Raw genomic sequence first — 56688 nt, 5'->3', positions numbered from 1 at the left:
CAACCGAACTATCTGTACAATCGGGAACCGAAATGTTCCTCCATATTGCAAAACACTTACGACGTAAGATCAATCCGCCTGTCGACACCTGGATGGCAATCTGTCCTAACAAACGAGGCTACAAGCAAGTACCTCACTTCCAGGTCGGACTTTTCGATGACCGCGTTTTCATCTGGCTTGCACTCATTTATGAGCTGCCGAACAAAGGCAATATCGCTACGACTTATATGAACAATGTAAAGCAGATTCAAGCCGAAATTCCAACAGATTTCCTACTTTCCTTTGATCATATGAAAAAAGATACAATTCCCGTGTCTCAACTCGACACTACAGGCTGGAACGAAGCCTTAATTCGCTTCCGTGATGTCAAAAAAGCAGAGCTGCTCATCGGTCGAAACCTACGTTTCGATGACCCTGTATTAACAAACCCTGCTGAATTGGAGCAGTTAATCGAACAAACCTTTGAGAAGCTTATTCCTTTGTACAAACTTGCTGTCAACACACCATCGCTCTAATTTCATGAAAAATTTATGTTAAATTAAGGTTACTTTCAACTAAAACGAGGCTTACCTGCGCAGACTAAATCCTGTAATTCCCAATAATCAGGAAAGGAGGCCTCGAATCCATTGGAAACAACAAACATAAGGAAGCTGCTCATCAGCTCCATCGTACTCACCTGTATCTTGGGTGGTAGCCTCACTGCTGTTGCACAAAACCCTGATTCTGAAGATCAGCCAACCCTTACATGGCAACAGGCAGATGAGACTGAACATAGCGGACACCATAAGCGGAAATGGCCGATCATTGAAGAATCCGCCACCGTTATCGGTGTCGACAAAGAAGTTCTCTTCAAATCGCTGAAGAGCGGAAAAAGCATTGTGGAAGTCGCCGCCGAAAAAGGAATCTCGGAAGCCGATCTCACTGCGAAGCTGCTACAACTTCGGACGACGAAGATTGAAACCGCTGTGAAAGATGGCAAGCTGACTGCCGATCAAGGCGATCACATGAAGCAAAAGCTCGGCGAGCATTTAAAGTTCATTCTCAATGAGAAAAACCTGCTAGCTCACCATCCTGGGCATGGCAAGCATAAGTTCGGTTTAAAGCCCGACACTGAAAAGCTTGCAAAATCGCTTGGCATGAGTAAAGACGAACTCCGTGCACAACTGCACGCAGGTAAGTCTTTGGCTGAAATTGCGCAAGCGAAAGGCATTTCCAAAGACAAGCTAGTGGTATCGATTAAGGATCAATTAACGCCTTCCATTGAGAAGTGGGTTGATCACAAAATGGAACCAAAAGCGAAAAAGTAGCGATTGGCGTCAACAGGAGGGGCATTCTATGGAATGCCTCTTTTTCATATTAGCCATATCCTATTTATGAAATGAGTGATTACTCACTTCTCAAGTGCATAAATTTATCGTATGATGAGTTTAGCGACAAAAATGAGTGATTACTCACTTTATTATGAATGGAAAGAGGTGCAGATCATGACGTCCACCACAGCGATTCAAGTGCAAGGAGTCAGCAAGCAATTTGGTGAGAAAAAGGTTCTGAAGGACATTACACTTGCGGTTCCCTGTTCACAGATTTTCGGACTCCTAGGCCCTTCCGGTTCGGGAAAAACAACACTTGTCCGCATGATTGCAGGCATTGATGCCCCCACAAACGGTCAGGTGACGGTACTTGGCCAGAAGATGCCACAGCTAGCTATGCTCTCCCATATCGGCTATATGGCGCAATCAGATGCCTTATATACCGAGCTGACGGCGCAGGAGAACCTGGCTTTTTTCGCAGCCTTGTATGGCCTCAAAGGTACCAAATGCAAGCAACGCATTCAAGCTGTCATGGAGCTCGTGGATTTGAGCGATCATTTGAAGAAGCAAGTCAGCAACTACTCAGGGGGGATGAAGCGACGGTTATCGCTTGCCATTTCCTTGCTCCATGAGCCAAGCATTCTTATTCTTGATGAACCGACCGTAGGAATTGACCCTGTCTTACGCAAATCGATCTGGCAGGAGCTGACGAATCTGAGTCTAAACGGTACTACCATTCTTTTGACCACACATGTTATGGATGAAGCAGACAAATGCCATCAACTCGGCATGATTCGAGACGGAAGTCTCACCGCCATAGGCACGCCAGAGGAATTAAAACACGCTACCTCTTCCTCCACGATTGAAGAAGCATTCTTAGTTTATGGAGGTGTAAAAGCATGAGAATTCGGGCCATTGTGATTCGCATCCTTCGCCAATTTTTCCACGATAAACGAACACTCATGATGATGCTGGTAGCTCCTATGCTCATTTTGTTCATGATGTCCTTAGTTTTCAATGGCAACACCTACGTGCCAAAGCTTGGCGCCGTGAATGTCCCTGCCCCGCTCATTCAGAAGCTGCAGGATTTGAACGCGGAGGTCACCGTTTACTCGGACGAAGAAGCGCAAACGGAACTTGACAATGTTCACTTAGACGCAGTACTCGTCATGAATGGAACTACACCGCAGCTAACCCTGGAAGGCAGTGATCCAAGCAAGAACAAAGCTGTTCTCTTCCTGCTACAAAAGGCGTTGCAGAGCTCTGCCCCGGCTGGCACCGCAGCAGTACTTGCGCCAACGATAACGTATTTACATGGCGCAGCTGATATGGCCGCTTTTGACAATTTCGGACCGGTACTTATTGGATTTTTCGTTTTCTTTTTCGTCTTTCTATTGTCAGGTGTGTCCTTCTTGAGAGAACGTACAGGTGGAACCTTGGAACGATTGCTCGCCACACCATTACGTCGATGGGAGATCGTAGTGGGCTACATCCTCGGTTTTGGAATCTTCACTACCTTGCAAGCGACACTTATCGCTTGGTTTGCTACGAGTGTCCTCGGCCTGATGATGGTAGGATCCTTCTGGTATGTGCTGCTGATTACCCTGTTGTTGGCTCTGGCTGCGCTCTCTTTGGGAACGCTGATTTCTGCCTTCGCAAACAATGAGTTCCAAATGATTCAGTTCATTCCGCTCATCATTGTGCCTCAGGTCTTCTTCTCCGGCTTGTTCAGCTTGGATACGATGTCTGTATACCTACGCTGGATCGGTCATTTGATGCCGCTCTATTATGGCGCGGATGCTCTGCGGAATATTATGATTCGCGGCGCCGGCTGGGATCGCATCTGGCTTGATGTGCTTGTGCTTGCATCCTTTACTCTGGTCTTTATGATCTTGAATATTGTGGCATTAAAGAAGCATCGTAAGATATAATGGATGGATGTTTAGAACTGAGAAAGAGGTGAATGCAATGTCCGAGATCGAGCCATGGTTAACTGAACTGCTGCGTCTGAATGACGAAGAAGAGAAAATGACCGATAAACAGATTAAGATTGTTCAAGCGGCTGTGGAGATTTTCTCAGAGAAAGGTTTTGCAGGCTCCTCGACAAGCGAGATTGCCCAGAAAGCTGGTGTCGCTGAAGGCACAATCTTTCGTCATTACAAAACGAAAAAAGAGCTGCTCCTCTCGATCGTAGCACCGATGATGTCTAAGCTCATTGCGCCATTTGCGGTTAAAGATTTTACGAAAGTATTGGAAGCTGATTATCCTGATGTCGAGCAATTCCTACGCGCGATTACCGTGAATCGCTTAGAATTTGCTCGCAAGCACTTTCCTATTATCAAAATTTTCATGCATGAAATCCCGTTCCATAATGAGCTTCGTGAACAATTCAAAGAGACAGTGGCCGTTCTGGTGCTGGAGAAAGCTTATAAAGCGATTCGGCATTTCCAAAAGCAGGGACAGCTCATAGAGCTCCCTGAACCCACAGCGATGCGGCTGATCGTTTCCACAATAATGGGTTTTCTCATTACACGATTCCTTCTAGTTCCAGATTCTGAGTGGGATGAAGAGAAAGAAATCGACTATACGATTAAGTTTATTTTGTACGGACTATCTCCACGATAAAATGGGAAATAAACAAAAAGCTGCACATCCCTCTCCTTCTGGAGAAGTGGATGTGCAGCTTTTCTACGTTCGGCTAAACCGCGCGTTGCGCGGTAGCTTGGCGATCAACCATAATGAAGCGCTGCAGCAGCAAGATCGCAGCTAGGCAAAGCACGCCGCCGATGATGAACGGCAGCGAATGTGCGATCGCGAACACCGCTCCGCCAAGGAGCGGGCCTGCAATGCGGCCCAGGCTGTCCATGGAGGAGCTGAGGCCTGTCGCGACGCCTTGTCCAACCTTCGTACGCTGCGTAATCAGCGACGTCACACACGGTCTGATCAGCGCGTTCCCTGCGCCGAAGACCGATAAGTAAATCGCAGCGGTTACGACGCTGCTGGAGTACAGCAGCAGGAAGAAACCAGCTGCTGAGAGCAATAACCCGATGCCGATGACGAACTGTTCGGCACCTTGCTTCACGAGGCGGCGTACAACGCCGCCCTGGATCAAGGCACCGACGATGCCGCTCGCGAGGAACATCATGCCGATGTCAAACGGCGTGGCGCCGATTTTGTCCATCTGATAATACTGAAGCGTTGCTTCAAGCCCTGCTAACGTGAACGACACGAAGAACGACAATACGTACAAATACTTAGAAGCACCATCGAAAGCTGTCCAGCGCGAAGGCGCTTTTTCTTTCGAAGATCTGCGCTTATCCGATGTCAAGGATTCTTTAAGTATCGCAGCCGCAAAGAGGAACGAAGCAAATGAAAGCGCAGCAGCTACAAAGAACGGTGTGTAAGTTCCCCATTTGCTAACAATCCCGCCAAGTGCTGGTCCGAAGATAAAGCCTAGCCCAATCGACATCCCAACCATGCCCATGCCTTTGGTGCGATTCTCTGCCGTCGTAATATCAGCTACATATGCTACAGCACAAGCTGTCGCTGCGCCTGAGAATAGGCCGCCTAGAATACGGGATACATACATGATCCATAACTGATCATTGGCGAATCCGAAAATCAAGAAACTTACACTAAAGCCTAGAAGTCCGATTAGAATAATCGGTCTACGACCAATCCGATCCGATAAGCCTCCCCAAATGGGAGACATCAAGAAGGAAGCTGCTGAGTACACCGACAAGAGTACAGCGTTATGAAACTTCGCTCCCGCTCCAGTCACGACTTCTGGCAACACTGGAATGATAATTCCGAAACCAATAAAGATCGTCATCAGCAACAACATGATGATTCCAATCTGTTTATTCATGATGCATTAAGCCTCCAAACCAATTCTTTTTCCTTATCGTACCATACCTTTTTTGGGTATGGAAATGAACATTTGAAGAACAAGTAACAAGATAAGTACAAATCCACTCGTTAAGAATGGTGCGTGATACCCATATACGTCCCAAAGCTTTCCTGACACGATAGGGCCTATAATCATCCCACATCCTTCAATCGTTAGGAAAAAACCCCAGACTGCCCCTCTTTTCTCAGGCGGAATGGCAGAAGCAATCAGCGCATTCCAAGATGGAATAATGAACGCATAACCCACTCCAAGCAGCGCTACTAAAATGTACAGCATACTCATTGCTTTCACATATGTGAAGAGCAGTAAGGCTGCTGCACTTAGTGTAAACCCGATAAGTAAAAACGGGCGAATCCCTAAGCGGTCTACCATTTTGCCCATTGGAACTAGAAAAATAACCGTAACCGCTCCCCCAGCTACCAGAAATAGGCTGTATTGAAAGGAAGATAGCATCAATACTTCTTTGGCATAAAGCGTTAGAATCGGTGTTAATATCCCTAGCGCAAAGGTCTGTGCAAACATAGCGGGAAACATCAATGGACTAATTGACATCGATCTCCGAACCTCGATTAAATAGGTAGATACACGTTGTAACCAAGATGGCTTTTGAATTTGCTGAGACTTGATGGCAAGCTGTTTCTCCTCTACTTCACGGCTAGTCGTATCCACCTTCTTTTTGCGAGGAAGCATGAGCGCGACTAGCACGACTACCGTCATACAGCCGATAAGCAACTTGAATGCAAAGGCATAGTTATTTTCACCGACGAAGAAGTTAATCACCACAGGACCTAGCCCTACGCCAGACAACCAAGCCATATATACCACACTCATGATCGTCGCTTTGCCTTCATCCCCCGCCACTTCAGTCGTTCCCGTGATGACACAAGGCCATAAAGGGGCTGTTCCAAATCCGAGCAGTGCACAACCAACGATCATCCACACATATTGAGTTGAGATGGCCATGATAATAACAGACAGGAATGTCAACAACACGCCTGTTAACATAGTCACACGATAGCCAAGCCGATCAATAATCCAACCCACAGGTGTACGTAATACATTATCGCCAATATATTGCGCCGCCAACGTCCATCCGATAACAAATGCAGAAGCACCGAGCGATGTTGTCATGTAAACGGGCAAAACGGTTAAAAGCAAGGCTCCCTTTACAAATTCTACGACAAACATAATAATTAACAATTCCATCACAAATGGTGAGAAAAGTCGATTATCCCGCCATTTTCGCATCCAAATCATCCGATTTCTCCTTTTAATTGCCTATTTATACATTCTCGTGTTAGTTTGACCCCATTTTGTGCAAACTATTTTGAAAAAATTAACTTGCATCAAATCTCTAGTTTGATATACTCATTTTGTTTGTTGCAACTTTTGGACAAGCAATCCACGATAGAAGGGAAGCGATAATCAGGTGGATCATACCCGTACACCCCTGTTCTCTGCATTGCTTGCGCATGCGGAAAGAAATCCAATTCAGTTTCACATTCCTGGCCATAAAAAAGGAGTCGGCATGGACCCGGAGTTTCGTGCTTTCATAGGCGATAATGCCCTTTCCATCGACCTCATCAATATAGCACCGCTAGATGATCTTCATCAGCCAATGGGCGTTATTGAAGAAGCTCAGAAGCTGGCTGCGCATGCGTTTGGCGCGGATCACACGTTCTTCTCTGTGCAAGGTACGAGCGGAGCGATTATGACAATGATTATGACTGTTTGTTCCGAAGGCGATAAAATTATCGTGCCGCGGAATGTCCATAAATCTGTCCTAGCTGCAATTATTTTCGTTGGAGCTAAGCCTGTTTTCATTCAACCTGCTCGCGATAAAAACCTTGGAATTGATCATGGTATTCCGACTCGTTCTGTTCGCCGTGCACTTGAAAAGCATCCGGATGCGAAAGCCGTGCTTGTCATTAATCCTACCTATTATGGTGTATGTACGAACCTTAAAGAGATCGTTGATCTCGTTCACAGCTACAATATGCCCGTTCTTGTAGATGAAGCGCATGGTGTGCTTATTCATTTTCACGAGAACCTGCCGATGTCCGCTATGGAAGCTGGTGCTGATATGGCGGCTACGAGTGTACATAAGCTTGGTGGTTCCATGACGCAAAGCTCTGTCCTCAATGTCAAAGGAAATCGCGTGAACCCGAAACGTATTCAAACGATCATTTCGATGCTGACTACGACGTCGACTTCGTATATTTTACTAGGTTCGTTAGACACATCTCGCCGTCACCTCGCTCTGAACGGACGTGAAATGGCAGAACGCACCATTCAGCTTGCTCACTATGCGCGTAAGCAAATCAACGAGATTCCGAACCTCTATTGCTTCGGGGAAGAAATTCTCGGTGATGAAGCCACATTCGCTTATGATCCTACCAAAATCTGCGTACATGTTCGTAAGCTAGGTGTCACGGGCTTTGAAGTAGAGAATTGGCTGCGCGATCACTACAATATCGAAGTCGAGATGAGTGACATGTACAACATCCTCTGTCTCTTCACACCAGGAGATACACCCGAGAATGTTGACATTCTATTAACAGCTTTGCGTGAATTATCCCACATTAATGATGATGTTGTCGAAGTCAAAGAAGTTGTCATCAAGGTTCCTGCGATTCCACAACTGACTTTGACGCCACGTGATGCTTTCTACGGTGAAACGGAAGTTCTGCCATTTAAAGACTCTGCGGATCGAATCATTGCTGAATTCATCTATGTTTACCCGCCAGGCATTCCGATTCTACTCCCGGGTGAAGTTATTACACAAGAGCTGATTGATTATATTGTTGAGCACGTAGAGGTCGGATTACCTGTCAAAGGACCTGAAGATCGTAGTGTCCAACAGGTGAAAGTGATTGTAGAAACACAAGCTATCTTCTAAGCTCTCTACCCTGAGGGATATATTGTAAAACCGTTTACATGATGCTATGATATGGGTGATGTTTTGCGAATGAGGTGATCAAGGAATGGCTCAAAGCGCTTATATTAAATTCGTAACAGGATCCGCTGTCGCGGCACTTACCTTGGATGAAATCAAGGACAAGCTGCTGCATTATCGAGATCAACTTAGCCTGACAGCCAAACAACTTGGTTGGGAGTATGACGAAGCCGGATTCCCTTATACGATTGAGACGAAGCCGGAAGGCGAGGGCAAATGGTTTTATTTGAAAGGCACCAACGCTTTATATCATACGATCGTGGTTGGGGTCGGTTCTGAACAAAACCAGGAGCAAGAGCGCCAGTTCGTGCAATTCGTATTACCTGACAATGCCACACATGGTGACAAGAGCAAAGGCAATGAATTCTGCAAATATTTGGGCAAACTTCTGAAAGCTGAACTTCATCTATTTAACGGTAGAATCATGTATTTCAATCCTAGAAAATGAATGAACACAAACAGAAACCCCCTAACAGATCACTCTGTTAGGGGGTTCTTATGTATAGCTCTTATTCTTCGCCTTCTTGAGCCACGATTTCATTGTAAATCGTTACTACACGTTCCCACTCTTCTTCATCTTCAATGTTAACGAGGAATGCATCTTCGTCCTCTTCTTCAACACGGAAAATCACGCCATCTGCTTCAGGATCATTACGATCGAGTAAAACAGCATACGCTTGCTCCTGAGATTGGAAGGTATATACCATGACCATTTCATGTTCTACACCGTTCTCGTCCGTTACGATAAAAACATCTTCCCCTTGCTCGTCGTGATCGTGGTCACAGTCCGGGCCGTGCACATGATCATGCTTCTCATCGCTCACAGGCAGAACCTCATTTCATTAAGTAATAAGTTACTTAAATATCCTAACATTTTCATATTAAGAGGTCAAACCAGATAATCCCTGCTTGCGTTACTCGGATTGAATTTGCTTTTCCGAAACGACGGAATACTCACTGCTTCCACTTTGCTGCATAGCAAATTTAACAACATACGTACCCGCTTCATCGAATGAAACACCATATACAGGAACCTTCAACCAGAACGATTCTTTGGAGTCGGAAATTGATTTTTCGACAGGTGTAATCACACTTTTTCCACTTGGAGAAACAATGGAAACCCGAACGGAATTAATGCCCGTTTTCAAGTTGTCTACCTGTGCGAACACGATAAAATCCGCTTGTTTGCCTCGTTCAACTACGCCGAAAGGGACGATCGCCGAATCTTTACGAACTTCCGTTGTAAAGAACATATGTACATTTGGCTTGAACAAATAAGCTGTTTTACTGGCATCATCCCATTTGAGCAGGGACTGTAAAGCATCGCTCATTGCACGTAATGGAAGCACCGTCTTGCCATCCACAATAAGCGGCGGAACATCGGAATCTGCGAATTCCTTCGTTTGATTGTTAACGACTAATCTAGCGATACTATACCCTTTATAATCCCCCCATATCGATGAGGCTACCACCGCAGCCGTACTTAAAACAAAGAACACAACCATCAACGTAAAAATGCGCTGAACTTTCATCTCTCTTTAACCTCCAACCTCGTTAGTCATCTGTCTGTCTGCATCTTTATACGCCGATGTTTAGGAAGAGTTGCGATGAATTTAACATTTTGCAATAAAATTCAGTACACGCTTAATATACGCTTCTGATTCAAGATGAAAGGAACCGACATGCCCTGCTTTTTCTGTAATCCATAGCTCAAAAGCCGCTGGATGACGCTTGTACATCTGGGCACTATTGGTATAAGGAATTGCTTGATCATCTTTACTATGAATGAACAAAATCGGCCTTGGCACAATCTGGTCAACGGCAGCTAATGCATCAACAGCATGCGGGTTCACGCCTATCAATTTTGGCAAAATAAATAGAATCAGCGGGGTAAATGGGTAGCGTGGAAGCTTAGACCACACCGGCAAGTTTTCCTTGAGATAGGGAAGTAATTGGCTAAATGCGCTGTCCGTAATGACCCCTGCCACATCTTTCGCCTCCGCAGCTGCTAAGATGGACGACGTGCCTCCCATTGAAAATCCAAGTAATATAATTTCCGTTGGTTTGCTAGTATAGGTCTGTACCCACTCGATAGCACCTAGGATGTCTTCTTTCTCCAGGAAGCCAATTGTCGTTGTATTCCCTTCGGATCTTCCTGAATTCCGAAAATCAAACATGAGAACATGATAACCTGCGTTCACAAGTGCTTGAGCTAATGACAGGGCTGGAAGACCTTTTTCTAGTCGTGTACCAGCATAACCGTGTGACATGATGACTGTCCTAGTCTTAGGTAAAGAAGCCGCATTAGGCGACTCCAAGTACCAGCCATCTAACAACACCCCATCTGTTCGACTTGGAAATGTGACATCCTTGCGGTGCAAGTTATAATTCTCCGGGGTATCATCCACGATCCCCCGTTTAGGATGTGTTAACTGCCACCCCACATAGGTTGAAACTCCAACTACACCAAGCAAAATCAACAAAAGAATGCAACTAACAAGTAACCCAATCATTATGAAATCAACACCTTCTATTTGTTTACTTTTACTTTACTGCATCATTATTTCTGTTTATAGTGGTTGAAAGTCGGCAACCTCCCATGTTACATTAGAAAAAGATGGATTTTGTCGAAAATTGGAGGACACTGAATGAGTTTGCAAATTCAAATGTTGGGAACCGGCAGTGCCTTTTCCAAATTGTATTACAATACAAGTGCATTAATTCGATCTACCGATGCCACTATTCTTATTGATTGTGGACCCACAGTTCCTAAATCACTTAGCGAGATTGCGATAGACCTCGATCAAATTGATGGAATTCTTATTTCACATATTCATGCTGACCATATAGGTGGCCTTGAAGAAGTAGCCTTTCGTTTATACTATCAATATAACCGCAAACGCGTGCAGCTTTATGTTACAGAGGCATTAGCTGAAGTTCTATGGGAGAATAGTTTGAAAGGCGGACTCTATAATCCAGAGGATGGTTTCCATCAGCTTCAAGACTATTTCGAACTGGTTTTTCTACAGGAAAGAGTACCTTATCCAATATCACCAGAGCTAACCATTGAAATCGTTCCTACCTTGCACATTGCTCAGAAACTTAACTATTCGATTTTTATTAATCACCGGACATTCTATAGTGCTGATTTGCAATTTAATAAAGACTTTCTCCTCAACGAAGTTATCCATACAAGAAATTGTCACACCATTTTTCACGATTGTCAATTAAACGGACCGGGTTATGTACACACAACATTGGATGAACTACTTACCCTTCCAGAGGATATTCAGAAACTCATATACTTAATGCATTATGACGATCACATGTCAGAATTCATTGGTCAAACAGGTCCCATGACCTTTATCCACAAACATGAAATCATCGTGATCTCCGATTGATCTTGCTGCAAGCTGAAGCCTTGAGAATTAAATTTCTCAGGGCTTCTTTCGATAATTTCCCCCATTGTTTTCATTTTTTTTCGTGAACAGCAGGAATTTTATGACAAACATAGAACATGTCACAAGAGTATATGAACGGCGGAAATTTCCAATCGGGAGCTGATACAGTGATTATCAATGGGGTTTATTATGTGTATGTGATCTTATATGGCCTCTATACGATTTATCTGCACGCGGTCTTGAATATCCCTTTGTTTCTTCTAGCTGTTTGTCTATTTGTCTTATCCGTTCGATTCCACTCCTCACATTCGGCTATGCCTTGGCTTCAACTACTCCTCATTGGTTCTCTTCATGTACTTGGACAATCTACCTTATGTTATCCTTTATTTTTATTAACGCTTTCACATTATTCTTACAAGGAAGAAAATAAGTGGAGAGCTTGGGGATTATCCGTAAGTGCGATGATCATTTATTTGTCTACGGTTAATTTCATAACGCATTCCGCATCTAGAGAATCCATGTTTGGATTCATGAGTATCCTCGACTTTGCTGCCACCACCTGGCTAACACGAACCATACATCTCCGCAGTGGCAAATTGGAACGTATTCGCAATGAGCGTCATTTATTAACGCAAAAAGACTCCCTTACTGGTCTCTATAATTATGAAGAATGTCATCGAAGACTTGAGCAGCAAATTAAACTTCATCAACCCCTTGTACTATTTCTTATCGACTGTACAGATCTGAAAGCAATGAATACCTCTGGTGGATTTCAAGCTGGTAATTTCGTGCTAAAGCAAATGGCTGATCTCCTTCAGATCCTATTCAAAGAAGCTCTATTTATCTCGCGTTATGGCGGCGATGAATTCGCAGTCGTCATGCCGCTCAATAAGGATTTTCTGACAACAGCCTCCTATCAGCAGAAGCTTGATTCTGAACTCCCTAAGCTTACTGGAATTCAAAATACATATGGGATTGCCATCTTTCCTCAAGACGCATTGACCAAAGATGATCTTATTTTGCACGCAGAGCATAATCTATTTATGAAGAAACGTGAATCTTGGTTAAAACGCGAAGAACAAATGCAACGCTCGGAGAAACTGCGTGTCGTCGGTGAACTAGCTTCTGGTATGGCTCATGAGATTCGAAATCCCTTAACAACGGTTAAAGGTTTTCTGCAATTATCAAAAGCAAGCGATTACAATATTGAAAATTGGTATGGACTCATCATGGATGAGATTGATCGGATGAGTGATTTGACTGGTGAGTTCCTTCAATTCTCCAAGCCACACCAAACTGTCTTTCAAACCCACTCGTTGAATGAATGCGTACTCAAAGTTATTTCGCTTATAGAATCCGAAGCGACCAGCTCAGGACATGAGATACATTTTCATGAGTCAACCTATGCTGTTCATATGCTTATGGATCAAGATAAAATGATACAACTCTTATTAAACATGATGAAAAATGCTTGTGAAGCCATGGAAGCAAACGGTTCCATCCACATGAAATTAAGCCGCGATCAGAAGAACGCGACTTTAGTCATTGCGGATAATGGTCCCGGCATACCAAGTGATCAACTCGAGAAGATTTTCCATCCCTTCTTTACGACCAAAGAAACGGGTACAGGTTTAGGATTATCGATTTGCTATAAAATCGTACAGGATCATCATGGTACATTAGAAGTAGAGAGTGAGCTCGGTATAGGGACACGATTTATTCTGACGTTCCCACTTGCCGTGAACATGACTTCTGGGAATGACAATTCAGCTGTAAGTTAAAGAGTTTTCTTCATTCTGACATGCAGAATTCCGGCATCATAGAAAGGCTCGTCCGAGATCACTGTGTAGCCTAACTGACTGTAAAAACCTTCTGCTTGACATTGTGCATCTAGAATCGCATATTTGCAACCAAGCTCAAGTGCTTGTTGCTCCATTGCATGTATGAGTTGTTTCCCAAGCGATCTTCCTCTATAATCTTTCAAGACAGCGACACGTTGCAATTTGGCTGTTGCTTCTTGGTATTCATACCATCTGGAAGTCGCAATCGGAGTCTCACCATCCATAATGAGCAAATGATGGCAGGCTTCAGGGGACTCGTCCTTTTCATCCATCTCCAGATGTGCAGGGACTTGCTGTTCATCAACAAAAACGTTAAATCGCACAGCAAAACAAGCTTTCAGTTCATCCATTGTTTTAACTCGAATAGTTTCCATGTGGGCTTCTTCCTCTCTAAGATCGTTTCTTGATCTTATCCCATTCCCGAAATGTTGTCCACATGTACCATGTTCTGAGCTTTTACTTTTTTTCCAACAAGTAGCTGCAAGCACCAATCGCAAACCCTAATAGGGCACCAACTGCAACTTCCCGTGGCAAATGACCTAATCTCTCCTTTAGAGCTTTCCGTCTTCTAGCGTGATAGATCCCCGGGTGCTGCTTAGCAATCCGCTCCACCTGCTCGTCTAAATCATTCACTTCTACCGCGATCTCGCCAGCGGATCTACGAATGCCCATCGCATCATACATGACAACAGCGCCGAATACGGAGCTCACCGCGAAATCAACAGCTGAGAAGCCTCTTTTCATCCCTATGTAGGTGGCGAGTGCCGTAACGCCTGAAGAATGCGAACTCGGCATACCACCTGTTTGAACCAATTGTGACCAATCCCATTTTTTGCTGAACATATACGTTAAAGGTAATTTGATGGCTTGTGCGGCACCAATACCGATCACAGCTGTAGTCAATGCTCGATTCATTTCCATTCACCTCACTACTAGCATCCATCACAGGTTTAGATTCTATTCGCAAAGTTTGCTATACTAGACACATTGATTCTTTTGTAAGGAGTGTGACTGATGAATATCGCTTTTTTCCTGTTACCTAAATCCGAAGTCATTACCGCGACTCCACAAGCAACCCTTCGTCAAACGTTGGAGCGAATGGAGTATCATCGATATACCGCAGTTCCGATCCTTTCCGATGATGGTCATTATGTAGGAACCGTTACGGAAGGAGATTTACTTTGGTTTCTCAAAAATTCAGCGCATATCGGCTTTGAGAATGCTCATCGCCATGTACTTGAAGAGGTTCCTCTACGTGTTAAAAATAAACCCGTTCATATTCATGCTGAGATGGTTGACCTAATTGATTTGGCAAAAGCACAAAACTTCGTACCTGTCGTCGATGATTCCGACAAATTCATCGGGATTGTCAGACGTAGCGAAATTATAGAGTATTGCGCCAAACAAATGAATTTACAAGCCAACGCTGTACAGTCCTAATCATTTTAATTATTAATTTATAGGCAAAAGTAAAAAGGCTGAGAGAACTCAGCCTTTTTACTTTGCTTTTTTACATAGGATACTGTTACTGTACTTGACCATTGGAGGAAGCTTTAGATGAGACAAACTCGCTCGCCCAGTCAACCATCCCGTTCATTAATGTCAAAATGAGATTCACCGCATCCTTTTCCGTTAGCGAGCCATTCGATTGGCTGCTAACGTACTGGGACGTCTTTTGTTCCAGTTTCACGACTAAATCTTTAATTTTTAAAAGTTCATTCGCCAAATCAATTACTTGCTGATTATTCGAATTACCTTGGTCTGATTTCATATTTTGACCTTGATTTTGTCCTTGGTTCTGATTCTGATTCTGACCCTGCGATTGGCCCTGTGCTTGTGATTGACCTTGATCTTGGCCTTGACTTTGGGACGTATCTTGAGTCGAGTCGTTTGACGCGGCGGTACCATTGCTAGAGGAAGCTCGCTGCTGCCCCTGACTGTCTTGTGAGCTTTGCGCACTTGAGATCAACATTTTTTTGACCTGCTCTAATTCAATGAGTACCATATCATTTTGTTTGGTTAATTCATCCATTTGCAGCTTGAGATCCTGTGTTTTGATCATGTTGTCGAAACCCTTCCTTCCCTTATTTCACAGCACCGCAAGCAATCCGCTTACCTGAATTGCCAGATGGATCTGTTTTCAAATCATCTGCTTTCTCATGGATAACTAAACTAGTTCCTTCCGGTTTGAACAACGAGTTTGGCTTATCCTTTTCTAAGACGACTGCTTTCGTAACACTGCTAAATCGCCCATTACCTTGTGCGTCTACAATGAGATTTGGCAAATCACCAGCATGTGCTCCCTTCGGATTAAGGAAGCCATGCTCCTTCATATGTGGATTGAAATGCCCACCTGCCGAATCAAATGTTGGTGCTTCACATATAGCCTTCTCATGAATGTGCAGACCATGAACGCCAGGAGAAAGACCGCTTACTTCTACATCCATCTGTACACCGTCTCTAACAGCGGTTAATTGTGCAGAACCTACGGATTGGTTATTAGAACCTATGAGCGCTACACGAATCGTTTCTGGCGATGTGGTGGCCTCTGATACTGAGGTACTTCTAACTGATTGGCACCCTGTCAATATCAGGAGACCCAAGCTGGCCGTCATCATCATTTGAACTGTTTTCATATTGTACAATCCTCCTGTAAAACCACACATTGGTATATTCTACCCTTAGGATGCACAACTGCCCTTCACGATAACCACATAACAACTAACAAATTTTCTAAATCAACCTTTGAAAAAGCAAAAAACCTGCAATCTTTGGATTACAGGCTTTCTCTTCCATGTTCATTGTAGCTGGATTATAAAATAGTCATGAGCTTAGCGATGATTTGTAGGTTTTCTAATTTTCGTTTGTAAAAGTGAAATTCCACCTTCGTATGCTCAACCGCGTCTTCCATCTGTAGAACCTGTTTTTGCAACTCTTTCGTGTATGGCCATAATTCCGCCTGCCGCTGCAGCTCATTCTTTCCTGTTACGAGCCCTTCGCCAATCACTTCATACTCTTTCGTAAGAAGCATATGCTTTGCCCAATTCAATTCAGATACGGCATCGACATAAATGGCTTCCGCTTGTTTCAATAATTCTGGTACAAGTTGTAGCTCTAAAATAACATCCGACCGATTCATTCGGATTCCTCCTATGAGTTTTCATAGAAACTCAGCATAGTAAAACATCAAATATTGTTGCTTAGCCTCATTTATATTCATAGTAAAACAAAACATGCACACAAGCTGAAATCCGCGAAATTAGCGGCTTTTCTCCACGTATTCGACTTATTTTGCAAGGCAATTCCGCTATAGAATGACAATACTATTAAGTCTACATTAAATCTGATAGATTCGCTCCCAACCTACTTGTATAACCTATTAGAAGTGCTACAATGTTACTATACGTATCAGAGGAGGTGACAAAAATGAGCCAAGAAGAAGAAGTAGTTCAACAAAATGAGCAAGAAGAAATCTCTGCTGAATCCACTGAAGAAGTGGTGAGTCAAGAGGCTGAAGAAGAAATCGCTGAAGCGATTGAAGAAGCAGCTGCTGCAGAGGAAGAAGCAGAACAATCCGAAGAATAATGTAACCGTTATCATACATGATCAAATATCCCCCTCAACTTCACAGTTGGGGGTTTATTGATTTTATATACTAATAAAAATTTTTTTTGAATTCAGCGAATAAATATTCTGAACATTCAAATAATACTGGTGTACCAATAAAAAGGAGATGATTTTGAATGGCTAACAGATCAAACACTTTAGTCGTACAAGAAGCAAAGGCAGCACTTGATCAAATGAAGTATGAAGTCGCTCAGGAAATTGGTGTCCCTCTCTCCCCATCTGGTTACAACGGTAATTTGGCAACACGTGATGCTGGCTCAATCGGTGGCAACATCACAAAAAGATTAGTGCAAATGGCTGAACAATCTTTAGGCGGCTACAAACGCTAATCCTTTGATGTAGGAGCAAGCTCAAAAAAGACTGAATCACTCGATCCTCCTTAGAGTGACCTTCAGTCTTTTTTCTATTTCCTTGAAATTCCTCCGATTTCCCTTGAATTTCCTCACCAGTTTCCACAAACACCTATAATTAATCCTCTAGCTTTAGTATGATTATCTTGCTCGGATACCCGAAAAAGGAGTGTTGAAACCATGACCACGCAATACGAAATTTTCCGCGATCCTTTCCGCATGTTAATTCTACTGGCCACATTAGTGAGCGAAAAACAAAACGAACCAGCCCTGCAGTTTGACAAAGTACCTTTTTTCGAAAATGATACCTTTCTTATTCAGCATGACAAGTTTGTGTACAAGAAAAATCTTACAGAAATCACTTGGTTTCAATTTTTGGGAAGAGACATCGCTTGCAGTAAAGACCTCACACGTGAAGAGTATAATAAAATGTTTGTCGATTGCCTTGCGTCCTTATACCACATCACATAAGAAAAAGAAGGAGCTGATCACTTGGATCTGCTCCTTCTCCTATTCATTATTATTTCTTTTTAACTTCTTCAACAAAAACATCACTTGCGTCACGTGTGCTGCCGAGCTCAAGAATTGTATATTTCTTCTCACCGATCATGATCACATCTTCCACTTCAGGTAGCGGATCGCCTAGGTACACCGTACCTAGATACATATTACTAGTCTTCAAACGTAAATTCCAGCGATGTTGTTGTTTCGTCATAACTAATCCTCCCAAACTCTAATGTTCTCAAGTTACCATAAATTCACGCAAGATGAAAGCTATATGAGGAAACATCGTTCAAATAGGGAACATTACTTCACTATATAGACCATCTTCATTATTACGCGGTCCAAAAAGAGACGAAAACCTTATTCTATCCTACATAAGTTGATCTTTTGGGGACAGAAGTAACATAACCCAACAATTGACAATCACTCGGTTTTTTGGTATATTACTACATGTATAAATAAACGACTTGTTAGCTCAGCTGGGAGAGCACTATCTTGACAGGGTAGGGGTCAGTGGTTCGAGCCCACTACAGGTCATATGTAACAGAAACCCGTGAAGCCTAGTGCTTCGCGGGTTTTCTTTTTCCATCACGATGGTCCAACTTACTACCACAACCTCCTCCATTCACATCTCCCGCTATTCAAAAAGAATCCCTCCCAGGGTTCTTCAGCATAAGACTTCTACACCTTAAATCTATCAACCACCTAAAAGACCTATCATTCGACGGAAGCTTACGACTTTGTAGGTCGATAGCACTAAAAAAAGCTCTCCAGAAGTAGAATGTTCTACGTCCAGAAAGCCCTCTAACACTTTTTAAATATTCAGCATGCTACGTATTGCACCTTTTGTCTCCTCGATCGCCATTCTCAGAGGCTGCGTCTCTCCTTGATACGGATGTACACTTCCAAAGGTATGGTTGCCCCCTGGAATCTTCACCCATTGAATCGCTGCGTTGTTCGCGACTAGCTTTTCAGAACCTTTGAGCAAACGTTCTCCATCTTCCGTGCCTTGAATAAGTACAATGGGGAAGGTCACTTCACGAATTCTTCCAACAATATCAAATCTCTCTTCGTTGCGTTCCATATCTTCTAGGATTTCAAGATCGAGCGGCATCATCTGCTTCGTTCGTCCATTCAAGGTATAGGAGCGGCCCGTGTCCCTCATCTCCGCTTTATTCTCAGGTGTGAGCAAATCGACATGAGCAATCCCATTCCAGCTGATGACGCCTGCAATTTCCTCAGGATGATCCAACGCATAGATCAAACTCACGCCAGCGCCTCTGCTATGACCCAGTAAGAGGATTGGCTTATCAGTGCCTACGTGTTTATGAATATCCGCAATAATAACTTGTACGTCCTCTAGATCTTTAGAATAGGTATCACCTGCAAATTTCTCTAGTTCTGTAAAATCCATCAAATCTTCACCCACCCCATTATGGGAAAAATTCAAGGCAACGACATCAACAGCTTCTGCTAATTCGCTTGCGACATGGGGGAACATTCCCCAGTTTTTGAAGCCTTTATAACCATGTAATAGTAATAAGGTGCCCTTACTCGGTTCTTGCTTTGCTTTATAAATATCGCCTCGTACGATACGCTGCTCTGACATATGTAGTTCAAAAGGTATTCCTTTATAGTCCTCCATCTGTTTCTCCTGCCTTTCGTTACCAAATCAATAATCAATCGTATACTTTTGTCATTTTATCACAATCTAACTCAGACAAGACAACTTTAGCCAACCGAGCCTGTAAATTTCTTGTAAAACAACCAACTCGCATCTTTGACAAAAATGCCCTACGATAAGGAGGAAGCTTCCCTGTTATCAAGCCGAAAACGCAGTAAACTGCGACTACTATTTCTCACCTTCCTTCTAACTCAACTTTTGAGTCAAGGAATTAACAGCCGCTCACAAGCACAACATATGGAACCGTTACACAAAGAGACGGCCGCTGAGGCGGGAACCATTCAACTTCAAGTCAAAGCATCGCCAGGAGCTCTTTATCAATCCGAACTTACCTTCGTCAATAAAGCATTACAACGCGCATTGGAAGAGGGGACAGCAGGCGATGTTTCTTTAGAAGCGATTCCGCCGGACACCACACTCACGTATGACAAAAAGGGGCAAACCATCCATCTTGGGGTCACCCCAAGCGGAGACGTCGTTGATTGGACTTCGAAGCAACATATCAATCTCCCCAAATCAGCTCAGGAAACGCTGCAAGCGCAAGTGCAATCCCTTCGCACTAAGCATTATGGCGAGATGCTACCTTGGGAAGAAGCAAGTCTCGTTCTCCCCAAATACAGTTCATTTACCGTCGTTGATTTGATGAGCGGACTTAGCTTCGAAGGGCAGCGCCGCGCGGGCTCCCACCATGCGGATGTACAGCCGCTAACGAAAACCGACTCCGCGACGCTCAAAAGCATTTATGGCGGCCAATGGAGCTGGGACCGCCGCGCGGTCCTAGTGAAGCTGAATGGCCGCACGCTCGCCGCCTCCATGCATGGCATGCCGCATGGCGGTGATGGTATACCGGGAAATGACTTCAACGGTCATTTCTGTATTCACTTCCTCGGGAGCGTGACCCACGGCTCCCGCTCCGTTGACCCGGCGCACCAGGTCATGGTGCACCGAGCTGCAGGCTTGCTGCAGGACTACGTCAGCAAGCTCTCGCCCTGGGCGCTGATCGACGTATGGATCAGCGCCGCACACCAAGGTGACCTGCAGCTGCTGCAGGTCACCACAGGGCAAGAACAGGCGATGCATGTGCGAAGCATGCGCCGCCTGTCCAAGTTCAAGGAGCTGGATACATCCCAGCTCCTGCAGTTCGACACAGCTGTCGATGTAACGATGACAGGGGCTAGAGCTTCCGCGGTTTCGAGTCGCCGCGTGCTCTTCCATCTTGAACGTGCCTCGGTACAAGATCGGTGGTACATACGCAGCGCGGTGATCCAATGAGTAAAGCCCGGCCACTTTGGAAGTCCCAAAGCAGTCGGGCTTTACTTATTTATTTTCACATCAATTCTATTGCACGGATTGACCCGAAACCTTACGTAATTCATTGGCGAGTCGATGAAACTCATTCTGCGCAGGCACGGATGAGGTTGCTCCATATCCTGCTGATAGGAAGGGAATGATCGCATTGGCATCTTTCACCGTAAGTGGATAGCTAGGTGGTTCTGGTGTAATCCGTTTATTCCACCAACCTTCATTCCCATACGATTCATCATAGTCAACCGCAATACCATTCGCCATGACATCGTTGAGGTATTGATAAATTTGAATAAACGTCGATTTCTTACCTCCGCTCCAAGCGTAAGTTTGCCAGAACCGTGAGCAAGCCCCTGCGGCATATACAGCCTCCATTACGGCGTATGAACCATACACACCTGTCGTGTAAGCAGGCGTAGCTTCGCTCGCCGCTTTAATATATGCGATAACCGCCTCCATCTGGGCAGACGATACGTCAAAATCAACAGCAAAGTAGATGCAGCTGCCCTCCGGCTGACCTACTTGCGCGGCAACCTGCAAAGCTGTTGCACCATCCGCCAAACCAGCACTTCTACCTCCGAGAGCACGACTCGCCGTTGTTTCATAAACAGAAACCAACTGTAAACCAGCTGCACTAATGACGTCAGCCTCTGATTTCGTTAATGCCTTTGCACCACTTGGCACCAAATATCTGGCAACAAATGTATAACCCTGTCCGACGAAAGCAGCCGCTTTTTGTGCCGTAAGCGGTGTTGAACAATCAAACCCTTTCGCCACTTGCCATCACCTACTTTCCAATTGGTATTCACAGCATATGCCAAAAGAACGAGACCCGACACCACCAGGCATCTAAAGTCCCGTTCTCAGGCATGAAAAAAGGCTTTTCTCCCTAGAGAAAAGCCCATTCCTTCAATCCATTAAACTTCTTTCGTACCAAAGCGGATGGCATTTCGCTCTTTGGCTCGCTGCGCTTCTACTTCTCGATTCCGAGGCTCCGCATTCGTAACCAAAGAGTCCATTAGCTTCTGTGCTGCCAAAGCTACCTCTTGTACAGCCAACTGGAATGCTGCTTCATTCACTTTAGAAGGCTCTGTAAAACCTGAGATCTTGCGCACAAATTGCAGGGACGCTGCCCGAACTTCATCTTCTGTCACGACCGGTTCATAGTTGAAAAGTGGTTTAATATTTCGGCACATATCGTACTCCTTCGGGCTAGGCATCCCTTTATCCATTACATACACTGTTCACTGTTCTCAATATAATAGATGGCATGTGTTTTTTCAAGATCGCGTACACCCAGCAGCTGGCCTTCAATTGGTCTATACCATAAATCTATATCCAGATCCCCATACTGTTCCTATGTACTGAGGTTTAGAAGGGGTCTCCTCGATTTTCTCTCTGATCCTGGCAATATGAACCGTTACCGTAGAGGCGTCACTCATCGCATCCATTCCCCAGATCCGCTCGAATAACTCTTCCTTGCCAAATACCCGATTCGGATATTGGACAAGAAACAGTAGAAGGTCAAATTCCTTTTGAGCCAGGACAACTTCATTTCCGTTCACAAATACACGTCTGGCATCCTTCTGAAGCTCAAGCCCCCTAATCTGGATTGAGCTCCCTTCCATGCCTTTACCAAACCGCTCCTTCATCCGCTCGAACTTTTTCAGATGAGCACTTACCCGAGCCACAAGCTCCCCCGAACTGAATGGCTTTGTTATATAATCGTCCGCACCGAGGCCTAATCCATTGACTTTATAAATTTCTTCTGCTCTCGCCGATACCAGGAGCACGGGAATATCATCATGCTCTCGTATGGTTTTTAACACTTCAAATCCATCTATATCGGGCAGCATGATATCTAAGATAACAAGCTCAAATGCTTCTTCCTTGAGCGCTGTCAGACCATCTGTGCCGTTGTTTACCATCTTAACTGAATAACCGCTTAACTCCAGATAATCTCTTTGCAAATTGGCAATGCTCTGGTCATCTTCAACAATCAAAATTCTTTTCATCATAACCTCCAAACCTATTTAGAACTTTTTAAGAGAAATCATAATCCCGGTTCCCTCACCTACAGCGCTCTTGGCCCATATTTTCCCGTCGTGCCCTTCAATAATTTGCTTAGCTATAGCTAGACCCAGTCCACTTCCATTCTTTCTTGACGGATCTACCTGATAAAATCGTTCAAATATAAAAGGAAGCTTGTCCTCGGGTATGCCATTTCCATTATCTTTAATTTCAATAATCGCAGATGTTCTAGTTTCCCTGAGTATAATGTCAATCTTGCCATTCGCTTTTCCGGCATACGTCATGGCATTATCAATGATGTTTTGCACGACCCTCTTTAATCTTTCGCCATCTATCAATACTTTGACAGGCTCTTTTAACTCATTAATTAATGCGATGGCTACATTCGCCTTTTCACATTCATATTTATGATCTGCCACACAATCCTCAAAATAACTGGCCAAATCGCTCTTCTCAAAATGGTAAGGAAGCTGATTTAAATCGAGTTTCGAATATAATAGAAGATCATCAATCATCGCATTAACCATAATAGCTTTGGATCGGGCTGTTTCCAGATATTCCTCCATTTTCTCAGGCGTCTTAGCTACGCCGTCTATAATACCTTCAATATAGCCTTTAATGGAAGTCACAGGTGTCTTTAAGTCATGTGAAATACTTGAAATTAGAAACTTTCGATTATCATCATATTTTTGCTGTAAATAAACAGATTCCTTCAATTTGATCCTCATTAACTCCAAAGTTATCCCTAATTCCCGAATTTCGCCCTCGCCATCCTCGGAAATCTCGCCACTTAGATCGCCTTCCCTAATTTTGACCGCAGCATCCTTTAATCTGGAGATCGGAATAATAATACGACGTGAGAACTTATAGGAAATCCATATATTCATTAGCAAAAAAACAACTGTAAAAAAACTAATCGTGAAGATGCCAAGCATCCAATATACCTTTGTATTTACTTTGATTGGTGCCAGCAGCAGCAGAATACCCGAATCGCCAGATGTGAGTTTGAAATCCGCTCGGTTAAACAGATACGTCTTACCATCAAGCTCGATCTCATTATGACTAGACTCACTGGATAGCATCAGGCTTTTCTCGATATCAATCTTATTAAAATGTTGCGTGGCGAACATTACCTCTCTATTAACGAAAAGGATCGCACTGGCATCCAAAACGTTCACGCGATCAACGAGCTCTTGTTGATACTTCTTATCCAGGAGTCCCTCGAACCCTATGGTCAGTGCTTCTCTTTTAATCTCACTGATAGCTGCACGAACCTCAAACGCTCGTTGAAACTGCTCTATACCTGCTTCGCGGCCCAAAACTTTCGTATACGTAGCAATAAAAATAATGACAGCCAAGATCGTTAAACCAATGGAAAGCAGCACAGCCAGCGTATTCATCGTGAAAAAACGTTTCGTTAAGTGCATGTAGATTCCTTTCTATATATCCTTCCTGTCAAACAAGTAATACCCCGTCGTAAATAACATGATACCACAACCAAAAATAATTAGAATCTGGCGGCTTATTTTGAAGACATTGATGGATTCAGATATCCAAAGGGTATACCAGTCAAACATCGACGTGATAAAAAAACTGGAATAGGATGAGAATACAATGCCCAGAAAATTAAATCCAATGAATACAAGAATGGACAGGAAAAATACGGCTAGTCCTCCCTGAATGAGATTGGATAGCAGCACGACGATAAGCGCAAACACAAATACAGGAAAGAAAGTTAAGCCATATGACACCAGCACTTTTACGATTCCAATGAAACTGGCGGACGAAGGATTGAATATAAACCCAGCTAACAGCGATAGAACCATAATAAATAAAAGATTACCAGCAATAAAGAGTGCTAAATTCAAAACCTTAGCGGTAAACACGCCGAATCTAGATACTGGTCTTAAAAGAGTGATTTTCATCGTATTCGATGAGGACTCACCATTAAACATATCGATCGCTACAAATACTGCAAATAACGGTAGTAGTGTATACGTAACAAACGACAGTACGGCTATAGGGAATTCAACACTCCCTACAACTCTTAATCCAAGACCATGTTTTATCGTCGTTACAGCAATTTGACCGATCATGACGGCAAGAATGGATAATATCGCGGCTGCCATAATTTTTTTCTTTTTAAGCAGCTTCACGGATTCATTCATAAATGCAGCTTTAAACCCTACCATTCCTGTCCACCTCACTAACAAAATAATTCTCAAGCGACGAATAAAATGACAGAATATGTTGGGTATATTCTACATTAACCAGCTTGCCTCCGTAAATAATCCCGATTCTCGAACACGTTAATTCCACATCGTGAATCAAATGGCTGGATATAAAGAAAGTCGTGCCTTCCAGGGAAAGCTGTTTGATCAACTTCCTCATCTCCAGCATCCCTTCCACATCCAGTCCATTTAAAGGCTCGTCCAAAATTAACAGTTTCGGCTTCGATAGAATCGCCGCCGCTATCCCCAGCCTTTGTTTCATCCCGAGCGAAAATTTTTGTGATTTCTCATTTTTATATTTCAGCATCCCTGTAATTTCAAGACATTCATCAATTCTACGCTGATCGATTTCAGGATAAAATCTTGCAAACAGTCTCAAATTCTCATTTGCCGTCAAATAAGGATACGATTCCGCTGTTTCAATAATACAGCCTACATATTTCATTGCGTTAACATAGTCTTCTGCCACGCTCGCTCCGAAAATCTTCACATCGCCTCGATCTGGCTTCATGAGTCCTGTAATCATCTTCATAGCTGTCGTTTTGCCCGCACCATTAGGTCCAAGGAAACCGAATATATCACCTTGATCTACCTCTAAATTCAAATCGCTGATTCCTCGGCCATTCGTAAATGACTTGGTTAAGCCCGTTATTTCAATCGCCTTGATTGTCAATTCATCATCTCCCTAAAAAATCTCAGGAAGCCGCTATCCGCAGCCTCCTGAGAATCATTTCTATTCAAATACGCGATTAAATTCTCCATCATAGAAAGGCTTCATGCTGTTACTTTGTTTGTAAGCATTTTTATCGCTTATCTCTAGATTCATTTCAAAATAAATCTTACCTGCCATGCTTGGATGAATCATCCCTTGCTTCTGTTCACCCTTCGAATCTGTATAAGTAAACGTTGGGGATGTCGACAGATTGTATTCGAAATTAAATACATCCTTGCTTGGATACTCGCTCTCAAAACCAGGTTTTACGGTTTCGGAATACGTACCTGTTACTTTGTCGCCATCTACACTTGTGATTTTAACTGTTCGGTCACCGATCTTCACGAACTTACCGTCTTTGTCCATAATAATATCGTTTTGATAGGTTCCCACATATTTAGAGCTGAATCCACCAGAACGACTAACCTTCTCAACCTTGGCTGTAGTTAGATCAGGCTTAGTAATCTTCGTACTGCCAATCTCAGACAGCTTCAACATAACATTGAGGTTTAAGTCATGCTGAACCCCATTTTTATCTTTTCCTGACAGCGTGATCTCACCCGTCAGATTTTCTAGATACCCATCTTTACTCTCATTTGCCGTACCTACTACCTTTTTCACGAAAATATCGCTCTCTATAGCTGGTAAATCTCTTTCATTATCCAGCATTTGCTTGATACCGAAGGAGGAGACTGCATTCACAATGGCCGGCACTTGTGACTCTGACAAACTGCCCGAGAACACTTTACCTCCATTTGCTCCTTCCTCAACTTGTACATAGTCTTTCAAAGAACCAACGACAGCGTCAACGATTTTCTCAACCTCCGTGGCTCCCTTTTCTTTAAAAGGGTTATGGAAATCGGCTGGACCTTTACGGTTTTGGTTCACTTCCGCCGAATGATCAAATACATAATATGTATTGTCCAATTCGTTTTTGTCAATCGTTTGAGTCTTGTCGGCATAGGAATATCTGGAAGTCGTTTCACCTTTGGCGTTTTTCGTTACTTCGTTATCCTCTTTGACTTGATTTACTGTATCCATTTTCATGAAATTGGACGATTGTAGTAAAATTTGATTATTATCTTTCAATGTATACATCGTCTCGACCGTATAGTTGTTAAGACCATTTTCCATCACAGACGCCGTATTTTTGACTGAATCCTTCAACCTGTCATAACCGGAGCCAAGCAGCGCATCAGCGAATGCCGTAGATACGAATAAACAGGCTCCTACTGTAAATGAAAGTACTGTAATTGATTTTTTGCTAAGTTTCATTTCTCTTTCTCCTTTTTTAAAACAATTTGCGGGAAACGTTTCCTTACTAGTTATTTTAGTATACGCTTATTGAATCCATCTAAATGGATTATTAACAAAGTATTAACTCTTTTCGTAACAGCGTAGAAAGGAAGGTGTTGCAATCTTTCTTGCAAGCGTCATTTGTAATACACTCCATCATTTTGAAGTCTTTTTCCCTGTCATGGCAATCATAGTTGGCATTCATTTTTTTCCTTTAGCATCATTGTTTCAAGAAAAATTCTATTTTAGTACGGGTATTGTAATGTGTATGCTAGGCATTATTTCGTTATTTTTACCCATTAACGCCACGATCGGCGATGTATCTCTTGTTGCGATGTCTACGTTTATCGGGTTTGGCTCAGCTGTGACGCTCTGGGTGACTGGGTTGAGAATCTGGATGACCATGCTTAAAAAGCTGAAACAATAATTATTACAGCACTGTGCGCACTAGCGTGCATAAACGCACACAAGCCCCTCATTCCCATCAGCATTGATGAGAACGAGAGGCTTGTTTTCGTCGCTAAAATAAATAAAAACCCTTATATACAAAGGGTTTCCGTACTATGGGCCCAGAGGGACTCGAACCCCCGACCAATCGGTTATGAGCCGACCGCTCTAACCAACTGAGCTATAGGCCCTAATGAAATTTGGTTGCGGGGGCAGGATTTGAACCTGCGGCCTTCGGGTTATGAGCCCGACGAGCTACCGAGCTGCTCCACCCCGCGTCATGTATGCCGCTCAACAGCGACAAAAATAAATATACACCAACGGAGATGGCTTAGTCAAGCGTTAATTTTATGCATAATTAATTCGTTTATGTATTGTATCTGACGCCAAAGCGTCCTTTCTTCGACTTATAAACCTCAACTTCCTGCGGGCACTCATACCCATAGATCCACCAATCTTCTTCCATACGTTTCGCTAAAACACCTGCTTGAAACTTCGAATCGTATAATTTCGCCCAATATATCCAGTTCATGCGTATCCCTCCATTGTAGTCAGATCGTTACATTTAGCTTATCCATATAAAGGATCTCTTATTAGCAGTATTGTCCAAAGACGATCTCAATTATAGGAAAAGTCGTTCTATTTGACCATATGACAAATAAAATGTGACGGTTTACAAGCATAGCAGGATTTTCCCTGTTTTTGGGGAAGTTAAGTGATGTAGACAATTTGGCAGTGAGAAAAAAGGAGAAAACATCCATGATCGAATCAATCAAAAGTTACTTACAAACGCATAGGGAAAAACACATAGAGGAACTCATGGCTTTTTTGCGGATCCCAAGTATAAGTGCAGTTGCCCAGCATCAACCGGATATGCAGAAATGCGCCGAGTGGACGGCTCAATCTTTACAAAAGGCTGGACTTGAAAACATTGAAATTATGCCAACGAAAGGCCACCCAGTGGTTTACGCGGATTGGTTACATGCTCCTGGCAAACCGACAGTGCTTATTTATGGACATTATGATGTACAACCTGCCGAGCCATTAGAGTTGTGGGAAACGCCTCCTTTTGAACCCGTAATCCGTGATAATAAGTTGTTCGGTCGTGGAAGTACGGATGACAAAGGCCAACTGTTGCTTTATGTGAAGGTCGTTGAAGCTTTTCTACAGACACAGGGCTCGCTTCCGGTTAATGTTAAATTCTGCATCGAGGGTGAAGAGGAAATTGCTAGTAAGAATCTCCCTGCCTTTGTTGAAGAGCATGCAGCTAAATTGCAAGCTGATTCCATCGTACTCTCCGACACGCAGATGCACGGTCCTGGTAAACCAGCACTTATGTATGGACTTCGCGGCTTAGCGGGATTCGAAATCACAATCGATGGCGCGAATAGTGATCTGCATTCTGGTCTATTCGGCGGTGCGGTACAGAACCCGATTCACGCAATGACTAAGCTATTAAGCTCCTTTCATGACGAGAATGGCCGTGTAACCGTACAAGGGTTCTACGACCGTGTTATCGAACTTTCGGACAAAGAACGCGAAGCCTTCAAGAAAGTGGAGCCGGATGAAAACAAGGTTCGCACGAATTTGAACGTCACAGAGCTTTATGGGGAGAAAGGATTCTCCTTTTACGAACAAACGACATCCCGTCCTACGCTTGAAATCACGTCAGTCAGTGGCGGCTTCCAGGGCGAGGGAATTAAACCCATCATTCCAAATCGCGCTACTGCCAAAATTGCATGTCGCCTCGTCGCAGCGCAGGTCCCTGAGGAAATCATGGATCTGGTCGAAGCCCATATTCATGCTCAACCTCTTCCTGGCGTGTCAGTTACGTTAGATCGCCAATTGCGAGGGAATCCCTTCATTACACCTATTGATGAGCCCGTTATGGTAGCGGCGGCTGAAGCCTATGAAGAAACTTTTAATGAGTGGCCTGTGTACACACGTAGCGGAGGATCGATTCCGATTGTCGAAGTGTTAGGTCGCGTCTTAGACGCACCTGTGGTGCTTATGGGCTTTGGTCTGCCAGGGGAGAATCTTCATGCACCGAATGAGCATTTCCATTTGATGAATTGGGACAATGGGACAGAGACGATTAGTCGTTACTGGCTGAAGCTAGCTGCATTGGCTGCAACTACAACAGAATCTAACTAAGGTAGAGTAAAAGGAGTAACTTCTATGGGGAATCAATTACACATGCGTGATGCACAATTGGAAGATTTAGCAGAAATCGTTCGTATCTACAATTCCACGATTGCAGGACGAATGGTTACTGCCGACACAGAACCCGTCTCAACAGCTTCCCGGGAGCGCTGGTTTCACGAACACTCTGCTGATTTCCGCCCACTTTGGGTGCTTGAAAATGAGAACGGCATTTGTGGTTGGCTGAGTTTTCAGTCCTTCTATGGGCGTCCCGCTTATAACGCAACGGCCGAGGTAAGTATTTACGTGGATGAAACCTATCGGGGCCAAGGGATCGGTCGATATTTGATGGAACAAGCCCTTGAAGCTAGTCCCAAGCTAGGGATCAAGTCTTTGTTAGGTTTTATATTTGGGCATAATGAGCCCAGCCTACAGCTTTTCCGCAAATTCGGATTCACGAATTGGGCGCATTTGCCTGGCGTCGCTGAGCTAGATGGCGTTGAGCGCGATCTGATCATTTTGGGCAAACGTGTTGGTTAGTCGACACTTGTAAAATAAAAAGCGCTACGCCTCCCTACTCGCGAAATCAAGTTCGCGACATAGTGAGTTGTGGCGCTTTTTTGTTGATCGTTTGGGTAACAAGGGGTATATCTGAAGCTCCACTTCATTTAGATGGAAGAAATTCATCTATCCGCTTTCGCTACAGACTGACTCTAATCTACTCTACTCACCATTCATTGATCACACACTGCCACTCTCTACTCGCCCTGGAACACAATCGCTTCTACCTCTATCTCAATCAGCAATCGGGGGTCAATCAGCGCTTTCACTTCGACCATCGTCGCAACGGGCTGCACATCACGGAAATACTCGCCATGCGCTTTACCGAACTCTTCCCATAAAGAAATATCCGTCACGAACATCCGCGTTCGCACCACATCAGAAAGCTGTGCGCCGAGCTCTTGGAGCGCCTGCTCAATCGTTTGAAGGATGAACCGGGCTTGCTCGTACGCATTACCTACACCAACAACCTCGCCGTCTTTCATGGCTGTCGTCCCAGCCACCTCGATTCGATCACCTACACGAATGGCTCTGCAATAGCCGACCACAGGCTCCCAAGGTGAGCCTGTATACACTCTCGTTCGATTCATTACGCAATCGCTCCTTACATTTTACAAATAAACCGCTAGTCTCGCTTGTAATCCCTCTGTCACCGGCAATAGTGGCAATCGTAAAGCGCCTGAACCGATGACGCCTTGTTGGTGAAGCAGCCATTTAATAGGAGCTGGATTCGGCTCTTGAAATAGGAGACGAATAAGCGGAAGGAGCTCTTCGAACTCTCTTCGACTCTCCTCCTGTGCCCCGTTAACGAAGCTGCGGATAAAAGAAACAAACCTCTCCGTCTCCACATTAGCTGAGGCACTCATAACCCCTTTGGCGCCAGATTGCAAAGCTGCATAGAGCAAAGTGTCCTCACCACACAGAACAGGTTTAGAGCCCAGTCTAGTCAATTCTGTGACCAGCCCAGTGTTAGGCGTACTGTCTTTCATCCCGATGACTCCGTCGATATCTAGGATGGTTCGCACCGTATCCAGCTCAAGCGTTACCCCTGTGCGATGCGGCACATCATACAAGATCACCGGTACACCAACTCCCGCTACTTGACGAAAATGTTCAATAATCCCCTGCTGACTCGGCCTGTTGTAATAGGGAACTACAACTAATGCAGCTTCTGCACCAAGTTTGCCTGCTTCTGCTGTTTTGCGAACGGTTGAACGCGTATCGTTCGTACCTGTTCCAACGATTAAAGGCACATCAACGTGAGCAGCGTCGCGAGCTGCTTGAGCTGTAGCAAACAACACGCCAAGCTCGTCTTTCGTGATCGTTGGTGATTCTCCCGTTGTCCCATTGACAACCAATCCATCTATTTCATCTTGAAATAAGTTATAAGCCTGATTATAAAAGGATGCAGCATCCACTTCAAACTCTTCATCAAAAGGTGTGACAATGGGTACATATAACCCCTGTAGGTCTTTTTCTTTTAGCACAATAACCATCTCCCTGCCTCGTTTGTTTGTACATTTACTTTAGCATGGAACTCTTCATCACAGTTAGCTATAATAAATGATAGAACTCATCAAAAATATTGATAATGAAGCGAGGCTATTCATGGATCTGACGTATTTCCGCACTTTGCGGGAGGTTGCCCGTAGGAAAAGCTTCACGCGTGCTGCTGAAGAATTAGGGTATGCCCAATCGAGCATTACCATGCAAATTCAAAAGTTAGAACGTGAATATGGTGTCCCCTTATTCGAAAGGTATGGCCGACAGTTACGCCTAACTCCACCTGGAGAAAGCTTACTAGTAATAGCGCAACAATTGTTGGAACTTTATGACCAATCTAAGGAAATGATAGCCCATCAAGTTAGTGGAACGTTGACCATCGGGACCATTAACTCATTAGCAGCCTATTATCTGCCCCCATTTTTGCATAAGCTTAAACAGCTGTATCCAGGTTTAAATATTCAGCTATTTCCTGATAGTGAAGCTTCTATTCTCTCCAAGGTCAAAGAAGGAGATTATGATATTGGCCTTCTTTTAGATCAATATCCGGCTGATCCCACGCTCGCTTGTACAAGTGTCCGAGAAGAACAACTCGTCTTCGTTGCACCCTTAGATCATCCATTAACTCAACAATCGGATATTCAACTTGCTGACCTGGGTAACACGGAATTTATTGTCACTGAAGAAGGCTGTATCTATCGAGGGAAATTTGAAAGATTACTTAAAGACAATGCCGTCGCCTTACAAATCGGTTTCGAGTTAGGCAATGTTGAAGCCATCAAACAGTGTGTCATGAGCGGCTTAGGCATCGCTTTGTTACCTCGGATCACAGTAGCGAATGAGCTGGCAATCGGAAAGCTTGCACAGCTTCCTTTTACGCATAACCAACTTTCCATGGACTTACAGCTAGTGCTTCATCCGAAAAAATGGATGTCACAACCCTTACAAGCGTTCATTCAATTGTTGACGAAACAATCCGCGGAATGAAAAAAAGAAGCTCACCTTTGCGAAAAGGTAGAGCTTCTTCTACTTGTAAGTCAATTTCAAGATCTGCACACAAGTGAGGCGCCGAACGTACGGTAACCTGCTTGGTATTCGCAAAATCTTGATAGTCTGTTGCAAGACCACTCTAGTATAGAGGAATTCAACACAGTTCGTCAATTTTCCTCACTGAAGTAACCTCTTATACGCCGTATGCGGATGGATTAACTCTCCAAGAACGCAGTAACTCCATATCATTTTGCTGGATCTTCCCTTTTTCCAATGCTACTTCAAGCAAGGTTGAGTAATTAGAAAGTGTATGAAGTGGCATTTCTGCCGCCGCGAATGCGTCTGTTGCTTTATCCAGCTGATAAGAGAAAATGGCTAGTACACCAAGTGCTTCAGCTCCCGCATCTTTCACGGCAACAGCTGCTTTCAGCGAGCTTCCTCCTGTGGAAATCAAGTCTTCGATAACGATGACTTTTTGTCCTGGTTTCACGGAACCTTCAATCAAGTTCTCTTTGCCATGACCTTTCGCTTTATCGCGAATGTAGATCATTGGAAGACCTAACTTTTGAGCTACCCAAGCCGCATGAGGAATTCCAGCTGTTGCTGTTCCCGCCACTACTTCAGCTTCAGGGAATTTTTCCTTGATCAAAGCAACGAAGCCATCGGCAATCGCATCACGGATCGCAGGGTGAGACATGGTCAAACGATTATCACAATAAATCGGAGACTTCAGCCCCGATGTCCATGTAAAAGGTTGCTGTGGACGAAGAGCCACGGCTTCAATATCTAATAACGACGCTGCAATATGCTGTGCGATTGTTTCGAGCTTACTCATACGCTCACCGTTCCTTTCAATGTTAAAATAAAGTGCCTAGACGATTGAATCGATAATCGCTTCAATCGCTGCTCTTGGGTCCGCTGCGCCTGTGATCGGACGCCCGATCACGACATAGTCTGTCCCCTGCGCGAACGCCTCAGCCGGCGTCATAATGCGCGACTGGTCGCCAATGTCGGCCCCCGCCGGGCGGATGCCTGGCGTCACGGTGACGAAGCCGTCACCGCAAGCCGCCTTAATCGCCGTCACCTCAAGCGGTGACGCGACGACCCCGTTAAGCCCCGCGGCATGCGCCAAGCGGGCATAGCGAATGACGGCCTGCTCGGTTGTACCGGCAAGGCCGATCTCGTCATTCAGCACCTGCTGCGAGGTGCTGGTCAATTGCGTCACGCCGATCACGATCGGGCGTGCTGCCCCTAAAGCTAGCCCCTTGTCGACACCCTCCAAGGCAGCCTCCATCATGTACTTGCCTCCGGCTGCATGCACATTGAACACATCAACCCCAAGGCGCGTCACGCTCTCCGCGCCGCCCTTAACCGTGTTCGGAATGTCATGCATCTTCACGTCGAGGAACACCTTATAGCCGCGATCCTTCAGACTCGCGACAAAGGTAGGACCTGCAGCATAAAACAGCTGCATTCCTACCTTTACATAACACGGAATGCCTTCGAGCTGCTTAAGCAGCCCTTCAGCACTTGCCGCATTCGCGTAGTCCAAGGCGACCATGATGCGTCCGGTAACATCGTTGCGAGTTAACGTACTCATGTTTGGCACCATCCTTTAGACATGTATTGGCATTGCACGTGAGGAGAAGTTGATAGCTTCAAGCATATTCACTAGCGCTCTTACAGTATCAAGCGATGTCATACATACTACACCGTTCTCTACTGCTTCACGACGAATGCGGAAGCCGTCACGCTCAGGCGTTTTGCCCTTAGTCAATGTGTTCACGACGAACTGAGCATCACCACTGCGGATGAGGTCAAGAATGTTTGGTGAACCTTCACTAAGCTTGTTGACGGTTGTAACCGGAAGTCCTGCTTGAGCAATCGCTTCGGCAGTTCCACCTGTTGCAATGATTTTGTAACCTAGGCGATAGAAGCCTTTCAAGATTTCAATCGCTTCTTCTTTATCTTTATCCGCTACGGTTACCACGACGGAACCTGCAGCAGGGATCTTCATACCAGCACCGATGAGACCTTTGTACAGGGCTTTTGCAAAATTCACATCACGACCCATAACCTCACCAGTAGACTTCATTTCAGGTCCGAGTGTTGTATCTACACGGCGAAGCTTCGCGAAGGAGAACACTGGTACTTTGACAGATACGTATTTATCTTCTGGCCATAGACCACTTTGATAACCCATATCTGCTAGTGATTGACCCATGATTACGCGTGTTGCCACGTTCGCCATCGGAATGTTCGTCACTTTGCTTAAGAAAGGCACAGTTCTGGAAGAACGCGGGTTAACCTCGATCACATACACTTGATCGTTATGAATAACGAACTGGATGTTCACTAGACCCACAACGTTAAGCTCTAAACCGATTTTCGTCGTAATCTCGATGATTTGCTGCTTGATCTCATCGGAGATGGATTGTGGCGGATAGACCGCAATGGAGTCACCAGAGTGAACCCCTGCGCGTTCCACGTGTTCCATGATCCCTGGGATCAGAACTGTTTCTCTATCGCAGATTGCGTCAACCTCTACCTCTTTACCAAGCATGTATCGATCGATTAGAACCGGATGCTCAGGGTTGATTTTCACCGCATATTCCATGTAGCTCAGAAGCTCTTCATCGGAGTAGACGATTTCCATTGCGCGTCCACCAAGTACGTAGGAAGGACGAACGATAACCGGATATCCGAATTTCGCAGCTGTACCAACCGCTTGATCGACTGATGTTACTGTGCCGCCTGGAGGTTGAGCTACCGAAATTTTGCTAAGCAAAGCTTCGAATTTCTTACGATCTTCCGCTGTATCGATACTTTCTAGGTCAGAACCTAGGATACGTACGCCAGCTTTGTGTAATGGTGCTGCCAAGTTGATTGCCGTTTGGCCACCGAATTGAACGATAACCCCGATTGGTTGCTCACGCTCAATTACGTTCATAACATCTTCGAAGAACAATGGTTCGAAGTACAAACGATCCGATGTATTAAAATCTGTTGAAACTGTTTCTGGGTTATTGTTGATAATAACCGCTTCGTAACCAGCCGCTTGAATCGCCCATACCGCATGAACGGTGGAGTAATCGAACTCAATCCCTTGACCGATACGAATTGGACCCGATCCTAGAACAACAACTTTTTCTTTCGTCGTTTCTGTTACTTCATCTTCTTGCTCATATGTGGAGTAGTAGTATGGTGTTGAAGCTTCGAATTCAGCCGCACAGGTATCTACCATTTTGTAAACGGGCTTGATGTTGTTTTGCAAACGGAAAGTTCTTACGTCTGCTTCTTTCGTGAAAGTCGAGCAACCTGCCAATGTACGAATTTCCGCTACAGCACGGTCTGTGAAGCCTTTACGCTTAATTTCGAAAATAAGCTCAGCTGTCAAATCCTTCGCTGCAATTTCCTTTTCATACGCAATAAGTGCACTTAATTTGTTCAAGAACCACCAGTCAATTTTCGTCAAATTTTGCAGTGTTTCCACGGTATAACCTCTGCGGAATGCTTCTGCTAGTAAGAAGATACGCTCGTCATCTGGTTTTACCAAACGCAGCTCTAATGTTTCTTTATCTAGTAAATCCGTTTCTTTCAAGAACAAGCGGTGAACACCGATTTCTAGGGAACGAATCGCTTTTTGAATGGACTCTTCAAATGTACGTCCAATTGCCATAACTTCGCCAGTCGCTTTCATTTGTGTGCCTAGCTTACGGTTAGCTGCAGTAAATTTATCGAACGGCCAGCGTGGAATCTTGGATACGATGTAATCAAGTGCTGGTTCGAAGCAAGCATAGGTTTGACCTGTAACTGGGTTAACGAGTTCATCAAGTGTGTAACCAATCGCAATTTTCGCTGCCATTTTCGCAATTGGATAGCCAGTTGCTTTGGAAGCAAGCGCCGAAGAGCGACTTACACGCGGGTTAACTTCGATAACATAATATTGGAAGCTATGTGGATCAAGTGCGTATTGAACGTTACATCCGCCTTCGATGTTCAGAGCACGAATGATTTTCAAGGAAGCGGAACGAAGCATTTGGTACTCACGGTCCGACAATGTTTGGCTTGGTGCTACTACGATACTGTCGCCTGTATGTACGCCAACTGGATCAAAGTTCTCCATGTTACACACAACGATACAGTTGTCGTTCGCATCACGCATAACTTCATACTCGACTTCTTTCATACCCGCGATACTGCGCTCTACGAGACACTGACCGATTGGGCTGTAACGAATACCGGAAGCAACGATTTCCACTAGTTCTTCCATCGTGTTACAAATACCGCCGCCTGTTCCACCTAGCGTGTAAGCAGGACGAATGATGATTGGGAAGCCGATTTCATTAGCAAAATCAACCGCTTGCGCTACTGTCGTTACGATAACGCTATCTGGTACTGGCTGTTCTAGTTCTCTCATCAAGTCTCTGAAAAGGTCACGATCTTCTGCTTTCTCAATCGCAGTAAGCTGTGTTCCTAGAAGCTTAACGTTCTCGCTTTCTAGTACGCCTGCACGAGCAAGTTCAACTGCCATATTAAGACCCGTTTGTCCACCTAGAGTTGGAAGCAAACCATCGGGACGCTCTTGACGAATGATTTGCGTAACGAACTCAAGCGTGATCGGCTCGATATATACTTTGTCAGCCATATTCGTATCTGTCATGATCGTAGCTGGGTTGCTGTTGATCAGGATGACTTCCATGCCTTCTTCTTTCAATGCTTGGCAAGCTTGCGTACCAGCGTAGTCGAACTCCGCCGCTTGACCAATAACGATCGGTCCGGAACCGATAACGAGAATCTTTTTGAGTGTATTATTTTTTGGCATATTGCAGTTCCTCCTTCACAGATGTCGATGCCGTGGAAGCATTCCACTGAGCAAGCATTTGCGCTTGGCGCGGCTGCTGTGGGTTATCTAGTTTGTGCTGACGAATCAGCGAGATGAAATCATCGAACAGGTAGCTGGAGTCGAATGGTCCAGGTGCTGCCTCTGGGTGATATTGAACCGAGAAAGCTGGGTATTGCTTATGACGTAAGCCTTCGATCGTGCGATCGTTATTATTAATGTGTGTCACTTCAAGGTTCGTTCCTTGGATGGAATCTTCCTTAACCGTGTAGCCATGGTTTTGCGATGTAATGTAGCAACGTCCGGAGATCAAATCTTTAACCGGGTGGTTACCGCCGCGATGACCGAATTTCAATTTATCTGTATCGGCGCCGCAAGCAAGTGCGAACAATTGGTGCCCCAAGCAAATTCCGAATAATGGAATGTCGCCAAGCAAGCCTTTAATCATTTCAACTGCGTGTGGAACATCCTTCGGATCCCCAGGGCCGTTAGAAAGCAAGACGCCATCTGGTGCTAAGCGACGAATTTGTTCAGCTGTTGCATTTTGTGGAACAACCACAACATCGCAATCGCGCTTGCTGAGATCACGGATGATGCCGCTTTTTGCGCCGAAATCCACAAGAACTATACGTTCTTTGTGCCCAGGAGCACCGAATACACTTTTCGTGGACACACGGGAAACTTGATCCGTCATAAGCGGTGTGTTTTTAAGAGTTGCCATCAATTCTTCTACGGATTTATTCGACGTTGTGATGATACTTTTCATAACGCCATAATGACGAAGTTTGCGAGTCAACATACGTGTATCGATGCCGCTGATTCCTACGATCCCGTATTCTTTCAACAGGCTGCCTAGCGTGTATTGTGCTCTCCAGTTACTTGGAATTTCTTCATGCTCACGCACAACGAAACCATGGATAAAAGGACGTACGGACTCGAAATCATCACGAATCACTCCGTAGTTCCCTACCAATGGATATGTCATTGTTACGATTTGTCCACAATATGAAGGGTCCGAAAGCACCTCTTGATAACCTGTCATTCCTGTATTGAATACAACCTCGCCGACGGATTCACCTTCACTACCGAACGATTTACCTGTAAAAAGAGTGCCGTCTTCCAGCAACAATCTTGCCTGCATGTTCTTTCAACTCCTTCGCTATTGTCAGGCGGTTCTCACGAACCGCAGATGTCATGCTTCCATGTAATGATTCAAGGACTTGCATAAAGATTAATCTTTCTGTATAAATATACACGATTTTAACGCAATCGTATAGATGCTTCACGTGATTTAGGCCTTAAAATTAAGGCTATTTATTGAACTTAGGAGTATACAACTTTACCCGAAGCAATCGTGACAATCGGCCAGCCCTGCAGCTCCCAACCGATGAACGGGGTGTTCTTGCTGCGTGAAATGATCTCTTCTTTCAGAACGGCTTTCGTTGTATCAAGATCAACGATCGTAATGTCTGCCGCGCTGCCCACCTCTAAAGTTCCGTATGGAAGACCGAATACGTCAGCAGGCTTTTTGGTCATGCGATCCACTAGGAAACCAAGTGTCCATTTGCCTGTAAGTACAAATTTCGTATACAGCAAGGAGAAAGCAGTTTCGAATCCAAGGATTCCGAATGGTGCCATCATCATGCCTTTGGCTTTCTCTTCTTCGGTATGTGGCGCATGGTCTGTCACGATAATGTCGATCGTGCCATCTTCCAACGCTTCGATAACAGCCTGTACATCACGAGGTGTGCGAAGCGGCGGGTTCATCTTCCAGTTCGCGTCCATCCCTGGAATGTCTTCTTCTGAAAGAAGCAGATGATGCGGGCAAACCTCAGCAGTTACCTTGATGCCGAACTGTTTGGCATGACGGATCAAACGAACCGACTGCTCTGTGCTGACGTGACATACATGGTAGTGTACCCCAGTTGCTTCCGCTAGCAATACGTCGCGGCCAACATGAATCGCTTCGGATTCATTCGGGATACCTTTCAAGCCATGCTTGGTCGCGAAAGTACCTTCGTTTACTGGCGCTCCTACAACCAATGTGTCATCTTCGCAGTGTGCGATGATTGGCATACCGAGTGATGCGGCAAGTGCCATGGCATCCTTCATCATTTGCGCGCTTTGAACCCCTACGCCATCGTCCGTGTACCCGATAACACCAGCTTCTTTCAATGCTGCGAAGTCAGTCAGTTCACGGCCAAGCTCGTTCTTCGTAATCGTACCGTAAGGAATGACGCGTACAACACCTTCTGTTGCTGCTTTATCTAATATGTAATTTACCGTATCTACGGTATCAATAACCGGTCTTGTATTTGGCATGCAAGCAATCGTAGTAAAACCGCCCCTTGCCGCAGAACGTGTTCCAGTTGCAATGTTCTCTTTATGTTCGAAGCCAGGTTCTCTCAAATGCACGTGCATATCAATGAAACCAGGTGATACAAGCTTGCCACCAGCGTCAATGACTTCATGGCCCGCTGTTTGCGGAATTTCACCATTAGAAGTATCAATAACCTGTGCAATTTTATCATTTTCGACTAAAACATGTTTCTTCGTTTGTACATTATTCGCATCAACGGTTAGTCCGTTTAGAATCCAAATTCCCATTGTGATATTGTCCTCCTAGTATTCGTTTGGGGTCCCCGCAAAGTAATCGGCATCAACTTCAGAGCTTGGCTTCACTTTATGGGGTGTTTTTATGATAAAGCTCGTTCAATGACAGCCATACGAATCGGCACGCCATGAGCAATTTGTGTAAAGATCTTGGACTTCTCATGTTCCACGAGTTCATCATCTAGTTCCACATTGCGATTCACTGGAGCTGGATGCATGATGATCGCATGAGGAGCCATGCGGCTTGCACGTTCTACAGTTAAGCCATATTGTGCGCGATATTCTTCAGCTGAGTTCAGCAACCCTGTGTCATGACGTTCTAATTGCACTCGAAGCATCATTACGACATCAGCTTTCAAAGCCTCTTCGAAGGACACATACGGTGCGAACTGTGCCAACTCTGGAGCCTGCATACTTGCAGGAGCACAGAATTGAACCTTCGCTCCCAAGGCGATTAAGCCCCAGAGGTTCGAGCGAGCAACGCGGCTGTGAAGAATGTCTCCGATGATGGAGACCGTCAAACCTTTGATAGCGCCGAATTGCTTGCGCATTGTATAGAAATCAAGCAACGCTTGCGTTGGATGCTCGTTATTGCCGTCCCCTGCGTTGATGAGCGGGATTTTGATTGTCTCAGCTAGCTCTTGCAGCACACCATTAGGCTTTAGTCGAATCACACCAGCATCAATCCCCATGGATTCAAGCGTGCGAACTGTGTCGTAGATGGACTCGCCTTTTTGAACACTGGATTCTGCCGCGGAGAAATTCAGGACATCTGCACCAAGGCGCTTTTCTGCAAGTTCAAAGGAGAAGCGAGTCCTTGTACTATTTTCAAAAAATAAGTTGGATACGAATTTGCCTTGGAATTGGTTATTCACTTTGTTAGGGCTTTGTTCCCAATGGGCTGCACGATCCAGAATGCTTGTGATCTCCTCTGCACTAACGCCTTTCAGTCCCAAGAAATGTCTAGTTGTATATGTGCTCACGCTACTCACTCCTGTTTCCCCCTTTGGATAATAACTTCATCTTTATCATCAATTTCCGTTAACATCACTTCAATGCTCTCACTCTTGGACGTCGGTACATTCTTGCCCACATAATCAGGACGGATTGGAAGCTCCCTATGCCCTCTGTCTACAAGGACAGCCAGTTGAATCATTTGCGGTCTGCCTAAGTCAATTAGCGCATCCATCGCGGCTCTTACCGTTCTGCCGGTATACAGCACATCATCGAAAAGGATGATTTTGCGATCTTGGATTTGCATTTTGCCACCTTCTTGCACGTTCTCCACCGATCTGACTTTCACGCGATCATCGCGATACGACGTGATGTCAATCTCTCCCACTGGAATCGGTACGCCTTCAATTTCTAGAATCCGTTCTGCTACTCGCTTCGCTAAGTAAATGCCTCGGGTCCGAATACCAATCAAGGTACAATTCTCTACACCTTTATTCTTTTCCAGTATCTCGTGTGCAATCCGCGTAAGTGCTCTGCGAATTCCCATTTCATCAATAATGGTGTGTTCGGTGGTCTCATTCATCGTTTTCGCCTCCTGGCTAAACTATCTTCGTCAGCATTCACATACGTTTTCTGGTGGTAAAACCAAAAAACTCCTTGCCCAATTCTTGGCAAGGAGTTTACGAGTGCATAAAGAGATAGAGCGGGGCTGTAGGATGCGCACATCCGTAAGCTTACTGAATTCTCGATTCAGTATTACCCGACTTTTCTTATCGTTTTACCTTGCCAGCCTCTCTGGACTGTTTTTAAAGGCACATATGTAATTAAAAGAATTATGCCACTTTCGACAGGATAAGTCAATGTTTTTTGATCTTCTTTTTTTGAGCAAAATCAAGACCATGTGTTATAATTTACATATAAACTCGCTTTTCCACCTAGGAAATTCCAATTCATCGAGGTTACAAAAATAAGGAGGAAACTATGTTCAAATTGTTTAGGTATTTGAAGCCTTACCGGGTTTCCGTGGTTGCAATCATTACATTAATGTTATTGCAATCGCTTGCTCAGCTGTACTTACCAACTTTACTTGCAGACATTGTAGATGTCGGGGTAGTGAAAGGTGATGTAAGCTACATTCTACGATTTGGCGCTTATATGCTGCTAGTCGCCATGGGAGGCATGGTCTGTGTCATGGTGGCCAGCTATTTGCTCGCTAAGACGGCAACCGGCTTTGGTAGAGATCTACGCCGTAAGCTCTTCTCTCATGTCGAGAGCTTCTCCTTGCATGAATTCGATAAGCTTGGAACGTCTTCCTTGATTACTAGAACAACAAATGATATCGCACAGGTACAACAATTAGTTGTCATGATGCGAATGTTCATTGGTGTACCTACCATGCTCATTGGTGGTGTCATTATGGCATCGTACAAAGATACGAATCTCGCAATTGTCCTTTATGCTGTAATCCCCATCCTTGTCCTTGTTATTGCAGTTATCATGCGTAAGAGTTTACCTTTATTTAAAACCTTGCAAATTAAAATCGATGGCATCAATCTTGTTCTGCGCGAACATTTAACGGGTATACGTGTCATCCGCGCTTTTAACCGCTCGGGTCATGAGAAAACGAAATTCGAACGAGCCAATCAAGACTTCACGCAGACTGCCATCAAAGTCAACACGATCATGGCTACGATGATGCCGATCATGATGCTTGTTTTTAATCTCGGCATTGTTGTTATCCTTTGGTATGGCGGCATTCGTATTGATAACAATCAGATGCAAATTGGAGATTTGATGGCTTTCATCCAATATGCGATGCAAATTATGTTCAGCATGTTTATGATGACCATGATATTCATGATGATTCCACGAGCTTCCGCTTCCGCTGTACGTATTAATGAAGTCCTTGCCATTCAGTCCAACATACATAATGCAGACAACGCACAAACACTCCATGAGGACCAAACCGTGGTTGAATTCAATCATGTAACTTTCAGTTATCCTGGTGCCGAGCAGCCCGCTATTCACGATATTTCATTCCGTGCTAAACCTGGAGAGGTAACAGCAATAATTGGAGGAACCGGTTCCGGCAAAACGACGCTCATCAATTTATTACTGCGATTCTATGATGTGGAGTCCGGTGCAATAACGTTGAATGGCCAGCCGCTACCTTCCCTTTCCTTGGAGAGTGTTCGGAATCAAATCGGCTATGTGCCACAGAAGGCTGTCCTATTCTCAGGTACAATTGCGGATAACCTCCGATTCGGCAATGATGACGCCACAGATGAAGAGCTTTCCGCTGCAGCTTCTACAGCACAAGCTGCTGACTTCATCCAAGGTATGAAAGATAACTTCCAAGCTACGCTCGCACAAGGTGGTACTAATCTATCAGGTGGTCAGAAGCAACGCCTTGCCATTGGACGAGCACTTGCACGTAAACCGAACATTTATATTTTCGATGACAGCTTCTCTGCCCTTGATTTCAAAACTGATGCTAAGCTTCGCGCTGCGCTTAAATCAGAAACTGCACGAGCTACTATGATTATTGTCGCTCAACGTGTGAGCACTATTATGGATGCGAGTCAAATTATCGTTTTAGATGAAGGAAGAATCGCAGGTATAGGTACGCATAGTGAGCTTATGAGAACCTGTGAGGTTTATCAAGAAATTGTTGCTTCTCAGCTATCAGAGGAGGAAAGTGCATGAGTGAGAAACCCAAAGAACCACAGCGACCCGCAGCTGGCATGAATCAAGGTTTTATGGGTCGTGGCGGAATGGCTGGCATGGGGATGCCTGTCCAGAAGGCGAAGAATTTTAAAGGTACTCTGAAGAGACTCATGACTTATATGCAGCCTTTTCGTGTGTCCATATCCTTTGTACTCCTAGCAGCTATATTAAGCACATTATTTAGTATAATTAGCCCAAAATTAATGGGTAACGCAGTTACGAAGTTATCTGAAGGTGCTATCGGCAAGATGAAAGGCATCGCAGGTGCCAAAATTGATTTTGATGCGATCCTACAAATCGTACTAATCCTTGCTGCCCTCTATATTTTTAGCTCCATATTATTGTATATCCAACAACAAATCATGGTAAAAGTTACGCAGCGCATTGTCTTCAATCTACGCCTAGATATTAGTGAGAAGCTAACGCGTGTTCCACTCTCCTTCTTTGATGCAAGAAGTCATGGCGACACCATGAGCCGTGCTACGAATGATGTGGACACGATCAGTTCCACGATGCAGCAAAGCTTGACGCAGTTGATTACGTCCGTTGTCACGTTAATAGGGATCATTATCATGATGCTGACTATAAGTCCTCTGCTCACATTAGCTACTATTGTTACCCTGCCGCTCAGCATATTAGGAACCAAAATGATTGCTACCCGCTCTCAGAAATATTTCAAAGGGCAGCAACGAACGATTGGCGAGCTCAATGGGCATGTCGAAGAAATGTATACAGGACATACGATCGTTAAAGCTTTTGGAAGAGAAAAGCAATCCGTTGATAAATTCAATGAAATTAATGATCGGCTGTATCATTCTGGATGGAAAGCACAGTTTATTTCAGGTCTTATCTTTCCTTTGATGTCCTTTATCGGGAATATTGGTTATGTACTCGTTAGTGTCATCGGTGGCATCATGGTTACTCATAACGCCATTAAAATAGGCGACGTTCTCGCCTTCATTCAATATTCAGGTCAATTTGGCATGCCGATCACTCAAGTCGCAAATATCGCGAATGTGATTCAGTCTACGATCGCAGCTGCAGAGCGCATTTTCGAATTATTAGATGAGACTGAAGAAGTTTTGGAGAACAAAGTGACGGATTCCGTTACTCATGTGAAGGGGCATGTCCAGTTCGAAGATGTTTCCTTCGCCTACAAAACAGATACACCGCTTATCGCCAACATGAACATCGATGTAAAGCCAGGGCAAACCGTTGCGATCGTTGGACCCACTGGCGCAGGGAAAACAACGATAGTCAACCTGCTCATGCGTTTCTATGAATTACAGAGTGGACGAATTTCCATCGATGGTGTCGACTCGCGGAATATGACTCGCAGTCATCTTCGTGGGCTATTCGGTATGGTACTGCAGGATACTTGGCTCTTTAACGGTACCATCCGCGACAATATTGCTTATGGTCGTCATGGCGCTACCGAGGAGGAGATTATTGAGGCTGCACGCGCGGCTTATGCAGATCATTTCATACGAACACTGCCGGATGGGTATGATACGATTTTGAATGAGGAAGCGTCCAATCTATCCCATGGTCAAAAGCAATTACTCACCATTGCTCGTGCGGTTCTCGCTGATCCTCCGATATTGATACTTGATGAAGCAACGAGCAGTGTTGATACACGGACGGAAGTGTCTATTCAACGAGCTATGAACAATTTGATGGCAAATCGCACTAGTTTCGTCATTGCCCATCGGTTATCCACGATCCGAGAAGCTGATCTTATTCTAGTAATGAATCAAGGAACTGTCATTGAACAAGGTACTCATGGCGAGTTGCTCGAACAGCAAGGTTTCTATGCTGAACTCTATCAGAGTCAATTTGCGCAAAAAGCTGTGTGAAACAGATTGGCTCAAACGCCTCCTTTCTGCTAATATAGGAGAGTCAATCATAAATTTGAAGGAGATGTCACCATGTCTGAAATGAATACCCTAGAAATTATCCAGTTTATTAAAGAAAGCAAAAAGAAAACTCCGGTGAAAGTATATGTAAAAGGAAACCTTGATGGTCTTGAATTCGGCGAAGGCAGTCAATCCTTTATCACTGGCGGAAGCGGAGTCGTTTTCGGGGAGTGGAGCGTACTTCAACCAATTCTAGAAGCTAACAAAGATAAAGTTGTTGATTTCGTAGTTGAAAACGATCGTCGTAACTCTGCGATTCCTATGCTAGATTTGAAACACATCAATGCTCGCATCGAGCCAGGTGCAGTTATTCGCGATAAAGTACATATCGGCGATAACGCGATTATTATGATGGGCGCGCTTATCAACATCGGTGCTTCCGTTGGTGATGGCACAATGATCGACATGAACGCTGTTCTTGGCGGACGTGCACAAGTAGGTAAAATGTGTCACATTGGCGCTGGCGCTGTTGTAGCTGGTGTTATCGAGCCACCTTCTGCTCAACCTTGTGTGATCGAAGATGACGTTCTTGTTGGCGCTAACGCGGTTATCCTAGAAGGCGTACGCATCGGTAAAGGTTCAGTTGTAGCAGCAGGCGCTATCGTAACGCAAGATGTTGAAGAGTACACAGTGGTTGCAGGTGCACCTGCTCGCGTTATCAAGAAAGTAGACGACAAAACGAAATCCAAAACCGAAATTCTAGCAGACCTACGTACCCTATAAGGTGAACTAGATCTGGAGGAAATCGTTATGCTTAGCCCTTTTGTAGAGCTGCGACGTCAGCTTCATCAAATCCCGGAGCCGGGATTTCAAGAGTTCAAAACGCAACAACTTCTTCTTGAGCAATTGGCCAAGCTGCCGCAGGATCGTCTGACGATCCGTACATGGCGTACGGGCATTCTAGTTTATATCAAAGGCTTAAACCCTAGCAAGCGCTTTGGCTATCGTGCCGATATGGACGGGCTTCCTATTACGGAAGAGACCACTCTTCCCTTCCCCTCTCAGCATCCAGGCTATATGCATGCGTGCGGGCATGATTTTCACATGTCTATCGGGATTGGCGTTGTGACACACTTCACAGAGAATCCTATGAAGGATGATCTTGTCGTGTTGTTCCAGCCAGCTGAAGAAGGTCCTGGCGGTGCATTACCTATGCTAGCTGCAGAGGAATTGCAAGATTGGATGCCAGACCAAATGGTTGCACTCCATATTGCACCAGAGTATCCGGTCGGTACAATTGCTGTCAGACCTGAAATCTTGTTCGCCAATACATCAGAGCTGTTCATTGATTTGCTTGGAAAAGGCGGCCATGCGGCCTACCCGCATCAAGCGAATGATATGATCATCGCGGCAACGCAAATGGTTGGGCAGCTTCAAACCATCGTATCCCGAAACGTGAATCCGCTGGATTCCGCCGTGATTACGATTGGCAAAATGGAAGCTGGAACGAAGCAGAACATAATCGCGGAGAAGGCTCGCTTAGAGGGTACGATTCGCACATTATCTGCTGCTTCCATGAACAAGATCAAGGGGCGCATCGAAGGGGTTGCCGCGGGCATTGAAGCTTCTTTCGAATGCCAAGTCACCATTGACTGGGGCTCTAATTATCGGCAAGTGTACAATGATCCAGCATTAACCGTGGAATTCATGAACTGGCTTCGTGGACGTGATAACGTTACGTTGTTCGAGTGTACAGAAGCCATGACCGGCGAAGACTTTGGTTACTTCTTGGAGAAAATCCCTGGCTTTATGTTCTGGTTAGGCGTGGATACACCGCATGGCTTGCATAACGCCAAACTTGATCCGGATGAGCGTGCCATCGATGTAGCTATCGATACGATTACGGCATACCTGCGATATAAGTCTAGCTAATATGAAAAAGCCTCTCGATCAACCACTGGGTTGATTGGGGAGGCTTTTTTCGTATGTTGGATGTATAGCCACATTGCACCGGCTCAGTTCATCGCTGCTCTTGAATCTCACTTATAAAAAAACCACCGCTGCTACCAGCGATGGTTCCCTTCTACAACTTGCTTACAAATCTCTCAAGTCGATCCAACGATTGCTCCAGCACATCCTGTGCATAGGCATATGAAATCCGGATATAACCTTCCCCGTATGAAGTGAAGGCATCTCCTGGCACGACTGCAACATGCTCTTCATGCAGCAGTCTCATCGCAAACTCTTGCGAGGATAAGCCGAATTTTGCAATAGACGGGAACAAGTAGAACGCGCCATCCGGCTTATCTAGCTCAATCCCCATTGCATTCAAACGATCGTAGACATAATCCCGACGGGCTACATAAGCTTCACGCATCGGAAGTGCATCGTCAATCCCTATCGTCAACGCCTCCAAGGCTGCATACTGACTTACTGAGCTAGCACAGGTCACATTATACTGGTGAACCTTCACCATGTGCGCTGTGAGGTACGCAGGAGCCAATGTAAAGCCTACACGCCAGCCTGTCATGGCATGAGACTTGGACAAGCCATTAATGACAATTGTCTTATCGCGCAACTTACCGACTGTCGCAATGGAACGATGTTGCACACCATATACCAATTCGCTATAGATTTCGTCGGATAAAATAAATAGCTCCCGATCTGCCAATAATTCGGCCAAATCAGCAATTTCCTTCTCCGTGAGCACCTGACCTGTCGGGTTAGACGGATAACAAAGAATGACACAGCGTGTATTCTCTGTTAGATAAGGTTCCAATAGCTCAGCTGTTAATTTTAATCCATTCTCCCTTGTATCCACATAGACAGGAACGCCACCAGCTAAGTGAATTAAAGGCTCATAACCAGGATAAATCGGAGCCGGAATGATAACTTCAGCACCTGGTGTCAAAATGGTTCGCAACGTGATATCAACCGCTTGACTAGCACCTGCTGTGACGATAATCTCATCAGCCGCGCGATAATCCTGGCCATACTTGACCTTCACAAAGTTAGAAACAGCTTCTCTAAGTTCGATTAAACCAGGGTTTTGCGTATAGACCGTTTTGTTTTGGTCCAATGCTCTTTGTCCCGCTTCGATGATATGCCGCGGCGTAGGGAAATCAGGTTGCCCAATCGTTAAGGTCAAAGCTCCCGGAATCGTACTGACTAGGTTCGAAATTTTACGAATACCTGATATTTGAATATCTTTTACTTGCGGGTTAATCAAATGCTCCAACACTATTAGCTCTCCTCTCTCCCTTGAACAAGAACTATGTTGTCCGTATCGTTGATATTAGGTTCTCCATATCAGGTGGAATTGGCGCTTCAAACTGCATCCATTCCCCTGTTCGCGGGTGTTTAAAGCCCAGAATCGCCGCATGTAAGGCTTGACCATCCATCAACATACCTTTGCTCTTACCATACATCGGATCCCCAACTAACGGATGGCCAATGAATTTCATGTGTACACGGATTTGGTGCGTACGACCTGTTTCCAGCTTTAACTCTACTAAAGTAAAGTCACCAAATCGTTCGAGAACAACGAAGTGCGTTACCGCGGTTTTACTATTTTTCTCCGTAACGGTATACATCTTACGATCATGAGAATCGCGTCCAATCGGCGCATCGATCGTCCCTTGATCATGTTGAATATATCCGTGAACCAAAGCAATGTACTTGCGGTTGACGGTATGTGCCTTCAATTGCTCTGCAAGGCTAGCGTGAGCCTTATCATTTTTGGCAGACATAATTAAGCCTGAAGTATCCTTGTCAATTCGATGCACAATACCTGGCCGAAGCTCACCATTAATGCCGGATAAGTCCTTGCAGTGGTACATTAACGCATTTACTAAGGTACCCGAGTAATGTCCCGGCGCAGGATGAACGACGAGTCCTCGCTGTTTATTAATGACGATCACATCGCTGTCCTCGTACACAACATTTAGAGGGATGTTTTCGGCCAGCAACTCCACACCTTGAGGCTCTGGAATCACTAGCGCAATCACATCTTGTAAGGACAATTTATAATTGGGCTTTACTGCTTTCCCATTCACCTTAACATGACCATCTTTGACCCATTGCTGGACAAGTGTGCGAGAAATATCTTCTTCCAACGCTTCTGTAATAAACTTATCAATCCGTTCGTTGGCATATTGATTTTCTACTGTCCATTCAATTGGCTCTTGCATCACGGACTCAGGTGAGGTCTGGTTTGTGTTCATGTGTTGCTCCTTTTTTTTCTTTTCGTGAAGCTAGAATCGACTCAATAAAGATCAGGATAACCCCGACAACGATGCAAGAATCCGCTACATTGAAAATAGGGAAGATGTAATCGACTTCTTTGCCGAAAAAGTTAAAATCGAATGTAAACTGGAAGAAATCCACTACTTCTGCAAATAAGGCACGGTCAACGAAATTGCCGAATGCGCCTCCAAAAAGTAAACACAATGCGAACGGTAACAACACTTTGCCTTCACGAATGGTCCGTTGCATGTACCAAATAATACCGCACAGCACGAGAATCGTTACAATGATGAAAAACCATCGTTGATTTTGTAAAATACCGAAGGCCGCACCACGGTTGCGATGGGATGTAATCATAAAAAAATCACCAATGACAGGACGTTCTTCCCCAAGCGGAACTTTTTTCACAATGATCCATTTTGTAACTTGATCTAGAATGAATGCAAGAAGTGCATACAGGTAATATTTCAAATATTTCATCTAAGAGTACCTCCTACATTTGTGAAAAGCTTGTACATTCCTTTTTTTCAAGGAATTACCTCACTAAAAAAAGCGGTCTATCGGCATCATAAACGGTATGAATGAGCTGTTAGAAGGGAGCTGTATGACCTATGAGCCATTTAACCGATGAGCAATTACAATCCTTATATGTACAACTGTTGGAGGAAAAGGTTGCACTTGAAAAGCACTTCGCTTCGAATGATCAATTTGGACTCGCAAATTCATTCTCAGATTCCATAGGCGAGCTCTCCATGTATGATAATCATCCCGGGGATATCGGGTCCGAAGTTTTTGAACGAGCCAAAGATATTTCGCTTAATGAACACGCGGAGATGCATTTACAACAAGTCAATGAAGCTTTAGCACGTATGGAAAGTGGCGAATATGGCATTTGTGTTTTTAGCCATCAACCCATACCGTATGAACGCCTAGAAGCCATTCCAACAACTTTATACAGCATTGAACATGTCCCTGATCCCGACCAATCGTTCCGGCGCCCTGTTGAAGAGCAGGTTCTTTACCCGCCGTTCGGGCGTACTAGCTTCGATGAGAAAAACAACGAAACCGAATTTGACGGTGAAGATGCCTGGCAAATCGTTGAAAGCTGGGGAACCTCAAATACCCCCGCTTTCGCAGAAAGCAACCAAGTCGAAAGCTACAATGACATGTACATTGAAGCCGACGAGTTGGAAGGCTATGTAGAGTCATTCGAAAGCTTTGTAGCCACTGATCTCTATGGTGAACATGTGACCATTGTACGAAGTAAAGCTTACAACGAGTATATGCACAGCGATGAAGGCGACCCTTTTCTTGAACCCGAAAGAACTGCCGATTTAGACGATGAATAAATACAATAAATGACCCTGATTAAAAACAGGACAAACGAGCTTCGCATTTCGCGCAAGCTCGTTTGGTTCCTCTACTCGTGATAATGAGCAGTCACAACATCATTACATCTGACACAGAGTGTTGGATGCTCTTTACTGTGCCCAACCTCTGGCGTCACTATCCAACAACGCTCACATTTCTCACCGTCTGCAACAGCAATGGCAATAGCAACATCTTTGGACTGAAGTGCACCTTCTGGTACAGAAGTACCAACTGGGTGTAAGTTAACAGCGGACACGATGAACAACTGATCCAATTGCTCGAATTGTGTCAACAAAGCAAACATCGCTTCATTTGGATACAAATTCACTGCTGCCCCTAAGGAATTGCCAATGACTTTCTCCTTACGCGCTTCTTCTAGCGCCTTCAGCACGTCATCACGCACTTCCAAGAAGGAATTCCATTTATTTTCCAATTGTTCATTGTATACACTCGTTTCAACTTCCGGTAATTCAGCAAGTTGTACGGAACTTAACTCCACACCTGGAATGTACTTCCAAACTTCATCAGCCGTATGAGGAAGAATCGGTGCAATAAGTTTCGTAATCGCAGTCAAAGCAGCATATAACACAGTTTGTGACGCTTTACGTGCTGGATCCTCAGCCGCATTTGCATACAGACGATCCTTGATGATATCCAAATAGAAGGAACTCATTTCGACCGCGCAGAAGTGGTGAATCGTTTGATACACAACATGGAATTCATATGCTTCATAGGCTTTGATAACTTTCTCGATCATTCGATTCAAACGAATCAACGCATAGCGATCAAGTTCGGATAAATTTGTATAAGCAACAAGGTCTGTAGCTGGATTGAACTGACTCAAATTCCCAAGTAGGAAGCGCATTGTGTTACGGATTTTACGATAAACCTCAGTTGTTTGGTTCAAAATATTGTCCGAAATTCGGTGATCGGACTGATAATCCACGGAGGAAACCCATAGACGAAGAATATCAGCTCCTAATTTGCCACAAACCACATTCGGATCAATCGTGTTACCGATGGATTTGGACATTTTGCGCCCTTCGCCATCTAGTGTAAAGCCATGACTCAGAATGCCTTTATAAGGCGACTTCTCTCTCGTTGCCACACCAGTGATCAGGGAAGAGTTGAACCAACCGCGATACTGGTCTGATCCTTCCAGATACAGATCAGCAGGCCATTGAAGTTCAGGACGCGACTCGAGAACCGCAACATGACTGGAACCGGAATCAAACCAAACGTCCATAATGTCCGTTTCTTTGCGGAATTCACCGTGACCACATTTCGTACAGCTAGTACCGTGTGGAAGAAGATCCTTCTCATCCTTGATGAACCAAGCATTCGAACCTTCTTGCTCGAATAACTGAGCAACATGTTCAATCGTTTGCTCGTTGACAAGTGGCTCATTACAGCTACGGCAATAGAAAATTGGAATCGGAACGCCCCATGCCCGCTGTCTTGAAATACACCAGTCCCCACGATCAGCAATCATGTTGTGAAGGCGTACTTCGCCCCACTCTGGCGTCCATTTCACTTGCTTGATTTCATCCAGCATCTCTTGTCTGAACTTATCAATCGACGCAAACCATTGCTCTGTTGCACGATAAATAACAGGTTTCTTCGTACGCCAGTCATGTGCGTATTGATGCTGTATGTCAGCAGCTTTTAGCAATAAACCTGACTCCTTCAGCTGCTCAATGATCAGCTTTCCGCCTTTTTCATAGAACAAACCTTCATAACCTGGTGCTTCAGCCGTAAAATGTCCTTGATCATCCACGGGACAAAGTACACCGATGTTATACCTTTGACCAATTGCAAAGTCGTCTTCCCCATGTCCAGGCGCTGTGTGAACACAACCTGTACCCGCTTCTAACGTCACGTGCTCACCAACCATAACAAGGGATTCACGATCGTAAAAAGGATGTTGGCAGGTAACAAACTCCAACTCACTGCCTTTTACCGTCGATAATACTTCATATTCGCTCCAGCCAATTTCCTTAGCCGCTGCTGCAAGAAGTCCTTGTGCCAGCACATATTTCTTACCATTCGCTTGAACGACTGCGTACTCGAATTCAGGGTGTACTGAAATCCCTAAGTTCGCAGGTAATGTCCATGCTGTTGTTGTCCAGATGACGATGGCTGCATCTTCAGGCAGCTTGCCTTTACCATCCTTTACTGGGAACGCTACGTAGATGGAGGTTGAAGTTTTCTCTTTGTACTCGATTTCTGCTTCAGCTAAGGCGCTCTCAGAGGATGGAGACCAGTAGACAGGCTTCAATCCTTTATAAACGAAGCCCTTCTGTACCATTGTACCGAAAACACGGATTTGCTGTGCTTCGTAGCCCGGTTGCAGTGTGATATACGGGTTTTTCCAATCTCCACGAATACCTAGACGTTGGAATTGACTCTTCTGCTTCTCAACAGATTGCAAGGCGTATTCTTTGCAATATTCACGGAACTCCGGAACCGTCATCTTCTTGCGATCAACTTTCCCGCTGTTCGTAATCACTTGCTCGATTGGTAAGCCATGTGTATCCCAACCTGGCACATAAGGCGCGTCAAAACCTTGCAGTGTTTTGAAACGTACGATAATATCCTTGAGCACCTTGTTTAGTGCGTGACCGATATGAATATCGCCATTCGCGTAGGGAGGCCCATCATGTAAAATGAACTTCGTTCTCCCGTTACGACTTTCTTGTACCTTCGCATAAATGTCTTCTGCTTCCCAATGCTCTTGCATTTTCGGCTCTGCCTGCGGCAAATTACCTCTCATCGGGAATTCTGTTTGTAATAGGTTTAATGTTTTTCCATAATCCATTTTTACCACTCCACTCCTGGTTCAATCTATCCTAGTCTATAAAACAAAAAAAGCCTCTCATCCCAAAAGGGACGAGAAACTCAACTCGCGGTACCACCCTCGTTAAAAAGCATCATGAACACGCGCCTAAAGGCGTGTCGAACTGAGCTTCTTCACTCGATCATGTGTAACGGCATGACCCGTTTCTCCCTACTCATTTCAAGAGACGCTCCTGGGGGATATTCGGTACGCTGCAGAGATTAGGCTCACACCACAACCCTAATTCGCTGACACTGCTCATAACGTCCTACTCGTTCCAGTCATAGCTTTATTGCGATACTTTTAACAGGAGTATACCCAATCTGGCAAGCATAGTCAATATGATACCTGCCTACTGCGTCATGCCTACTCTTCCTTATGTTCAAACTGCATACTTTGCCAGCCTTCTGTGTTTAATAATTCAAGCTGTGCTTCAAGTAAAGTCCGAAAGCGCGTACGATAAATGGAAGCTTGTTTCTTGAGTTCTTCGATCTCAAGAGCTACTTTGCGTGAACGCGTCAACGATTCATTAATAATCCGATCCGCATTTTTCTCCGCTTCTTTCAGTATTAACTGAGCTTCTTTCTTCGAATTGCTTCTGACTTCATCCGCAGCCTCTTGCGCTACAATGATCGTTTTGCTCAACGATTCTTCAATATGCGTGAAATGATCCAAACGCTCCTGCAAGGCCATCGATTGATTCTGCAAATCCTTATTCTCACGAATAAGCGCTTCATAATCCTTGATGACTTGATCTAGGAATTCATTCACTTGATCCTCATCATAACCACGAAACGAACGTGAAAACTCCTTATTATGTATATCTAGCGGTGTTAATGGCATCAGTGCCCCTCCTTAGCGTTTTGCGCAGCAAAACTGACTTCGTAAGCATAAGCTGAGCTTGTCTGAAAGCTAGCCTACACCCATGTCTATACAGTTCAGTTCGACAGAAAATTAGCAATTCCTGCAAAGTTCGTGGATAAATTATCCACGATCATGCAAACTTGCCAATCTTCACACGTATTCGACCTTTTTTCGATACGCCTTCCACTTCAAGCACTTTAAATCTACCAAAACCCTGCAAGGAGATCATATCGCCTTCTTTCAGTGGCTTGCTTGGATCTTCTTCCAACTTCCAGTTCACGCGGCAACGACCAGCTTGGATCGGTATTAAAACTTTGGCTCGGCTAAGTCGGAATACATCACTTACAATTCCGTCCATTCGCATGGAGGCAACGGATAGATGGAGCTCATCCAATTGCACTTGCGCTACTTCTAGCTTATTTAAAGAGAGCAATTCCGTTTGGACATGCACTCTATGTACTTGTGACAAATTCAAATGCAAATAGTCGGCTGCATCCTGCGTTACCAAGCAATGGCAGCCCCCCTCTATAACATGAATATCGCCAACCTTGTCCCGCTTCATGCCGAGTCCAAGAATGGCGCCCATGTAATCTCCATGTTCTAACGTAAGAAATTTACCATCGCCTGAAGAGACAGCTAACACAGCCATCGCCATGTCTTCACTATCCAAACTGCGGTAGTCAGGAGCAATAATAGCACGCTTACGTTCTGCTGTTTCATAGCCGCCATCAAGTCGGCAATGTACATCCGGGTGTCGATTCACGAGTGAATTCAGAATGAAAGCCTGTCTGGGATCGAGGAAATCGGTTAACTTCACAGCATGCTGCTCGGCAGCTCGCTCAACCCAATCCCAGGCTTTATCAACAAAATGATGCTCGTCTTGGTGAAAATGCCCATAAATATCCTTCGTCAAGACTAGAAAATCCCCACGATGAAATCAAGAACAGCAAAGATACCCATGACGACGAATTTCAATGCAATCAACGCCACGATTGGCGAGAGATCAATGAAACCAATGCTTGGTATGATTTTGCGGAATGGAGCCAGATACGGTTCAACCAGCTTCGATAGCAGTCCACCGACAAAACTGCCACGTGCGTTTGGAAACCAAGATAAGATCAAGTAACCAATAATCATGAAATAATAAATTTCTGTCAAAACGCTTAAAAAAGAGTAAACGTTATCCACGTTGTTTCCCACCTCTGTCTATGTGTTTGGGGATATGCGTCTATTCCTCGCCCATCATCTCAGAGATATGACCATGAATATCTACTGAGTCTGGTGTACAGAGAAAAATATTCGGTCCTAGCTTAGAGATAGACCCATTCAATGCGTAAACCGTACCACTCAAGAAATCTACAATTCGGATCGCTTGATCGCCGCGAACTCGTTGCAAATTAACGACAACCGCTCTACGAGCACGTAGATGATCTGCAATGTCCTGTGTTTCCTCATAAGTGCGGGGTTCACTAAGGACAACGCGTGAATTCTTCTGTGAATGAATACTGACGACATTCGCCTTATTTTTATTACGTAATTCGTATGGATTGGTTTCAGGTTCTTCTGTTGCTTCTACAA

60 protein-coding genes, 3 tRNA genes and 1 other annotated feature (2 of these 64 only partly in view) are annotated in these 56688 nt (G+C 44.6%); of the genes, 24 read left to right on the top strand and 39 right to left on the bottom strand.

Annotated features, from left to right (window positions below):
• The 5 genes from L6I86_RS13000 to L6I86_RS12980 form a co-directional block, all read left to right on the top strand.
• Positions 1-515: the 3' portion of a DUF1054 domain-containing protein gene (locus tag L6I86_RS13000; protein ID WP_236287648.1), read on the top strand. It extends 124 nt beyond the left edge of the window; the window shows 515 of its 639 coding nt (coding positions 125-639); its start codon lies off the left edge, out of view; it ends in the stop codon at positions 513-515.
• A 111-nt stretch (positions 516-626) separates the two neighbouring features.
• Positions 627-1307 carry a hypothetical protein gene (locus L6I86_RS12995; protein WP_236287646.1) on the top strand — a complete coding sequence of 227 codons (681 nt, stop codon included), beginning with the start codon at positions 627-629 and terminating at the stop codon, positions 1305-1307.
• Positions 1308-1484: 177 nt separating this feature from the next.
• Positions 1485-2213: an ABC transporter ATP-binding protein gene (locus tag L6I86_RS12990; RefSeq protein ID WP_236287809.1), complete on the top strand. Its 729-nt coding sequence runs from the start codon at positions 1485-1487 to the stop codon at positions 2211-2213.
• Positions 2210-3241 (top strand): ABC transporter permease, encoded by a 1032-nt coding sequence (locus L6I86_RS12985; protein WP_236287644.1) that lies wholly within the window; start codon positions 2210-2212, stop codon positions 3239-3241. Before L6I86_RS12990 ends, L6I86_RS12985 begins: the two co-directional genes overlap by 4 nt.
• A 37-nt stretch (positions 3242-3278) precedes the next feature.
• Positions 3279-3935, top strand: a complete 657-nt coding sequence (locus tag L6I86_RS12980) for a TetR/AcrR family transcriptional regulator (protein WP_236287642.1) — start codon at positions 3279-3281, stop codon at positions 3933-3935.
• Between the two features lie 73 nt (positions 3936-4008).
• Here L6I86_RS12980 and L6I86_RS12975 read toward each other — a convergent pair whose 3' ends face one another.
• Together L6I86_RS12975 and L6I86_RS12970 are read right to left on the bottom strand one after the other, a co-directional pair.
• Positions 4009-5178, bottom strand: coding sequence for an MFS transporter (locus L6I86_RS12975; RefSeq protein WP_236287640.1), 1170 nt, complete (start codon positions 5176-5178; stop codon positions 4009-4011).
• A gap of 33 nt (positions 5179-5211) precedes the next feature.
• Positions 5212-6477: an MFS transporter gene (locus L6I86_RS12970; RefSeq protein ID WP_236287638.1), complete on the bottom strand. Its 1266-nt coding sequence runs from the start codon at positions 6475-6477 to the stop codon at positions 5212-5214.
• 172 nt (positions 6478-6649) lie between these two features.
• On the opposite strand from L6I86_RS12970, the gene L6I86_RS12965 reads away from it, so the two are divergent.
• Positions 6650-8119, top strand: a complete 1470-nt coding sequence (locus tag L6I86_RS12965) for an aminotransferase class I/II-fold pyridoxal phosphate-dependent enzyme (RefSeq protein WP_236287636.1) — start codon at positions 6650-6652, stop codon at positions 8117-8119.
• A gap of 85 nt (positions 8120-8204) precedes the next feature.
• On the top strand, positions 8205-8624 hold the full coding sequence (locus tag L6I86_RS12960) for a DUF1885 family protein (RefSeq protein ID WP_171635426.1): 420 nt from the start codon (positions 8205-8207) through the stop codon (positions 8622-8624).
• A gap of 61 nt (positions 8625-8685) precedes the next feature.
• Here L6I86_RS12960 and L6I86_RS12955 read toward each other — a convergent pair whose 3' ends face one another.
• From L6I86_RS12955 to L6I86_RS12945, 3 genes are all read right to left on the bottom strand, one after another.
• Entirely contained in the window at positions 8686-9000 is a 315-nt protein-coding gene (locus tag L6I86_RS12955) for a DUF1292 domain-containing protein (RefSeq protein ID WP_056612546.1), read from the bottom strand.
• Between the two features lie 90 nt (positions 9001-9090).
• Entirely contained in the window at positions 9091-9708 is a 618-nt protein-coding gene (locus tag L6I86_RS12950) for a stalk domain-containing protein (protein WP_056612548.1), read from the bottom strand.
• 81 nt (positions 9709-9789) lie between these two features.
• On the bottom strand, positions 9790-10689 hold the full coding sequence (locus L6I86_RS12945; protein ID WP_236287635.1) for an alpha/beta hydrolase: 900 nt from the start codon (positions 10687-10689) through the stop codon (positions 9790-9792).
• Positions 10690-10824: 135 nt separating this feature from the next.
• On the opposite strand from L6I86_RS12945, the gene L6I86_RS12940 reads away from it, so the two are divergent.
• Together L6I86_RS12940 and L6I86_RS12935 are read left to right on the top strand one after the other, a co-directional pair.
• The gene (locus tag L6I86_RS12940; protein ID WP_236287633.1) at positions 10825-11577 is read left to right on the top strand and encodes an MBL fold metallo-hydrolase; all 753 of its coding nucleotides are present in this window, start codon (positions 10825-10827) and stop codon (positions 11575-11577) included.
• Positions 11578-11693: 116 nt separating this feature from the next.
• Positions 11694-13358, top strand: coding sequence for a sensor histidine kinase (locus tag L6I86_RS12935; RefSeq protein WP_236287630.1), 1665 nt, complete (start codon positions 11694-11696; stop codon positions 13356-13358).
• Here L6I86_RS12935 and L6I86_RS12930 read toward each other — a convergent pair.
• Together L6I86_RS12930 and L6I86_RS12925 are read right to left on the bottom strand one after the other, a co-directional pair.
• Entirely contained in the window at positions 13355-13792 is a 438-nt protein-coding gene (locus tag L6I86_RS12930) for a GNAT family N-acetyltransferase (protein WP_236287628.1), read from the bottom strand. The genes L6I86_RS12935 and L6I86_RS12930 overlap by 4 nt on opposite strands.
• Positions 13793-13874: 82 nt before the next feature.
• Entirely contained in the window at positions 13875-14333 is a 459-nt protein-coding gene (locus L6I86_RS12925; protein ID WP_236287626.1) for a divergent PAP2 family protein, read from the bottom strand.
• Positions 14334-14432: 99 nt separating this feature from the next.
• On the opposite strand from L6I86_RS12925, the gene L6I86_RS12920 reads away from it, so the two are divergent.
• Positions 14433-14858: a CBS domain-containing protein gene (locus tag L6I86_RS12920; protein ID WP_236287624.1), complete on the top strand. Its 426-nt coding sequence runs from the start codon at positions 14433-14435 to the stop codon at positions 14856-14858.
• A gap of 85 nt (positions 14859-14943) precedes the next feature.
• On the opposite strand, the gene L6I86_RS12915 is transcribed toward L6I86_RS12920, so the two are convergent.
• From L6I86_RS12915 to L6I86_RS12905, 3 genes are all read right to left on the bottom strand, one after another.
• Entirely contained in the window at positions 14944-15480 is a 537-nt protein-coding gene (locus L6I86_RS12915; protein WP_236287622.1) for a hypothetical protein, read from the bottom strand.
• Between the two features lie 22 nt (positions 15481-15502).
• Positions 15503-16054 carry a superoxide dismutase family protein gene (locus L6I86_RS12910; RefSeq protein ID WP_236287620.1) on the bottom strand — a complete coding sequence of 184 codons (552 nt, stop codon included), beginning with the start codon at positions 16052-16054 and terminating at the stop codon, positions 15503-15505.
• 176 nt (positions 16055-16230) lie between these two features.
• A complete protein-coding gene (locus tag L6I86_RS12905) occupies positions 16231-16557 on the bottom strand; it encodes a hypothetical protein (protein WP_056612566.1) in 327 nt (108 codons plus the stop codon).
• Positions 16558-16844: 287 nt separating this feature from the next.
• On the opposite strand from L6I86_RS12905, the gene L6I86_RS12900 reads away from it, so the two are divergent.
• The 3 genes from L6I86_RS12900 (at position 16845) to L6I86_RS12890 (ending at position 17866) form a co-directional block, all read left to right on the top strand.
• A complete protein-coding gene (locus L6I86_RS12900) occupies positions 16845-17003 on the top strand; it encodes a hypothetical protein (protein WP_157256861.1) in 159 nt (52 codons plus the stop codon).
• A 158-nt stretch (positions 17004-17161) separates the two neighbouring features.
• Complete coding sequence (locus L6I86_RS12895) at positions 17162-17374, top strand: alpha/beta-type small acid-soluble spore protein (RefSeq protein WP_056612568.1); 213 nt, start codon at positions 17162-17164, stop codon at positions 17372-17374.
• 201 nt (positions 17375-17575) lie between these two features.
• Positions 17576-17866 (top strand): hypothetical protein, encoded by a 291-nt coding sequence (locus tag L6I86_RS12890; protein ID WP_236287618.1) that lies wholly within the window; start codon positions 17576-17578, stop codon positions 17864-17866.
• A 49-nt stretch (positions 17867-17915) separates the two neighbouring features.
• Here the strand turns inward: L6I86_RS12890 and L6I86_RS12885 are convergent, their stop codons facing one another.
• Entirely contained in the window at positions 17916-18110 is a 195-nt protein-coding gene (locus L6I86_RS12885; protein ID WP_236287617.1) for a hypothetical protein, read from the bottom strand.
• 253 nt (positions 18111-18363) lie between these two features.
• Between L6I86_RS12885 and L6I86_RS12880 the strand changes: the two genes are divergently transcribed.
• Positions 18364-18436: transfer RNA gene (locus tag L6I86_RS12880), tRNA-Val, on the top strand.
• Between the two features lie 277 nt (positions 18437-18713).
• Here L6I86_RS12880 and L6I86_RS12875 read toward each other — a convergent pair.
• Positions 18714-19544: an alpha/beta hydrolase family protein gene (locus L6I86_RS12875; protein ID WP_236287614.1), complete on the bottom strand. Its 831-nt coding sequence runs from the start codon at positions 19542-19544 to the stop codon at positions 18714-18716.
• Positions 19545-19820: 276 nt separating this feature from the next.
• On the opposite strand from L6I86_RS12875, the gene L6I86_RS12870 reads away from it, so the two are divergent.
• Positions 19821-20855 carry a hypothetical protein gene (locus L6I86_RS12870; RefSeq protein WP_236287612.1) on the top strand — a complete coding sequence of 345 codons (1035 nt, stop codon included), beginning with the start codon at positions 19821-19823 and terminating at the stop codon, positions 20853-20855.
• 66 nt (positions 20856-20921) lie between these two features.
• Here L6I86_RS12870 and L6I86_RS12865 read toward each other — a convergent pair whose 3' ends face one another.
• The 7 genes from L6I86_RS12865 to L6I86_RS12835 all read right to left on the bottom strand — a co-directional run bounded on the left by L6I86_RS12865 (position 20922) and on the right by L6I86_RS12835 (position 27137).
• Positions 20922-21665 carry a DUF1906 domain-containing protein gene (locus L6I86_RS12865; RefSeq protein ID WP_236287610.1) on the bottom strand — a complete coding sequence of 248 codons (744 nt, stop codon included), beginning with the start codon at positions 21663-21665 and terminating at the stop codon, positions 20922-20924.
• A 140-nt stretch (positions 21666-21805) separates the two neighbouring features.
• Positions 21806-22084, bottom strand: coding sequence for a DUF2277 domain-containing protein (locus L6I86_RS12860; RefSeq protein WP_056612580.1), 279 nt, complete (start codon positions 22082-22084; stop codon positions 21806-21808).
• Positions 22085-22207: 123 nt separating this feature from the next.
• A complete protein-coding gene (locus tag L6I86_RS12855; RefSeq protein ID WP_236287608.1) occupies positions 22208-22903 on the bottom strand; it encodes a response regulator transcription factor in 696 nt (231 codons plus the stop codon).
• A gap of 18 nt (positions 22904-22921) precedes the next feature.
• The gene (locus L6I86_RS12850; protein ID WP_236287606.1) at positions 22922-24346 is read right to left on the bottom strand and encodes a sensor histidine kinase; all 1425 of its coding nucleotides are present in this window, start codon (positions 24344-24346) and stop codon (positions 22922-22924) included.
• Positions 24347-24358: 12 nt separating this feature from the next.
• Positions 24359-25111 carry an ABC transporter permease gene (locus tag L6I86_RS12845; protein WP_236287604.1) on the bottom strand — a complete coding sequence of 251 codons (753 nt, stop codon included), beginning with the start codon at positions 25109-25111 and terminating at the stop codon, positions 24359-24361.
• The gene (locus L6I86_RS12840; RefSeq protein ID WP_236287602.1) at positions 25098-25823 is read right to left on the bottom strand and encodes an ABC transporter ATP-binding protein; all 726 of its coding nucleotides are present in this window, start codon (positions 25821-25823) and stop codon (positions 25098-25100) included. Before L6I86_RS12840 ends, L6I86_RS12845 begins: the two co-directional genes overlap by 14 nt.
• Positions 25824-25883: 60 nt before the next feature.
• A complete protein-coding gene (locus tag L6I86_RS12835; protein WP_236287600.1) occupies positions 25884-27137 on the bottom strand; it encodes a hypothetical protein in 1254 nt (417 codons plus the stop codon).
• 142 nt (positions 27138-27279) lie between these two features.
• Here L6I86_RS12835 and L6I86_RS35900 point away from each other — a divergent pair, with 142 nt between their 5' ends.
• Complete coding sequence (locus L6I86_RS35900) at positions 27280-27585, top strand: DUF7010 family protein (protein WP_420851885.1); 306 nt, start codon at positions 27280-27282, stop codon at positions 27583-27585.
• 137 nt (positions 27586-27722) lie between these two features.
• Here L6I86_RS35900 and L6I86_RS12825 read toward each other — a convergent pair.
• The 3 genes from L6I86_RS12825 to L6I86_RS12815 form a co-directional block, all read right to left on the bottom strand.
• Positions 27723-27796 (bottom strand) — tRNA-Ile (locus L6I86_RS12825).
• 10 nt (positions 27797-27806) lie between these two features.
• Positions 27807-27883: transfer RNA gene (locus L6I86_RS12820), tRNA-Met, on the bottom strand.
• An 89-nt stretch (positions 27884-27972) separates the two neighbouring features.
• Positions 27973-28137 (bottom strand): hypothetical protein, encoded by a 165-nt coding sequence (locus tag L6I86_RS12815; RefSeq protein WP_164483565.1) that lies wholly within the window; start codon positions 28135-28137, stop codon positions 27973-27975.
• A 227-nt stretch (positions 28138-28364) separates the two neighbouring features.
• On the opposite strand from L6I86_RS12815, the gene L6I86_RS12810 reads away from it, so the two are divergent.
• Together L6I86_RS12810 and L6I86_RS12805 are read left to right on the top strand one after the other, a co-directional pair.
• Positions 28365-29759 carry a dipeptidase gene (locus tag L6I86_RS12810; protein ID WP_236287596.1) on the top strand — a complete coding sequence of 465 codons (1395 nt, stop codon included), beginning with the start codon at positions 28365-28367 and terminating at the stop codon, positions 29757-29759.
• A 24-nt stretch (positions 29760-29783) separates the two neighbouring features.
• Complete coding sequence (locus L6I86_RS12805; protein ID WP_236287594.1) at positions 29784-30287, top strand: GNAT family N-acetyltransferase; 504 nt, start codon at positions 29784-29786, stop codon at positions 30285-30287.
• A 218-nt stretch (positions 30288-30505) separates the two neighbouring features.
• On the opposite strand, the gene L6I86_RS12800 is transcribed toward L6I86_RS12805, so the two are convergent.
• Together L6I86_RS12800 and dapA are read right to left on the bottom strand one after the other, a co-directional pair.
• Entirely contained in the window at positions 30506-30898 is a 393-nt protein-coding gene (locus L6I86_RS12800; RefSeq protein WP_236287592.1) for a RidA family protein, read from the bottom strand.
• Between the two features lie 21 nt (positions 30899-30919).
• On the bottom strand, positions 30920-31804 hold the full coding sequence (dapA, locus tag L6I86_RS12795; RefSeq protein WP_338113383.1) for a 4-hydroxy-tetrahydrodipicolinate synthase: 885 nt from the start codon (positions 31802-31804) through the stop codon (positions 30920-30922).
• Positions 31805-31871: 67 nt separating this feature from the next.
• Between dapA and L6I86_RS12790 the strand changes: the two genes are divergently transcribed.
• A complete protein-coding gene (locus L6I86_RS12790) occupies positions 31872-32798 on the top strand; it encodes a LysR family transcriptional regulator (RefSeq protein ID WP_338113382.1) in 927 nt (308 codons plus the stop codon).
• A gap of 196 nt (positions 32799-32994) precedes the next feature.
• Here the strand turns inward: L6I86_RS12790 and pyrE are convergent, their stop codons facing one another.
• The 7 genes from pyrE to pyrR all read right to left on the bottom strand — a co-directional run bounded on the left by pyrE (position 32995) and on the right by pyrR (position 41794).
• Positions 32995-33636, bottom strand: a complete 642-nt coding sequence (pyrE, locus tag L6I86_RS12785) for an orotate phosphoribosyltransferase (RefSeq protein WP_236287590.1) — start codon at positions 33634-33636, stop codon at positions 32995-32997.
• A gap of 36 nt (positions 33637-33672) precedes the next feature.
• On the bottom strand, positions 33673-34401 hold the full coding sequence (gene pyrF, locus L6I86_RS12780) for an orotidine-5'-phosphate decarboxylase (RefSeq protein WP_236287588.1): 729 nt from the start codon (positions 34399-34401) through the stop codon (positions 33673-33675).
• 15 nt (positions 34402-34416) lie between these two features.
• The gene (gene carB, locus L6I86_RS12775) at positions 34417-37626 is read right to left on the bottom strand and encodes a carbamoyl-phosphate synthase large subunit (RefSeq protein ID WP_236287585.1); all 3210 of its coding nucleotides are present in this window, start codon (positions 37624-37626) and stop codon (positions 34417-34419) included.
• Entirely contained in the window at positions 37613-38785 is a 1173-nt protein-coding gene (gene carA / locus L6I86_RS12770) for a glutamine-hydrolyzing carbamoyl-phosphate synthase small subunit (RefSeq protein ID WP_236287583.1), read from the bottom strand. The genes carB and carA overlap by 14 nt, the downstream gene beginning before the upstream one ends.
• A gap of 182 nt (positions 38786-38967) precedes the next feature.
• Positions 38968-40251, bottom strand: a complete 1284-nt coding sequence (locus tag L6I86_RS12765; RefSeq protein WP_236287581.1) for a dihydroorotase — start codon at positions 40249-40251, stop codon at positions 38968-38970.
• Positions 40252-40340: 89 nt separating this feature from the next.
• A complete protein-coding gene (locus tag L6I86_RS12760) occupies positions 40341-41240 on the bottom strand; it encodes an aspartate carbamoyltransferase catalytic subunit (RefSeq protein ID WP_420851882.1) in 900 nt (299 codons plus the stop codon).
• A 5-nt stretch (positions 41241-41245) separates the two neighbouring features.
• Positions 41246-41794 (bottom strand): bifunctional pyr operon transcriptional regulator/uracil phosphoribosyltransferase PyrR, encoded by a 549-nt coding sequence (pyrR, locus tag L6I86_RS12755; protein ID WP_056612614.1) that lies wholly within the window; start codon positions 41792-41794, stop codon positions 41246-41248.
• A 398-nt stretch (positions 41795-42192) separates the two neighbouring features.
• Between pyrR and L6I86_RS12750 the strand changes: the two genes are divergently transcribed.
• From L6I86_RS12750 to L6I86_RS12735, 4 genes are all read left to right on the top strand, one after another.
• Entirely contained in the window at positions 42193-43917 is a 1725-nt protein-coding gene (locus L6I86_RS12750) for an ABC transporter ATP-binding protein (protein WP_236287577.1), read from the top strand.
• Positions 43914-45794, top strand: coding sequence for an ABC transporter ATP-binding protein (locus L6I86_RS12745; RefSeq protein ID WP_236287575.1), 1881 nt, complete (start codon positions 43914-43916; stop codon positions 45792-45794). The genes L6I86_RS12750 and L6I86_RS12745 overlap by 4 nt, the downstream gene beginning before the upstream one ends.
• Positions 45795-45866: 72 nt before the next feature.
• Positions 45867-46577 carry a 2,3,4,5-tetrahydropyridine-2,6-dicarboxylate N-acetyltransferase gene (gene dapD / locus L6I86_RS12740; protein ID WP_056612620.1) on the top strand — a complete coding sequence of 237 codons (711 nt, stop codon included), beginning with the start codon at positions 45867-45869 and terminating at the stop codon, positions 46575-46577.
• Positions 46578-46604: 27 nt separating this feature from the next.
• Positions 46605-47726, top strand: coding sequence for an N-acetyldiaminopimelate deacetylase (locus L6I86_RS12735; protein ID WP_236287573.1), 1122 nt, complete (start codon positions 46605-46607; stop codon positions 47724-47726).
• A gap of 151 nt (positions 47727-47877) precedes the next feature.
• Here L6I86_RS12735 and L6I86_RS12730 read toward each other — a convergent pair whose 3' ends face one another.
• The 3 genes from L6I86_RS12730 to lspA are packed head-to-tail and all read right to left on the bottom strand — an operon-like array spanning position 47878 to position 50510.
• Entirely contained in the window at positions 47878-49032 is a 1155-nt protein-coding gene (locus tag L6I86_RS12730; protein ID WP_236287804.1) for an aminotransferase A, read from the bottom strand.
• Positions 49033-49066: 34 nt separating this feature from the next.
• Positions 49067-50017, bottom strand: coding sequence for an RluA family pseudouridine synthase (locus L6I86_RS12725; protein ID WP_236287571.1), 951 nt, complete (start codon positions 50015-50017; stop codon positions 49067-49069).
• The gene (gene lspA / locus L6I86_RS12720) at positions 49992-50510 is read right to left on the bottom strand and encodes a signal peptidase II (RefSeq protein ID WP_056612699.1); all 519 of its coding nucleotides are present in this window, start codon (positions 50508-50510) and stop codon (positions 49992-49994) included. Before lspA ends, L6I86_RS12725 begins: the two co-directional genes overlap by 26 nt.
• Before the next feature lie 140 nt (positions 50511-50650).
• Here lspA and L6I86_RS12715 point away from each other — a divergent pair, with 140 nt between their 5' ends.
• Entirely contained in the window at positions 50651-51388 is a 738-nt protein-coding gene (locus L6I86_RS12715) for a TraR/DksA C4-type zinc finger protein (RefSeq protein ID WP_236287569.1), read from the top strand.
• Positions 51389-51459: 71 nt separating this feature from the next.
• On the opposite strand, the gene ileS is transcribed toward L6I86_RS12715, so the two are convergent.
• From ileS to L6I86_RS12690, 5 genes are all read right to left on the bottom strand, one after another.
• Positions 51460-54228, bottom strand: a complete 2769-nt coding sequence (gene ileS, locus L6I86_RS12710) for an isoleucine--tRNA ligase (protein WP_236287567.1) — start codon at positions 54226-54228, stop codon at positions 51460-51462.
• 64 nt (positions 54229-54292) lie between these two features.
• Positions 54293-54540, bottom strand: a binding site (T-box leader).
• A 72-nt stretch (positions 54541-54612) separates the two neighbouring features.
• A complete protein-coding gene (locus L6I86_RS12705) occupies positions 54613-55089 on the bottom strand; it encodes a DivIVA domain-containing protein (protein WP_171635339.1) in 477 nt (158 codons plus the stop codon).
• Positions 55090-55240: 151 nt separating this feature from the next.
• Positions 55241-56023, bottom strand: a complete 783-nt coding sequence (locus tag L6I86_RS12700; protein WP_236287565.1) for a YlmH family RNA-binding protein — start codon at positions 56021-56023, stop codon at positions 55241-55243.
• Between the two features lie 2 nt (positions 56024-56025).
• Complete coding sequence (locus L6I86_RS12695) at positions 56026-56298, bottom strand: YggT family protein (protein ID WP_157256863.1); 273 nt, start codon at positions 56296-56298, stop codon at positions 56026-56028.
• A 40-nt stretch (positions 56299-56338) separates the two neighbouring features.
• A protein-coding gene (locus L6I86_RS12690) for a cell division protein SepF (RefSeq protein WP_056612633.1) crosses the window boundary here: on the bottom strand, positions 56339-56688 show its 3' portion. 73 nt of this gene lie beyond the right edge of the window; the window shows 350 of its 423 coding nt (coding positions 74-423); its start codon lies beyond the right edge, outside the window — the gene reads right to left on this strand; its stop codon occupies positions 56339-56341.

The sequence above is a fragment of the Paenibacillus allorhizoplanae genome, from assembly GCF_927798215.1.
Lineage (GTDB): Bacteria > Bacillota > Bacilli > Paenibacillales > NBRC-103111 > Paenibacillus_E > Paenibacillus_E allorhizoplanae.
The sequence above is the reverse complement of the archived record's forward strand: the minus strand, read 5'-3'. Positions and strand labels throughout refer to the sequence as shown.

Excerpts from the sequence above, each read along its gene's own strand:
- L6I86_RS12990 (WP_236287809.1), top strand. The coding sequence starts at position 1,485 with ATGACGTCCACCACAGCGATTCAAGTGCAAGGAGTCAGCAAGCAATTT.
- L6I86_RS12985 (WP_236287644.1), top strand. The coding sequence starts at position 2,210 with ATGAGAATTCGGGCCATTGTGATTCGCATCCTTCGCCAATTTTTCCAC.
- L6I86_RS12980 (WP_236287642.1), top strand. The coding sequence starts at position 3,279 with ATGTCCGAGATCGAGCCATGGTTAACTGAACTGCTGCGTCTGAATGAC.
- L6I86_RS12975 (WP_236287640.1), bottom strand. The coding sequence starts at position 5,178 with ATGAATAAACAGATTGGAATCATCATGTTGTTGCTGATGACGATCTTT.
- L6I86_RS12970 (WP_236287638.1), bottom strand. The coding sequence starts at position 6,477 with ATGATTTGGATGCGAAAATGGCGGGATAATCGACTTTTCTCACCATTT.
- L6I86_RS12960 (WP_171635426.1), top strand. The coding sequence starts at position 8,205 with ATGGCTCAAAGCGCTTATATTAAATTCGTAACAGGATCCGCTGTCGCG.
- L6I86_RS12950 (WP_056612548.1), bottom strand. The coding sequence starts at position 9,708 with ATGAAAGTTCAGCGCATTTTTACGTTGATGGTTGTGTTCTTTGTTTTA.
- L6I86_RS12945 (WP_236287635.1), bottom strand. The coding sequence starts at position 10,689 with ATGATTGGGTTACTTGTTAGTTGCATTCTTTTGTTGATTTTGCTTGGT.
- L6I86_RS12940 (WP_236287633.1), top strand. The coding sequence starts at position 10,825 with ATGAGTTTGCAAATTCAAATGTTGGGAACCGGCAGTGCCTTTTCCAAA.
- L6I86_RS12935 (WP_236287630.1), top strand. The coding sequence starts at position 11,694 with ATGTCACAAGAGTATATGAACGGCGGAAATTTCCAATCGGGAGCTGAT.
- L6I86_RS12930 (WP_236287628.1), bottom strand. The coding sequence starts at position 13,792 with ATGGAAACTATTCGAGTTAAAACAATGGATGAACTGAAAGCTTGTTTT.
- L6I86_RS12925 (WP_236287626.1), bottom strand. The coding sequence starts at position 14,333 with ATGAATCGAGCATTGACTACAGCTGTGATCGGTATTGGTGCCGCACAA.
- L6I86_RS12920 (WP_236287624.1), top strand. The coding sequence starts at position 14,433 with ATGAATATCGCTTTTTTCCTGTTACCTAAATCCGAAGTCATTACCGCG.
- L6I86_RS12915 (WP_236287622.1), bottom strand. The coding sequence starts at position 15,480 with ATGATCAAAACACAGGATCTCAAGCTGCAAATGGATGAATTAACCAAA.
- L6I86_RS12910 (WP_236287620.1), bottom strand. The coding sequence starts at position 16,054 with ATGAAAACAGTTCAAATGATGATGACGGCCAGCTTGGGTCTCCTGATA.
- L6I86_RS12905 (WP_056612566.1), bottom strand. The coding sequence starts at position 16,557 with ATGAATCGGTCGGATGTTATTTTAGAGCTACAACTTGTACCAGAATTA.
- L6I86_RS12900 (WP_157256861.1), top strand. The coding sequence starts at position 16,845 with ATGAGCCAAGAAGAAGAAGTAGTTCAACAAAATGAGCAAGAAGAAATC.
- L6I86_RS12895 (WP_056612568.1), top strand. The coding sequence starts at position 17,162 with ATGGCTAACAGATCAAACACTTTAGTCGTACAAGAAGCAAAGGCAGCA.
- L6I86_RS12890 (WP_236287618.1), top strand. The coding sequence starts at position 17,576 with ATGACCACGCAATACGAAATTTTCCGCGATCCTTTCCGCATGTTAATT.
- L6I86_RS12885 (WP_236287617.1), bottom strand. The coding sequence starts at position 18,110 with ATGACGAAACAACAACATCGCTGGAATTTACGTTTGAAGACTAGTAAT.
- L6I86_RS12875 (WP_236287614.1), bottom strand. The coding sequence starts at position 19,544 with ATGGAGGACTATAAAGGAATACCTTTTGAACTACATATGTCAGAGCAG.
- L6I86_RS12870 (WP_236287612.1), top strand. The coding sequence starts at position 19,821 with ATGGAACCGTTACACAAAGAGACGGCCGCTGAGGCGGGAACCATTCAA.
- L6I86_RS12860 (WP_056612580.1), bottom strand. The coding sequence starts at position 22,084 with ATGTGCCGAAATATTAAACCACTTTTCAACTATGAACCGGTCGTGACA.
- L6I86_RS12855 (WP_236287608.1), bottom strand. The coding sequence starts at position 22,903 with ATGAAAAGAATTTTGATTGTTGAAGATGACCAGAGCATTGCCAATTTG.
- L6I86_RS12850 (WP_236287606.1), bottom strand. The coding sequence starts at position 24,346 with ATGCACTTAACGAAACGTTTTTTCACGATGAATACGCTGGCTGTGCTG.
- L6I86_RS12845 (WP_236287604.1), bottom strand. The coding sequence starts at position 25,111 with ATGGTAGGGTTTAAAGCTGCATTTATGAATGAATCCGTGAAGCTGCTT.
- L6I86_RS12835 (WP_236287600.1), bottom strand. The coding sequence starts at position 27,137 with ATGAAACTTAGCAAAAAATCAATTACAGTACTTTCATTTACAGTAGGA.
- L6I86_RS12815 (WP_164483565.1), bottom strand. The coding sequence starts at position 28,137 with ATGAACTGGATATATTGGGCGAAATTATACGATTCGAAGTTTCAAGCA.
- L6I86_RS12810 (WP_236287596.1), top strand. The coding sequence starts at position 28,365 with ATGATCGAATCAATCAAAAGTTACTTACAAACGCATAGGGAAAAACAC.
- L6I86_RS12805 (WP_236287594.1), top strand. The coding sequence starts at position 29,784 with ATGGGGAATCAATTACACATGCGTGATGCACAATTGGAAGATTTAGCA.
- L6I86_RS12800 (WP_236287592.1), bottom strand. The coding sequence starts at position 30,898 with ATGAATCGAACGAGAGTGTATACAGGCTCACCTTGGGAGCCTGTGGTC.
- dapA (WP_338113383.1), bottom strand. The coding sequence starts at position 31,804 with ATGGTTATTGTGCTAAAAGAAAAAGACCTACAGGGGTTATATGTACCC.
- L6I86_RS12790 (WP_338113382.1), top strand. The coding sequence starts at position 31,872 with ATGATAGAACTCATCAAAAATATTGATAATGAAGCGAGGCTATTCATG.
- pyrE (WP_236287590.1), bottom strand. The coding sequence starts at position 33,636 with ATGAGTAAGCTCGAAACAATCGCACAGCATATTGCAGCGTCGTTATTA.
- pyrF (WP_236287588.1), bottom strand. The coding sequence starts at position 34,401 with ATGAGTACGTTAACTCGCAACGATGTTACCGGACGCATCATGGTCGCC.
- carB (WP_236287585.1), bottom strand. The coding sequence starts at position 37,626 with ATGCCAAAAAATAATACACTCAAAAAGATTCTCGTTATCGGTTCCGGA.
- carA (WP_236287583.1), bottom strand. The coding sequence starts at position 38,785 with ATGCAGGCAAGATTGTTGCTGGAAGACGGCACTCTTTTTACAGGTAAA.
- L6I86_RS12765 (WP_236287581.1), bottom strand. The coding sequence starts at position 40,251 with ATGGGAATTTGGATTCTAAACGGACTAACCGTTGATGCGAATAATGTA.
- pyrR (WP_056612614.1), bottom strand. The coding sequence starts at position 41,794 with ATGAATGAGACCACCGAACACACCATTATTGATGAAATGGGAATTCGC.
- L6I86_RS12750 (WP_236287577.1), top strand. The coding sequence starts at position 42,193 with ATGTTCAAATTGTTTAGGTATTTGAAGCCTTACCGGGTTTCCGTGGTT.
- L6I86_RS12745 (WP_236287575.1), top strand. The coding sequence starts at position 43,914 with ATGAGTGAGAAACCCAAAGAACCACAGCGACCCGCAGCTGGCATGAAT.
- dapD (WP_056612620.1), top strand. The coding sequence starts at position 45,867 with ATGTCTGAAATGAATACCCTAGAAATTATCCAGTTTATTAAAGAAAGC.
- L6I86_RS12735 (WP_236287573.1), top strand. The coding sequence starts at position 46,605 with ATGCTTAGCCCTTTTGTAGAGCTGCGACGTCAGCTTCATCAAATCCCG.
- L6I86_RS12725 (WP_236287571.1), bottom strand. The coding sequence starts at position 50,017 with ATGAACACAAACCAGACCTCACCTGAGTCCGTGATGCAAGAGCCAATT.
- L6I86_RS12715 (WP_236287569.1), top strand. The coding sequence starts at position 50,651 with ATGAGCCATTTAACCGATGAGCAATTACAATCCTTATATGTACAACTG.
- ileS (WP_236287567.1), bottom strand. The coding sequence starts at position 54,228 with ATGGATTATGGAAAAACATTAAACCTATTACAAACAGAATTCCCGATG.
- L6I86_RS12705 (WP_171635339.1), bottom strand. The coding sequence starts at position 55,089 with ATGCCATTAACACCGCTAGATATACATAATAAGGAGTTTTCACGTTCG.